At 72.8% G+C, this 47,915-nt stretch carries 39 protein-coding genes and 1 pseudogene (1 of these 40 only partly in view); 5 read left to right on the top strand and 35 right to left on the bottom strand.

Annotated features, from left to right (window positions below; genetic code table 11):
- Positions 1-330: 330 nt before the first annotated feature.
- Both fbp and HZB25_01575 read right to left on the bottom strand, forming a co-directional pair.
- Positions 331-1,359: a class 1 fructose-bisphosphatase gene (gene fbp / locus HZB25_01580; GenBank protein MBI5835911.1), complete on the bottom strand. Its 1,029-nt coding sequence runs from the start codon at positions 1,357-1,359 to the stop codon at positions 331-333.
- Entirely contained in the window at positions 1,356-2,780 is a 1,425-nt protein-coding gene (locus HZB25_01575) for a class II fructose-bisphosphate aldolase (protein ID MBI5835910.1), read from the bottom strand. The genes fbp and HZB25_01575 overlap by 4 nt, the downstream gene beginning before the upstream one ends.
- 180 nt (positions 2,781-2,960) lie before the next feature.
- Between HZB25_01575 and lysA the strand changes: the two genes are divergently transcribed.
- Both lysA and HZB25_01565 read left to right on the top strand, forming a co-directional pair.
- Entirely contained in the window at positions 2,961-4,238 is a 1,278-nt protein-coding gene (gene lysA, locus HZB25_01570; GenBank protein ID MBI5835909.1) for a diaminopimelate decarboxylase, read from the top strand.
- Positions 4,235-5,155 carry a hypothetical protein gene (locus tag HZB25_01565; protein ID MBI5835908.1) on the top strand — a complete coding sequence of 307 codons (921 nt, stop codon included), beginning with the start codon at positions 4,235-4,237 and terminating at the stop codon, positions 5,153-5,155. The genes lysA and HZB25_01565 overlap by 4 nt, the downstream gene beginning before the upstream one ends.
- A 3-nt stretch (positions 5,156-5,158) precedes the next feature.
- On the opposite strand, the gene HZB25_01560 is transcribed toward HZB25_01565, so the two are convergent.
- The 5 genes from HZB25_01560 to HZB25_01540 are packed head-to-tail and all read right to left on the bottom strand — an operon-like array spanning position 5,159 to position 9,675.
- A complete protein-coding gene (locus tag HZB25_01560; protein ID MBI5835907.1) occupies positions 5,159-6,301 on the bottom strand; it encodes an alkaline phosphatase family protein in 1,143 nt (380 codons plus the stop codon).
- A complete protein-coding gene (locus HZB25_01555; GenBank protein MBI5835906.1) occupies positions 6,298-7,383 on the bottom strand; it encodes a hypothetical protein in 1,086 nt (361 codons plus the stop codon). The genes HZB25_01560 and HZB25_01555 overlap by 4 nt, the downstream gene beginning before the upstream one ends.
- Complete coding sequence (locus tag HZB25_01550) at positions 7,380-8,234, bottom strand: glycosyltransferase (GenBank protein MBI5835905.1); 855 nt, start codon at positions 8,232-8,234, stop codon at positions 7,380-7,382. Before HZB25_01550 ends, HZB25_01555 begins: the two co-directional genes overlap by 4 nt.
- Complete coding sequence (locus HZB25_01545; protein MBI5835904.1) at positions 8,231-9,166, bottom strand: PD40 domain-containing protein; 936 nt, start codon at positions 9,164-9,166, stop codon at positions 8,231-8,233. The genes HZB25_01550 and HZB25_01545 overlap by 4 nt, the downstream gene beginning before the upstream one ends.
- Positions 9,163-9,675, bottom strand: coding sequence for a carboxymuconolactone decarboxylase family protein (locus tag HZB25_01540; GenBank protein ID MBI5835903.1), 513 nt, complete (start codon positions 9,673-9,675; stop codon positions 9,163-9,165). The genes HZB25_01545 and HZB25_01540 overlap by 4 nt, the downstream gene beginning before the upstream one ends.
- A 169-nt stretch (positions 9,676-9,844) precedes the next feature.
- Here HZB25_01540 and HZB25_01535 point away from each other — a divergent pair, with 169 nt between their 5' ends.
- Entirely contained in the window at positions 9,845-11,575 is a 1,731-nt protein-coding gene (locus HZB25_01535) for a glycosyltransferase family 39 protein (GenBank protein MBI5835902.1), read from the top strand.
- Here HZB25_01535 and HZB25_01530 read toward each other — a convergent pair.
- The 4 genes from HZB25_01530 to HZB25_01515 form a co-directional block, all read right to left on the bottom strand.
- Complete coding sequence (locus tag HZB25_01530) at positions 11,560-13,731, bottom strand: hypothetical protein (protein ID MBI5835901.1); 2,172 nt, start codon at positions 13,729-13,731, stop codon at positions 11,560-11,562. The two genes, HZB25_01535 and HZB25_01530, sit on opposite strands and share 16 nt — an antisense overlap.
- A 122-nt stretch (positions 13,732-13,853) precedes the next feature.
- Positions 13,854-14,471, bottom strand: coding sequence for a phosphatase PAP2 family protein (locus HZB25_01525; protein MBI5835900.1), 618 nt, complete (start codon positions 14,469-14,471; stop codon positions 13,854-13,856).
- A complete protein-coding gene (locus HZB25_01520; GenBank protein ID MBI5835899.1) occupies positions 14,461-14,883 on the bottom strand; it encodes a HEPN domain-containing protein in 423 nt (140 codons plus the stop codon). Before HZB25_01520 ends, HZB25_01525 begins: the two co-directional genes overlap by 11 nt.
- A 24-nt stretch (positions 14,884-14,907) precedes the next feature.
- Positions 14,908-17,778, bottom strand: coding sequence for a M1 family metallopeptidase (locus HZB25_01515; protein MBI5835898.1), 2,871 nt, complete (start codon positions 17,776-17,778; stop codon positions 14,908-14,910).
- A 219-nt stretch (positions 17,779-17,997) separates the two neighbouring features.
- Here HZB25_01515 and HZB25_01510 point away from each other — a divergent pair, with 219 nt between their 5' ends.
- Both HZB25_01510 and arsS read left to right on the top strand, forming a co-directional pair.
- Positions 17,998-18,330 carry a carboxymuconolactone decarboxylase family protein gene (locus HZB25_01510; GenBank protein MBI5835897.1) on the top strand — a complete coding sequence of 111 codons (333 nt, stop codon included), beginning with the start codon at positions 17,998-18,000 and terminating at the stop codon, positions 18,328-18,330.
- Entirely contained in the window at positions 18,327-19,451 is a 1,125-nt protein-coding gene (arsS, locus tag HZB25_01505; GenBank protein MBI5835896.1) for an arsenosugar biosynthesis radical SAM protein ArsS, read from the top strand. Before HZB25_01510 ends, arsS begins: the two co-directional genes overlap by 4 nt.
- A gap of 77 nt (positions 19,452-19,528) precedes the next feature.
- Here the strand turns inward: arsS and HZB25_01500 are convergent, their stop codons facing one another.
- The 24 genes and pseudogenes from HZB25_01500 to HZB25_01385 form a co-directional block, all read right to left on the bottom strand.
- Positions 19,529-20,353 (bottom strand): SH3 domain-containing protein, encoded by an 825-nt coding sequence (locus tag HZB25_01500; protein ID MBI5835895.1) that lies wholly within the window; start codon positions 20,351-20,353, stop codon positions 19,529-19,531.
- Positions 20,350-22,227: a protein BatD gene (locus HZB25_01495; GenBank protein ID MBI5835894.1), complete on the bottom strand. Its 1,878-nt coding sequence runs from the start codon at positions 22,225-22,227 to the stop codon at positions 20,350-20,352. Before HZB25_01495 ends, HZB25_01500 begins: the two co-directional genes overlap by 4 nt.
- A complete protein-coding gene (locus tag HZB25_01490; GenBank protein ID MBI5835893.1) occupies positions 22,224-23,000 on the bottom strand; it encodes a hypothetical protein in 777 nt (258 codons plus the stop codon). Before HZB25_01490 ends, HZB25_01495 begins: the two co-directional genes overlap by 4 nt.
- A complete protein-coding gene (locus tag HZB25_01485; protein MBI5835892.1) occupies positions 22,997-24,019 on the bottom strand; it encodes a VWA domain-containing protein in 1,023 nt (340 codons plus the stop codon). Before HZB25_01485 ends, HZB25_01490 begins: the two co-directional genes overlap by 4 nt.
- A gap of 121 nt (positions 24,020-24,140) precedes the next feature.
- On the bottom strand, positions 24,141-25,124 hold the full coding sequence (locus tag HZB25_01480) for a VWA domain-containing protein (GenBank protein MBI5835891.1): 984 nt from the start codon (positions 25,122-25,124) through the stop codon (positions 24,141-24,143).
- Entirely contained in the window at positions 25,121-25,999 is an 879-nt protein-coding gene (locus HZB25_01475; protein MBI5835890.1) for a hypothetical protein, read from the bottom strand. The genes HZB25_01480 and HZB25_01475 overlap by 4 nt, the downstream gene beginning before the upstream one ends.
- A gap of 96 nt (positions 26,000-26,095) precedes the next feature.
- The gene (locus HZB25_01470; protein MBI5835889.1) at positions 26,096-26,968 is read right to left on the bottom strand and encodes a DUF58 domain-containing protein; all 873 of its coding nucleotides are present in this window, start codon (positions 26,966-26,968) and stop codon (positions 26,096-26,098) included.
- 47 nt (positions 26,969-27,015) lie between these two features.
- Positions 27,016-27,894 (bottom strand): MoxR family ATPase, encoded by an 879-nt coding sequence (locus tag HZB25_01465; protein ID MBI5835888.1) that lies wholly within the window; start codon positions 27,892-27,894, stop codon positions 27,016-27,018.
- A gap of 109 nt (positions 27,895-28,003) precedes the next feature.
- Positions 28,004-29,035, bottom strand: coding sequence for a hypothetical protein (locus tag HZB25_01460; protein ID MBI5835887.1), 1,032 nt, complete (start codon positions 29,033-29,035; stop codon positions 28,004-28,006).
- 157 nt (positions 29,036-29,192) lie between these two features.
- On the bottom strand, positions 29,193-29,633 hold the full coding sequence (locus HZB25_01455) for a hypothetical protein (protein ID MBI5835886.1): 441 nt from the start codon (positions 29,631-29,633) through the stop codon (positions 29,193-29,195).
- 291 nt (positions 29,634-29,924) lie between these two features.
- A complete protein-coding gene (locus tag HZB25_01450; GenBank protein ID MBI5835885.1) occupies positions 29,925-31,178 on the bottom strand; it encodes a serine hydroxymethyltransferase in 1,254 nt (417 codons plus the stop codon).
- Positions 31,175-31,645 (bottom strand): ribose 5-phosphate isomerase B, encoded by a 471-nt coding sequence (gene rpiB / locus HZB25_01445; protein MBI5835884.1) that lies wholly within the window; start codon positions 31,643-31,645, stop codon positions 31,175-31,177. Before rpiB ends, HZB25_01450 begins: the two co-directional genes overlap by 4 nt.
- On the bottom strand, positions 31,623-32,579 hold the full coding sequence (locus tag HZB25_01440; protein MBI5835883.1) for a branched-chain amino acid transaminase: 957 nt from the start codon (positions 32,577-32,579) through the stop codon (positions 31,623-31,625). Before HZB25_01440 ends, rpiB begins: the two co-directional genes overlap by 23 nt.
- Before the next feature lie 67 nt (positions 32,580-32,646).
- Positions 32,647-33,141 carry a low molecular weight protein arginine phosphatase gene (locus HZB25_01435; protein MBI5835882.1) on the bottom strand — a complete coding sequence of 165 codons (495 nt, stop codon included), beginning with the start codon at positions 33,139-33,141 and terminating at the stop codon, positions 32,647-32,649.
- Positions 33,142-33,204: 63 nt separating this feature from the next.
- Positions 33,205-33,819 carry an L-threonylcarbamoyladenylate synthase gene (locus HZB25_01430; GenBank protein MBI5835881.1) on the bottom strand — a complete coding sequence of 205 codons (615 nt, stop codon included), beginning with the start codon at positions 33,817-33,819 and terminating at the stop codon, positions 33,205-33,207.
- Between the two features lie 1,068 nt (positions 33,820-34,887).
- Positions 34,888-36,144, bottom strand: a pseudogene (gene purD, locus HZB25_01425) (phosphoribosylamine--glycine ligase).
- Between the two features lie 93 nt (positions 36,145-36,237).
- Positions 36,238-36,702, bottom strand: coding sequence for a peroxiredoxin (locus HZB25_01420; protein ID MBI5835880.1), 465 nt, complete (start codon positions 36,700-36,702; stop codon positions 36,238-36,240).
- Between the two features lie 96 nt (positions 36,703-36,798).
- Positions 36,799-38,103, bottom strand: a complete 1,305-nt coding sequence (locus HZB25_01415) for a DUF2088 domain-containing protein (protein MBI5835879.1) — start codon at positions 38,101-38,103, stop codon at positions 36,799-36,801.
- An 11-nt stretch (positions 38,104-38,114) separates the two neighbouring features.
- Positions 38,115-39,635, bottom strand: coding sequence for an Asp-tRNA(Asn)/Glu-tRNA(Gln) amidotransferase subunit GatB (gatB, locus tag HZB25_01410; protein MBI5835878.1), 1,521 nt, complete (start codon positions 39,633-39,635; stop codon positions 38,115-38,117).
- Complete coding sequence (gatA, locus tag HZB25_01405) at positions 39,632-41,083, bottom strand: Asp-tRNA(Asn)/Glu-tRNA(Gln) amidotransferase subunit GatA (GenBank protein MBI5835877.1); 1,452 nt, start codon at positions 41,081-41,083, stop codon at positions 39,632-39,634. The genes gatB and gatA overlap by 4 nt, the downstream gene beginning before the upstream one ends.
- Positions 41,080-41,370 carry an Asp-tRNA(Asn)/Glu-tRNA(Gln) amidotransferase subunit GatC gene (gene gatC / locus HZB25_01400; GenBank protein ID MBI5835876.1) on the bottom strand — a complete coding sequence of 97 codons (291 nt, stop codon included), beginning with the start codon at positions 41,368-41,370 and terminating at the stop codon, positions 41,080-41,082. Before gatC ends, gatA begins: the two co-directional genes overlap by 4 nt.
- A complete protein-coding gene (locus HZB25_01395; GenBank protein ID MBI5835875.1) occupies positions 41,370-43,634 on the bottom strand; it encodes a UvrD-helicase domain-containing protein in 2,265 nt (754 codons plus the stop codon). Before HZB25_01395 ends, gatC begins: the two co-directional genes overlap by 1 nt.
- On the bottom strand, positions 43,618-46,899 hold the full coding sequence (locus HZB25_01390) for a PD40 domain-containing protein (protein MBI5835874.1): 3,282 nt from the start codon (positions 46,897-46,899) through the stop codon (positions 43,618-43,620). The genes HZB25_01395 and HZB25_01390 overlap by 17 nt, the downstream gene beginning before the upstream one ends.
- A 59-nt stretch (positions 46,900-46,958) precedes the next feature.
- A protein-coding gene (locus tag HZB25_01385; GenBank protein MBI5835873.1) for a translocation/assembly module TamB domain-containing protein crosses the window boundary here: on the bottom strand, positions 46,959-47,915 show its 3' portion. 2,982 nt of this gene lie beyond the right edge of the window; the window shows 957 of its 3,939 coding nt (coding positions 2,983-3,939); its start codon lies off the right edge, out of view — the gene reads right to left on this strand; its stop codon occupies positions 46,959-46,961.

The raw sequence follows: 47,915 nt of genomic DNA, 5'->3' as shown, positions 1-47,915 counted from the left end.
TCATCGCCCGCGCGCTCACGCGCGAGGTGAACCAGCTCAGGCACCTGCTGAAGATGCTGCCCAAGGAAACTCAGAAGGGCGTGAACGACGGCACGCCGGAGGCGGTCGGCGCCGGCAAGTAGGCCGCGCGCCGGCGGCCAGCAGCACCCGCCGCTGGCAACCGCTCACGATCCGAAGCGCGAAGGGGCGACACCGCGAGGTGCCGCCCCTTCTGTCATGTGCCGCCATGCGGCCGCTGCCCCGGGGGTGCCGCCGCAGCCCGGCCTCGGAGCCGGTGCTGCCCGGGGCTGCCGGCCGCGACTCCGCCCCGCGGCCGCCCCACCCCCGGCTTTACCGCCGTCCCTCCAGGAACGCCATCACTTCCTCCACGTCCAGCCGGCTGCCCAGGATCAGCGGGGTGCGCTGGTGCAGCTGGGTGGGCTGAATGTCGAGGATGCGGATCCTCCCGTCGGTGGCGGCGCCGCCGGCCTCCTCCACCACCCACGCCAGCGGGCTCGCCTCGTAGAGCAGCCGCAGCTTGCCCTCGGGATTCTTCCGGTCGCCCGGGTACAGGTAGATCCCGCCATACAGAAGGTTGCGGTGAAAGTCGGCCACCAGGGAGCCCACGTAACGCGCGCTGTAGGGCCGGCCGGTGGCGGCGTCCTCGCACTTCACGTGGTCCACGTAGCGCCGCAGGTTGTCGTCCCAGCGGTTGTAGTTGCCTTCATTGCAGCTGTAGATGGCGCCGCGCTCGGGAATCCGGATGTTCTCGTGCGAGAGCAGGAACTCCCCCACGCTGGGGTCATAGGTGAAGCCGTGGACGCCGTGGCCGTCGGTGTACACCAGCATCACGCTGGCGCCCCACAGCACGTAGCCCGCGGCCACCTGGCGCGAGCCGGGCTGAAGGACGTCTTCCAGGGTGCCGTGCCCGCGGCGGGTGACGCGCCGGTGGACGGAGAATATCGACCCGATCGCCCCGTTGGCGTCGATGTTCGAGGAGCCATCCAGCGGGTCGTAGTTCAGCACGTACTTCCCGCGCGGGTACTTGGAGGGGATCTGGAGGATCCCCTCCTCCTCCTCGCTGGTCATGGCGCACAGCTGGCCCGTGTGGTCCAGCGTCCTGTAGATGGTGTCGTGCGCGAACACGTCCAGCTTGCGGACCTGCTCGCCGTGCACGTTTTCGCTGCCGGTGAAGCCGAGGATATTCACCAGCCCGGCCTTGGTCACCTCGCGGGTGATGATCTTGGCCGCCAGCGTGAAGTCCAGCAGCAGGGACGAGAACTCGCCCGTGGCGCCGGGGTGCCGGCGCTCCTGCTCCATGATGAATCGCCCCAGCGTAAAGCTGTGGGGAGGAGGCGCGTCACCGCCCGTATGGCTCATTCACCCTCCAGGTCGTCCTCCGCGCGCCCGGCCTTGCCGGCCAGGGCCGCCGCCTTCGACTCCGCCTTCGGGGGTTTCACGTGCTTCGCCACCATGGGGGCGGTCCCATTCAGCGCCAGCTTGCCGAACAGGTACTCGAACTTCTGCTGCAGCGCGTCGGCGATGGGGCCCAGCGAGCCGGCGGGGAGGTCCCACAGCTTCGCCTTGAACGGTCCGAGAGCTTTCTTGCGCGTCTTGTAGAAGAACTGCTCGTCGGTGTCCGCGGGCTTGCGCTCGTCGGCGGCGTTGGCGCGCAGCCACTCGTACATCTCCGCCTTGAGCGCCTTCGGGAAGGCCGGGTTGTCGTAGACCATGTTCTGGAACTCGGTGGCCAGGTGGATCTCCACCGTCTCCAGTTCCGGGAAGCGGTTGAACACCTCGGAGGGCAGCGTGCTGGCGCCATGCTGCACCGCACCGCCCAGCCCGTACTCCTCGCGGGCCAGTCTCGAGAGCTTGCCCAGGGTGTCGAAGTCCAGCTTCACGTCGGCCACCGAGCCGTCCGGCAGCGGCACGCCACCGTGCGAAGTGCCGGTCTGGATCGAGATCTTGCTGATGCCACGCTTCACGCCGCGCCTGCCCAGCGCGGCCAGGTACTCGTCCATGAACGCCCGCAGCTCGTGCTCGTCGCTGTTCTTGGAGCCCACCTCGCCGATCTCCCCGCCCACCGAGATGGTGGTGCCTTCGGGCTCCAGGGAACGGATGTGGGCGGTGATCTCGGCGCAACGCTCGCCGTTCACCCGCTGCTGGTCGCGCACCGTGGGCAGAGCCAGGTCCACCAGGGTGGAAGTGTCCACGTCGATGTTGTAGAAACCGGCGGCGATGGCCTCGACGCACAGCTTCTTCACCTCGTCGATCTCGCCCTGCGGGTTGGCGGCGTACTTCTTCGCGTTGGCCTGGAAATGGTCGCCCTGGATGAACACGGCGCCCTTCCAGCCCTCCTTCATGGCCGCGCACAGGATGCTGGCGGTGTACTCGGCGGGCCGCTGGAACGTGTAGGCCATCTCGGAGCGGGCGATCTCGAAGAGGAAGGCGCCGGCGTCGAGCTTGCGGGCCGCGCGAAAGGTGGCCGAAGCGGTGGCGAAGGTGAGGGTGCGCACGTTGATGGCCGGCGCGGTGAAGGGGCGAACCTCCCCCTTGCCGCGGGCCGCGTACAGGTCCTGGATGCTGGCCGGGTAGACGCCGATCGCGGCCGCGGCCTTGCGGGCCAGGGCGCGCGCGTGGTCCCGGGTGGCCTCGTCGGCCGACAGCGCGCCGGCGCGGGCCAGCAGCTCGGCGCCGCGGGAGCGCAGGGCGCCCTCGTCCAGGACGCGCACCTTGCCGCCCTGTACCTCGAGGATGCCCTGCAGCTGGCTCTCCAGCTCCTGTATGGACTTCGCTTCCATGGGAACCTCCGGAAAAGGGACGGGCGGCGTCTGCCGGGCGCGGGAAACCAACGTCCCGGGGCCGGCGCGGTGCCGCAGGCTCGCAAACGGGACGATTTTAGCAGAGCCCGGAAGGGGCGACAACGCAGCCCCGACACCCAACCCTTGCCCCGACCACCCTTTGCCCTTAACGTCCCGGCCATGCCCAGCACCTTTCCGACGAACGAGCCCTTCGCCCTGCGCCACGGGCGCATGTGCGCCGAAGCCATCCCGCTGGCATCGCTGCACCGGGCCGTGGGGCCCTGCTACGTCTACAGTCGTGCCGCGGTGGAGCGGCGCACGCGCGCGGTGCTCGACGCGTTCGGCCCCCGCGCGCACCTGGTGGCCTACGCCGTGAAGGCCAACACCAACCCCGGGGTGCTGCGCTGCCTGCGCGCGCTGGGGCTGGGCGCCGAGGCCGTCTCCGAGGCCGAGCTGGACTTCGCGCGGCGCGCGGGATTCCCGGGCTCCGCCACCGTGTTCAACGGCAACGGCAAGCGCGAGCGCGACCTCCGGGCGGCACTGGCGCATGGCGCGGCCTACATCAACGTGGACGGCTCCTGGGAGCTGCCGCGGCTGCAGCGAGCCGCGCACGAGGCCGGGCGGACGCTGGATCTGCTGCTGCGGGTGAACCCCGCGCTGGATCCGGACACTCACCCGCACATCGCCACCGGCCTGGCCACCTCCAAGTTCGGTATGGACTTCGGCGAGGCCGAAATGGTGGCGCGACGCGCCTCCGACTTCCCCGCGCTGCGCATGGCCGGGCTGCACGTGCACTTAGGCTCCCAGATCCGCGACGCGGGCCCGCTGCACGAGGGCTTCGCCCGGGTGCGCGACCTGGGCCTGGCCCTCGAGGGCCCCGGATTCCGGCTCGAGGTGCTGAACCTGGGCGGCGGCTTCGGAGTGGACTACGCCGGCACCGGGCGGGACCTGGACCTGTCGGCGCTGGCGCGCGGCCTGGACGACCCCGGCTTCTGGGGCGGCCGCCGGCTCATTCTCGAGCCGGGGCGCTACCTGGTGGCAGACGCCGGCGTGCTGGTGGGCTCGGTGCTGGGAGTGAAGCTCTCGCACGGGCGCCGCTTCGTGATCGTGGACCTGGGTATGAACGACCTGCTCCGCCCGGCCCTCTACGACGCCTTCCACGAGGTGGTGCCGGTGGCACCGCGCGAGGGCGAGACGGTGCTGGCGGATGTCGTGGGGCCCATCTGCGAGAGCGGCGACTTCCTGGCCCGCGATCGCGAGCTTCCGCCGTTGCTGGCCGGGGACCTGGTGGCGGTGCGGCACGTCGGCGCGTACGGGTACAGCATGGCGTCGAATTACAACGGCCGGTTGCGGCTGCCCGAGGTGTGGGTGGACGGCGACCGCGCGTGGCTGACGCGGCGCGGGGAGACACTCGAGGACCTCGCGCGGCTCGAAACCCGCGACGAGATCCCGCTGTGAGCGGCTTCTTCGAGCCGGCCGCGTTCGAGCGCTGGAAGGGGGACCGGATGTCCGGCGCCTCCGCGCTCACGCGCGAGGCCGCCGTGCTCCTCGCCGGGGCCCTCGGCCGACGGGGCGCGGCCGCGCTCCCGGAGCTGCCGGCGGCCCTGCGCGCGATGGCCACGGCCCACCCGGCCTTCGGTTCCCTGTGGCGACTGGCGGACCGCGTGGCGCGCGTGCACGCGAAGGCGATCCAGGAGGCCGCCGGCGCGGACGAGACCCTGGAACGGGCGACGGAATCCACGCGCGCATTCGCTGCCGACCTGTCGAAGGCGGAGGCCGCCCTGGCGCTGCGGGCGGTGGAGCTGGTCTCCCCGGGCGGGCTGATCGCGGTCTACAGCCGCAGCGGCGCCGTGGAGGCGACGCTGCTCGAGGCGCGCCGCCAGGGCCTGCGTTTTCGCGTCCTGCTCTCCGAGGCCCGCCCCGGGCTCGAGGGCCTGGCGATGGCCCGCGCCCTGGGCGCCTCGGGAGTGGAGTGCGTGCTCACCGCGGACGCCATGCTGCCCATGCTGCTCGGTCGCGCCGCGGTGCTGCTGCTGGGCGCCGACGCCATCACCCCGCGCGGCCTGGTCCACAAGGCCGGGACCTACCCGCTGCTCCTCGCCGCCCGCGAACTGAACGTTCCGGCCCACGTACTGGCGGTGCGCGCCAAGTTCCTCTCCCCCGCGCCGGGCACGCTGGACCTGCCGCTGCACCCCACAGAGGCGCTCCTGCCCGGCGGCACGCCGGGAGTGGAGGCGATCAACGCGCCATTCGAGGAAAGCCCGTTCGCGCTGTTGCGCGGGGTGATGACCGAGAGCGGCTATCTCGGGGTCACCGAGGCTCCCCAGGCGGCGCAGATGGCGCCGCTGCACGCGAGCCTGCGCGGGCAGGCTTGATGCCTACGCGGTCAGCAGGCGGTACAGGTCGCGGATGTGCAGCACGTCCTCCGGGAGAGGCCGGGCCGTGAGCAGCGCCCCGGCGGAATCGGCGTCGGCAGGATGGAAGCCGTGCATGGCGGCGGGCGCGCCGGTACCCATGTAGCTGGGAGCGATGAGTCGTCCCGGGTGCATCAGGAACACCAGGTCGCCGTAACGCCGGTCCGGGAAGGCCAGCCCGCAGCGGCGCATCTCATCCGCCTCCACCGGGGCCCCGTAGTCCAGTCCGCGGAGCAACGACTTGATGGGTCCTTCGGCCGCCGGCCGCTCGAACCAGAACCGCGCCATGGTGGAATCGTAGAAAGCCAGGTAGTCCCGCCCCTCGCGCAGGCCCAGCGCGGCCACCGCCGCCATCAGGTCGTGGCAGGACCGGGTGTCGGTCATGCCGTGGTCGGAGAACACGTACAGCTCCGGGTCACGGATGTCCGCGCCCCGGATTGCGCGCAGCAGCCCCGCGGTGCGGTCCTCGTAGCGGCGCACCCGCGCGCCCACCTCGGGGTCGTGCGTGCCCAGGCGATGCATCAGCGCGTCCAGCTCGGTGGCGTAGATGAAGAACGTCCGCACCGACGAGTCGGCGGCCGCGGCGATTGCCCGCTCGAACTTGTCCGCGTCGGGGCCCTCCCAGCCGGAACAGAAGTAACTGCGCCCCTGCTCCCGCCAGCGGTCGAACACCCCGCCCTCCGGGGCCAGCCCGCCCGGAGACCACAGGTCGTGCCGCTCGGTGTAGTCCAGCCGGCCCAGCAGCCACAGCGGGACGTCGTAGATCTGGAAGTAGCCGGTGATGTGCTCGCGCCGTCGCGTGGCCTCCCGGATCAGCCGGCGCACGCGGTAGCGGTGCTGCCACGAGCGCGGCAACAGCCGGAGTGCCGCGGTCCACGCGAAGGGGGAGCGTCCCAGCGCGCGCGGAAACAGCGCCCAGTGGCCGTGTTCCTGCGGCATGCGGCCCGAGAGGATCGTGGGGATGGCCCCGGAGCTGTACCCCAGCACCGTCTCGAGCGGGCGCCGGTGCGGCGCCAGCGTCTCGAAGGCGTGGAAGCGGCGCACCACCTCCCAGCCCATCGCGTCCACCAGCAGGAAGACCTGGCGCCCCTCCACTGCCATGGTCACTTGCCCTCCATCCAGACCGCGCTGAGCGTGGCTGCGGCCGCGTCCCACGCCGATCCCGGGCGCACCCGATCCGGCCACATCGCGGCCAGCGGCGCGGCGGACCAGTCTCCCGGGCGGCACAGCCCGGCCACCAGGTGCGGAAGCGAGGCATCGAGCCGCGCCGCCGTCTCCAGCCCGCGGGGCGATCCACCGCCGAGTGCCCGCCGGAGCCTGCGTCGCCACGTGCCCTGCCGTGCCACGAACCCGGCATAGCCGGCGGCGTCCGTGCCCGCCAGCGCCAGCGGGCCGTGCTCCAGCCAGCGGCCGGCAGCCTCACGGGCCTCGGCCGCAAAGTCCCGCGACTCCTCCGCCCAGTCCTCCGTGGGGCGCAGCTTGTGTTCCACCGCCTCGGCGTGCGCCTTCCGCACCGCCCCGGGCGCCTGCAGCGATGTCAGCGCCGCCGGACGCTCCGCGTACTTGAGGGGCAGAGTGCCGGCCGCCAGCAGGCGCGCGTCCCCCAGCGCCAGGTCCGACTTGAGCCGCGCGTTGAGCCGGAAGCTCGCGGAGCAGCGCGGGAGGTGCGCCGGCGGCGCGGAATCCGCGTCGCAGGAAAGCGCCGAGATCAGCAGCCCGAAGCCGCGATTGGCCAGCAACCGGTGCGCCTCCGACACGCGCACGGCCGCATCCAGCGCACGCGGCAGCCGCTCCACTTCCCCCGGCCCGCCCCACGCCACGCGGTGGCCGTTGCGGATCTCCTGGTGCACCAGCGTGCGCGGGGATCGCCGCCAGTCGGCGGCAGAGGCCCAGGCGAGGTCCACCGAGTCCAGCCCCCAGTCCGCCGCCCAGCGAAGCGCGCAATCGTGGGTGTCCGGCGGGGACGCGGAGTCGGTGCGGCGCAGCAGGATGAAGTCCACGTCGTTCCACGGACGGTAGCCGCCCCTGCGGGTGCGCAGCAGGCTGCCCTCCCCGCGCCCGAAGCCGCCGATCACCAGCACTCCCTCGAGGTGCCGGCCCCAGGCCTTCACGATGGCCGCCACCAGCCCGTCGAGCATCTGGCCCGCGGCGCTTTCGGCGGCCGGGTCGTCCCATGCGGTCCAGCTCACGCCGCGCCCGCCCGGGGGGCCGATCCGGGCCCCGCGGCCGCGCCCTCGGCCAGCGCGCGGTACATCTCGAGGTGATAGCGCAGTGCCGGACCCAGCTCCGCGAAGCGCCCGGCGCGCAGCACCGCCCACAGGTCGCCGGGAAGGCCGCGGAGCCAGGCCTGCTCGGGCAGCCCGCCGCCCAGCACCGGCAATCCCAGGCGCGCGAGCGCGCGCCCCTCTTCGCGGTAGCGCGCGCGCAGCGCCCCGGCGTCGTAGCCGTGCGCGTGGATCACCACGGCCTCGGGCACGTACACCACGCGCAGACCCCGGGCGAGCGCCCAGCGGCCCCACTCGAGGTCCTCCGCCAGCGGCAGGGATTCGTCGAAGGGATGCTCCCGCCACAGGCTGCGGCGGAGCGCGGAGGAGGCGTTGGACAGGATGGTGGGGGAAGGTCCCCGGTCGGGATAGGCGCGCCGCAGGTCGCGGGCCTCCAGTACCGACGCCACCGGGCCGGGAGCCTGACGCGCGAACGTGGCGGCCACCTCGGGCGAGTCCAGCGGGGCCAGGAGCGTGCGCAGCCATGCGTCGTCCGCGGGCACGGCGTCGTCGGAAAGGAACACCAGGATCTCGGAGGCGGCGGCGCGGGCCGCCGCGTTCGAGCTGCGCGCGTGGCTGAAGGGGCCCTCGAAGCGCACCACGCGCACCGGCCCGCCGGCCAGCGGCTCGCTCGCGCCTGGCGCCGGGCCGGTGTCCAGGATCACCGCCTCGAAATCCACGCCGCGCTGCGCCCGGACCGCCGCCACCGTGCGACGGAGCTGTTCTCCCCCGTCGCGGGTTCGGATCAGGACCGAGGCGCGCGGCGGGCCGCTCACGGCGCGCCCGCCTCCCCGGGGGGCCACGGCGCGATCCAGATGTCCACGCCACCCGTTTCGTCCTTGGAGCAGAACGCCAGCCATTTTCCGTCCGGGGAGAAGGCCGGGTAGTACGAGCTGGGCAGGTCCATCTCGATTCGGTGGCCCTTCAGCGCGGACTCCAGCGGGGCCACCCACAGGTGGTAGATGCCCTTCTCGTCGGCCGCGGCCCACAGCAGGTGGCTCCGGTCGGGCGTGAACACCGGGCACATCTCGAATCCCGGCATCTGGCTCCACGGCTGCGGCCGTCCGCCGGTGACCGGCAACCGGTAGATGTCGAAGTTCACCCGGCTCATGGCGCTGGAGAAGAACACCTCGGACTCGTCCGGGCTCAGCACGGGGTGGTAGATCACCTCCCGCGAGCGGAACAGGCAGGTCTCCGCGCCGGTGGCGATGTCGCGCACGTAGATGCCCTGGAGCGTGTCCCGCTCGGAGACATAGAGGATCCGACGCCCGTCCTTGAACCACTTGGGGAACAGGTTCACGTGGCGCGGGTCGGTGACCGCCCAGGCGCTGTCCGCGTCCATGCGCTTCTGCCAGATGTTGTTCTGGCCCTGCTGGATGCTCATGTAGAGCACGCTCCGGCCGTCGGGGCTCACGGCGGGCCAGGAGTCGTCCCATATGCCGTAGGTGAACTGCGCGGCGGTGTCGGTGTCGGCCGACGTGATCCACAGGCAGTTCCGTCGCACCTGCGCCTCCCGTCCGCTGGAGAACAACACCTGCCGGCCGTCGGCGGTCCAGGCCGGAAACCCGTTGAACCCGGTGTGGAACGTGAGCGGGCGCGGCTTGAGCGCCGCATCTGCCGGCGGGACGAGGCCGGCGCACGGCAGCGCGCACAGCAGTGCAACCAGGAGTGGGGCGGCGTGCCGCGCCGCGGTGCGTGTGGTGGTCATCCCGTTCCTCCATCGCGGTCCAGCCTGCGGGCATCCCGCAGCACACCGCGGGCCCTCGAGCGCTGGCCGCGCGTGAGCCGCGGCCCCAGCCGGGCGAGCAGTTCGTCCAGTTCCTCGCATTCGATTCCCATCCGGAGACTGCCCCGCGCATGGGCCAGGAGCTGGCGCGGCCGGTCTGAGCCCAGCAACGCCCCCACGGTCACCACCTCCCGGGCCGCCGGGGGCAACCCTGGCCGGGACAACACACGCCCGTAACCTACTTCTGTCATAAGGGCATCCAGCTCCGGGCTCAGCCTGCGCATGAAGTTCCGGAGCCCCGCGTACGTGGGTCCGTAGATACGCGCGCACAACTTTCCCCCCGCCCGCTTCCAGCTCGTCCGGGTGCCGCCGCTGGGCCGGCCCGGCCCCGGCGGGGAACCCTGGGGGCCGGACTGCCGCCACACGCGAAACGCCTCGATGGCGGTCGGGTAGCCCGAGAAGAGCACCAGCTGCAGCAGGGTTTCCTCCACCGCGCGCGCTCCGCACGCCGCTTCCGCACTGCGCAGCAACCCCGGGAGCGCCCGCCAGCGCCCCTGCGCGCCCGCGCAGGCCAACTCCGCCAGCAGGGCGCGGGCCGCCCTTGCCTGGGCGTCCCCCAGGTGATACCTTTCGCGCCCACCCTGGACACGATGGGAAGCCGTGCGTCCTCTAGCTCTCGTGGTGTTTCTCACCGGCACTCTTCTGCTGCTCCTTCACCTCGGCCGCGCGGACATCCGCGGCGGCGAGGAGGGCCGGCACGCGGTCATGGCGCGCAACGCCGCGCGCCACGCATCTCAATTGCTCAATCCCTCGCCCGAACCGGCGGGCGCTCCGGGGCGCACCCCGTTCCTGTACCCCGCAGTGGCCGCGGCCTTTCTCCGGCTGCCCGGCCCCGCGGAAGGCGCCCTGAGGCTGCCCTCGTCGCTCGCCGTGCTGGCCGCCGCCGCGGCGCTGGGACTGCTGGCGGCCCGGGGCGCGCCGCTGGCCGGGGTGACCGCCATGGGGCTCTTCCTGCTGAGCCCGCTGGCGCTCATCGCCGGGCGCCTCGCCACCCCCGACGCCGCAGCCACCCTGTTCGCCGTGCTGGGCTTCGCTTCCTCGGTCACCGCGGCCCGCAGCGGCAACCGGCCGGGGCTCGCGCTCTCGGGGGTGCTGCTGGGCCTGTCATTCCTGTGCCGCCCGTGGGTGTGCCTGCCGGCGGTGGCCGGTTCGCTGGTGGCCCCGGCCGCCGCGCCGCACGGCCGGCACGATCGGCCCGAGCGCCGGCTGCTCACGCTCGCGGCCGCCTTCGCGCTCACCGCCGGCTCCCATTGGATCCTGGTCTCGCTGTTCTCGCCGCTCACCTGGAACCACTGGGTGGATGCGCTCACCGCGCCGCTGATCACCCGTCCCGTCGGGGCCAGCTGGCCGAACGACGCCCACCTGGAACTGTGGGCCACCCTCGCCCCCGCCCTGCCCCTGATCGCCCTGGGCCTGCTGGCGCACCTGCGCGATCCGTTCGAGCCGCTGCACCTGGCCACGATGGCGTGGGCGGCGGCCTCGCTGGTGGCGCGGCCCGTCCCCATGGACGGCCCCGGTGCCCTGATGTTCCTCCCGGCCTGGTGCCTGGTGGGCGCGGCCGGCGCGGTGGAGCTGAGCCGGTGGGCCACCGTGGAGCAGTGGCGCTATCCGTGGTCGGCGCGCATCGGCATTGCCGCGCTGGTGGCCGCGGCCGGCGCGGCATTCATCCCGGTGTTCGCCCCCGCGCTGCGCCCCCTCGGCGGACCGCTCGCGGTGGGCCTCGATCTCGCCGGCTGGGCGGCGCTCCTGTGGCTGATCGCGGGCCGGTACGCCACGCAGCCCCTGAAGCTGGCCGCCGCCGCCACGGGGCTCCTGACCGTGCTCGGGGCGCAGGCAATCGTGACCCTGCCCCTGCTGCACCGGGCCGAGTCCCGTTCCGCCTATCGCGAGGCCGGCGCACTGCTGGCGACCACCGTCCAGGGGGCGGCCCTCGACGCGGTGGCATTCGTGGCGCCCGACCCGGAAGCGCTGGCCTTCTACGTCTACCGCCGCGGGGTCTCGTGGGCTCCGGGGGGCCGCATCATGGATCCCGGCGCCTTCCTGGACCTGGCGGACGGCCGGCACGCCCGCGCCTACGTGGTGCCCGCCGGCCCGGCCCCGGCGCGCGAGGGCGCGGAGCCTCCGAGTGGCATGATCGAGTGGCTGGCCACGAACAAGGCCGAGCGCACCGCGGAGCTCGGGGGGCTGCTCGGCTCACCGCCGCCCTGCCGCGTCTTCGTGAACGGCGCCCCCAACGTGCCGCCGATGGGTCCGGCCCGCCCTCCCGGTGTGCCCGAGCGCAAGGCCATCATCCATCCCGAGCCGCAGCCCAGGCGCTACCGGCGCCTCTGAGACTTTCCGGGGCCGGGGCGCCTGCTGTCGGGCGTGCGGGGATTCGCCGCCCGGGCCCCGGCCTGCGCGAGGAACTCCGCGAGCGTGCGGTGGCCGGGACCCGGACGCCACGTGATGGCTCCGCCGCCGGCCGTCGCCGGGAACGCCGCGTAGGTGGAATCCGGCGCGAGCGTCCCACCGCCTCCGGTCACCCTGGCCCCCGGCGGCGCGAACACTCGCACGCGGGCGGGCCCTGCCGCCCCGGCCTCCAGCCTCCAGGTCCAGCCCGCGGCCCTCGCACGGTAGTTCGCCTGCACCGTCACCCGGTCACCGCTCACGAGAAGTGGGCCCACCACCAGCGATTCGCCCGGCGCGACCGCGGGCAGGCCCCTGCCGAGCGCCAGGTCCCCTTCCACGTCGGAAACCACCCGGTCCAGCAACTCGCGGGCGGCGCGCGAGCCCTCGACGGCTTCCGGCGGGATCACCAGGTCGAAGTCCCGGCGCCGGATGTTGAACGTCGCGGGGAGGCCCCCCTGCACCGTGGAGTGGGCCACCACCGACAGCAGTCCCCGCGCGCCGGCTTCGGAATCGTCCGGCAGCGCCGCCACCCGATCCAGGGAACGGCCGACGAAGGCGGAGTCCCCCACGCACGCCATTCCCTCGCTCAGGCGCCAGCCGCGCTCGCGCGTCAGCACGCCCAGCTTTCCGGTGGGCATGCCGCCGGAGAGGCCGAGCCAGCCCAGGGCGGGCTCCCCGCGGGCGAGCGCGGAATCGGGCAGGGCCTGGAGCCGCTCCTCCAGCCGCGCGCGCGCGACGCGGGACTGCTCCAGCCGGCGCGCGGCTTCGCCCGCCCGGCCGGCACAGGCCAGCCAGCCAGCGTAACGGTTCAGCGCCCACGCGGACGTGGCCAGCTCGAGCAGGTCGGCGCCCCGGGGCGCGCCGGGAGAGCACCACGCCGCCAGGCTGTCCGCGCTGCGGGCCAGGGCGGCAGCGAGACTGTCCCCGGGGGGCAGGCACGCCGGTGAGGCCGCCGGCGAAGCGTGGCCGCCCGACTGCGCGGACGGCGGGTCCAGGGCCAGTTCCGATTCGATCCCCAGCAACCCCGCGGTGGCGGCCCGGCCGTCGCGCGTGGAGAGCAGCACGTCCCCCTCGCGGTGCATCGCCCGGAGCCCGTCCATGCCGAGGCGGGTCCAGTGGCCCATTCCCAGGCGCTGCCACAGCCTCAGCACCCGCACCATGTCCAGCGGCTCGGGCGCGGGGCGCCGGTTCTTGTTGGAGAGAATCGTGGGCAGCCCCAGGTCGGCCCGCACCTGGAGCAGGCCCAGGGCGAGGTTGCCGCGAACGAACTCGTCCAGCTTGCGCTCCCCCAGGTGCATCGCGGGCAGGCCCCGAAGCCAATCATCCCAGGTGGCGTCGAAGCGGGCGCGCAGGGTATCCGAGGACATGGAGTTCAGCAGCCCGGCGTAGGAGTCCGGAGCGGGCTCGGCGGGGTAATAGAACGTCAGCGTGGTGTCGCGGCCCGGCGCGATCGGCAGCTCGTAGCGGGCGAGCAACACCGGGCTGGTGGGCGTGGTCTCACTGGCCACCGCGCCGAACATGCCGCCGTAACTCCGGCCAGGATACGCATAGCGCGCCGAGGAGCCCCGCGGATACACACCCATCACCTGCATCTCGCGGATGATGGCGTTGCGGCGGAATTCGTAGTGCCAGCCGAACGAGAAGTGATAGCCCACCAGGCACCAGCGTCCCGGGGAGTCCGGCGCGCGCATGCCGGCCCAGAAATGCGCCTGCCGCTCCTCGAAGCCCAGGTTGGCGATACGCACGCGCACCACGTCCACCTGCGGCGGACACGCCCCACCCAGGGCCAGCGGGGCCGAGAAGTACTGGAACTCGTAGCGGAAGCCGTCGCGCTCCAGGCGGCCGTGAAGCAGCGGGCGCCCGTCGGGCGCGCAGGAGATGGCCACGCCGTCCACGGGGGCCATCTCGACCCCGGTGTAGTAGGTGAATTCCGCGTAGCCGTTGTTGAGATAGCCCTCGGCCGTGACCTGCGAGGCCGTGGGCCGGCCCGGCAGCCCCACCTGGTAGACGGGCCGGGTGAAATAGTCCGCCGGCCGCGCGGGCGGCGCGAAACCGGAGTGGAGTGCCAGGAATGCGAGGAATGCCAGGGAGGTCCGCACGGGGCAATTATAAGGCAGGGCAGCACATGGGACAAGGCGGACCGAGCCCGGGCCGGGCGCGGACGGACCCCGGGCGGGACCCGGACGGGGCCCGCCCGTCCCTGCCCGCGCAGATTCGCGGATCAGCTCCCATCGAGGCCCAGTCGGTGCGATTCCCACACCGCCAGACGCCCCGCCCCGTAGCCCAGGGCCGCCCCCGCCAGCACGTCCGTGGGCCAGTGCCGGCCCAGGTACACGCGCGAGATCCCCACCAGCGCGGCCGCCGCGTAAGCCCACGGGGCGACCTTCGGGTGGCGCTCGGCGATCACCGTGGCGAATGCGAAGCTCACCGCCGCGTGGCCGGACGGAAAGGAGGAACCGATCCGCGCCGATGGGCCGTCGGGCCGCTCGCGGTAGACCAGCAGTTTGAGCCCCAGCGCCATCGCCCCGGCCTGCATGGTGGCCGCTCCCGCGACCCGGCCGGTGACCGCGAGGCTGTCGTGGCCGAGGAGCGCCAGCGCCCCGCACCCGGCCAGCACCACCGCCCCGTTGCCCAGCTGCGTGGCGCCGGACATGAAGTCGTGGACCGTGGGATCGTAGAGCGTCTCGTGGAAGAACTTCCGGCCTTCGCGGTCGAAGGAGTTCTCGGCGCGGGCGGGCGCGGGCGCAGCCAGCGCCAGCAGCAGCCACAGGAACGGGAACATCGCCCCGGGCTGCACGCGGGATCGCGCGGGGAGACCGGCCCGGCGCTCACATGGCATCCAGGATCTCCTTGACCGTGGTCCGCACCCGCTCGGCGGTATCCAGGGCCGAGCGGGAGTCGTAGTCGTCGTACAGGCGCTCGGCGCGGGCTTGGCCGACGCCGGACTCGAAGCCCGCCTCGCGCTCTTCCCAGGCCACCCGAGCCACGTGGATGAGCGCGTCCAGCTTCGCCCTGGCGGAGGGGGAAAAGCGGTCGCGGTGCTCGTCGAGCTGCGGGCCGACGTCCACCCACGTGGGGGGATCCACCCCCACCGCGGCGAGGGCCGCCTTCAGCGCCGCCTCGATGGCGTCGTAGCCCGCGCGGGCCGCCAGCCCGTGCCGCCCGGCGGCCGCGTGCGCCTCGCCGTGCTCCAGTTCGCCGACCAGCCCGGCCAGCCTCCGGCGCGCCCGGTTCAGGGCATCCGATGACATGAACCGCCGTCTCCCTTCACGCTCCTAGAACAGGCTGCCCAGGCTCAGCAGCCAGCGGGCGCGCACCGCGCCCTCGCCCCCCGCGGGCCGGCTCAACCAGACCGGGAAATCCAGGCGCACCGTAAGATCCCATGGCAGCCCGCGCCCCACCAGCGAGAATCCGGCGTCGGCGTACGTGGCGCCCGCACCGTCCACGCCACTCACCCCACCGAGCCGCGCGGCGTCGGCGAACACCAGCGCCACCACCTGCGGCCGCCGCGGCTCGTCGAGCCCGGACCAGATCATGGACTCCGGGCCGAACCAGGCGCGGGCCAGCGGCGCCTCCAGGTTGGCGGCCGCGAAGCGGCGTGACACGACGTCGCGGTCGAAATAGCCGCGCACCCCGGCGCCCCCGGCCACCACCACGTGCCCGCCGGTGTCGAACACGCCGCGCGAGCGTGCCAGCGCGTGGTCGAATTCCTCGTGCGGGCCGGCACCGGCGAGGCGGAAGAGCTCCTGGGGAGCGGCGATTGGACGGGGGCCGGGGTCCGTGGGAAGAACGGCGCGGACCTCCAGCGTGGGCAGCGTGCCCGCGGCCAGCCGCACCCGGGCCCGGTCCGCGCCCCCGCGTCTTGCATGCAGGCGCAGGGCGCCGGAGAAGCGCACGAAGCGATCGCCGCCGGTCCGGTCGATTGATGACGGCATACTGCCCCGCGCCTGGAATTCCGGTCGCACTGCCAGGGAGCGGAACATCCAATCGCCGGCCGCGGAAACGTCCCACGTGGTCTGCCCCCAGCTCACGGAGTCCCCGTTGGGGGATCCCTCCCGGTGGCGCAGGTACTCGGGGTGGAACAGCAGCCAGCGCTCGATCCCCGCGCGCACCGCGTAGCGCGGCGTGCGCGCCGGGTCCGGCTGCAGCCACAGCGTCACGCCCCCGCGGGAGCGCGAGCGGCCCTCGCCCCGGGCCGCGTCCAGCGCCAGCTCGCCCCGCAGCGTCCGCCCCGCGAAGCGGAAGGCGGCGGAGCCGTCCAGCCACGGCCGAAGAGCGCCCTCGAGAGAGCGAGTGGGCAGCGCGCCCCCGACGCCGAGGGTCCAGCCCCCGTCCGGAGGCTCCAGTCTCAATCGTAGCCCCGCGCCGGCGCCGTCCAGCCGGTTGTAGGTCAACATGGGCCGCCACCACAGGGTGGCGCGGTCCACGCGGCGCGCCTGCAGCCTCGCGACCCCGTTGGCGAACTGCAGCGCCACGCCCCCGCGCCATTCCTCCGCCGGCGGGTGCGCCCGCGCCACGCCCCCGAGCCAGAAGCCGAAGAAGCTGTCCAGGGGCTCGCCGGTCGAGCTCTCCATCGCGGAAAGGAAGTCGGCGGTGGTGGGGTGTCCAAAGCTCCACCGCGAGGCGTAGTCGCGCAGCGCCTGTTCCATGTGCTGCGGCCCGAGGCGCCGCTCGAGCGCGTCCAGCATCAGCGCACCACGGGTGTAGACGGCGCGGATGTAGGCGGTCTGGGTGGCGAAGGAGTCGGCCGGGAGGCCCATCGGCTCGCCTCCCCCGCGGCGTTCCCAGTCGAGGAGCGCCCGCCAGTGCTCGCTGCGCTGGTCGTCGGGGGTGACCAGCAGCCGCGCCAGGGCGCCGCCCGGGGCGCGCAGGTTGTGCGTCCCGCCGTAGCGGCGTTCCACCGACTTGAGCGCCAGCCAGGTGGCCGGTCCCTCGTCCAGGAAGGCCTCGCGCGCCTCGTCGTTGGCCACGGTGCCGTAGAACCACTGGTGCGCCACTTCATGCGCGAGGACCTCCTGGAAACGGCGCGAGCGCGTGTCGGCGTAGTGCGCCCGCGAGATCCACACCAGTGCGGGCTTCTCGATGCTGGCGGAGAGGGCCCGGGTGCCGACCAGGTCCAGGTGATCGTGCGGGTAGGGGCCCAGGCGGGCAGCCAGATCCGCGAGCACTTCCGCCGCCCACCCGGGGGCGCCGGCCCACGTCCCGGCGTCCCCCGGCGGGCACACCGCGGAAACGGTCACCCCGTCCCGGCGCAGGGCGCGCCATGTGAAGCTCTCCATCGCCGCGAACGCGAAGTCGTGCACCCGCTCGGCGCCCAGGCGCCAGGTGACCAGCGCGTTGCGGTCCGATTCCGGCGGCCCCGGGCGTTCCCACACGAGCACCTCCCGCTCCCCCAGCCCCCGCAGGCGCAGCCGCACCTCCGAAGGAAGCACCTCGTCCGGGTTGAGCAGGCTGCCGGTGGCCACCACCAGGTAGCTCGCCGGGAGCGTGAGCGCCACCTCGTAGCTCCCGAAGTCGGCGAAGAACTCCCCGCGCCCGGCGTACGGGTCCGCGTGCCAGGCGCCGCGGGACGGGTCACCGGGGACCGGCGCGTACACCGCCACCTTCGGGAACCACTCGCCGGCGAAGAACTCGCGGCCGCGAAAACCGTCGTGCACGTTGATCCCGGGGAAGCGGTCCACGAAGGACAGCACCGCGCGCACGGAATCACCGGGCGCGAGCGGCCCGGGCAGCTCCAGCACGCCGAGGCTGGGATCGGGACCCGGGACGAAAGGGCGGGGCTGCCCATCCACGCGGGCCGACTCCACCTCGCACTCGCCCCAGCGCGATGGCTCCAGGTCCGCCACGTCCCAGCGGTCCCCCCGGCGATGGGCCCGGTCCAGCTCGGTGCCGGGGCGCACGGCGCGGTGGTAGAGGTGGAAGGTCAGCGCGCGCAGGGTGTCGGGCGAACGGTTGAGATAGGTGAGCGTCTCGCGGCCGGAGATCACGCGGGCGTCGGGATCGAGCTCCACCTCGAGGCGATAGTCCGCGGACTGCTGCCAGCGCGGCGGTTCCGGCGCCGCCGCGGCCGGAGGAGCCCAGGCCGCGGCGCACCCGGCCAGCGCGAACCACGCGGCGCGATGCCGGAATCCAACGAGTGTCGTCACGGGTCCCGATGGTAGGCGAGCCCGGTGGCCATGCCAACGAGGGATTGACCCCGGCGTCACCGGGTGTCACCTTCCCCGTGTCCGGCAGGGCGTTTCCGCACGCCGCGGCCCCGGCCCGGTCCCCGAGACCTTTGGGACCGCCCCACCCGCCCGGACGGGCCGCCGGATTCTCCGCCGCACGTCCCTTCATACCGGGAACCCATGAGCCGGGAGGCGTCGTTGCAGACCTATTACGATCCCGCCGACCTCGCGAAGTTCGGCGACATCGCCGAAGGCGGCAGGGACCTGGCCGCGAAGTTCTTCGCCTACTACGGCGCCGCGCTCTCCTCCGGCGCGCTGTCCGCCCGCGAGAAGGCCCTCATCGGGCTGGCCGTGGCGCACACCGTGCAGTGCCCCTACTGCATCGACGCCTTCACCTCCAAGTGCCAGGAGGAGGGCGCCGACCTGGAACAGATGACCGAGGCCGTGCACGTGGTGTGCGCGGTGCGCGGCGGCGCCTCGCTGGTGCACGGCGTGCAGATGCTCGAGCACGCCCGCAAGGCGGGCATGTGAGCGGCTCCCCGCGCGCCACCGAATCCCTGCGCTCCCGACACTCCCCCCTGGCGGAGCCGGCCGCCCAGCTCGCCCTGGTGCGGTCGCTGCGCCTGTCCCCGCATGAGAGCGGCGGGCAGGAGGGCTTCGCCGCGCGCCTGGCGGCGGCGGGCTGGCCCGCCCTGCAGCCCGGGGGCATCGAGGTGTTCCAGATCAACCTCGGCAAGCTCTGCAACATGACCTGCCGCCACTGCCACGTGGACGCCGGCCCCGATCGCGTGGAGGAGAACATGGACCGCGCCACGGCCGAGGCGTGCCTGGCGGCCCTGGACCGGACCTCCGCGCACACGGTGGACCTGACCGGCGGTGCGCCCGAGCTGAACCCCAGCTTCCGGTTCCTGGTGGACGAGTGCGTGGCGCGAGGCAGGCACGTCATGGACCGCTGCAACCTGACCGTGCTGCTGCTGCCGAAGTTCCGGGACCTGCCGACGTGGCTCGCGGAGCGCGGGGTGGAGGTGGTGTGCTCGCTGCCGCACTGCCGGCGGCGCAACACCGACGCCCAGCGCGGCGACGGCACGTTCGAACGGTCCGTCGAGGCCATGCGCCGCCTGAACGCCGCCGGCTACGGCGCGGGCGACCCGAAGCGCCGGCTCACGGTGATGGTCAATCCCACCGGCGCATTCCTCGCCGGCGACCAGGCGGCCATGGAGAGGGAGTGGAAGGAGACCCTGCAACGCGAGCAGGAGGTGCGCTTCGACCGGCTGATCACGCTCAACAACATGCCGATCTCGCGCTTCCTGGAATGGCTCGTGGACACCGGGAACCTGGGGACCTACATGGAGCGGCTGACTTCGGCATTCAACCCCGCGACCATCCCCGGCCTGATGTGCCGCAACACGCTGTCCATCTCCTGGGACGGGCGCATCTTCGACTGCGACTTCAACCAGATGCTGGACATGGAGGCGCGCCTGCCGGGCGGGGGCACGATGACGGTGCAGGAGTTCGACCCGGACAGGCTGGCGAAGCGGATCGTGGCCACGGACAGCCACTGCTTCGGGTGCACCGCGGGGGCGGGATCTTCGTGCGGGGGGGCCACCGCGCCGCCGGGCCCGGGCGGCAACGGTGACGGCGGGAGCCGGTAGGCGGGAGCCCGCGGGCAGGAGCCCGCAGACGGGAGCCCGCGAGCGGGCGCGGCGCCCGCCGGCCTCGCTGCTGCCGGCTAGATGACCTCCAGCGAGCCGGCCTGCACCCAGCCGGCCAGGTCCGCGGAGAGCTCGATCTCGCGCCACGGCCCGGCGGCGCGGCCCACGCGCACCACGGTGCCCTCGTGGAGCGTGAAGGGCGCGGGGAAATCGGTGCCCGGACCGCTGCGCACCGCCACCTCCTGGCCCAGCAGCACCGCGCGCACGTCCGAGCGGTCGCGCATCCCGAGCGCGACCCCGCCCGCCTGCAGCGCCAGGCCCGCCCCCAGCAACACCCCGGCCCAGCGCAGGGCCGTGCCGCGCCCTCCGGCAAGGCGAAGCGCCCCCAGCCCCGCGGCGCCCGCGAGCAGGGCCCAGCCGATCCAGAACAGTGTGGATGCCGACACCCGGCGGACCACCTCGAGGGCGAACTTCGCCAGCTTGGAAGTCTCCTCGGGCGGGCGCGCGTCGCGGGTCAGGCTGCGCGCGTAGCGCAGGCTGGCCTGCACGTCGGGCTCGTCCAGGCCCATGCGCCGCGCGCGCTCGTAGCCGGCGATGGACCGGCCCAGCTGCCCGCTCTTGAGCAGCGCGTTGGCCCGGTTGTACTCCAACTGCGGCGCGGAGAGGCCGGTGCCCCGGGCGCGATCGTACAGGCGAACCGCGTCCTGGAAGCGCCCGGCCCGGTAGGCCGCATTGCCTTCCTGGTAGGTCCGCTCGGCCTGCGCGGGGACGGCGGCAACTTCCCCCGCACGGCCTGCCGCAGCGGTAATGACCTGCGCCAGCGCAAGGGAAATCGCGAGCCGGCCCGTGATCCGGCCCACGAACCTGCGCGCAGGGCGGCCCACGCTCCTCTCCCGCCTCATCGCCGGCCTCCCTTCCTCCGCGCCGAATCCACCGCGCGCGCCAGCGCTTCCGCGCCGGCGGCCAGTTCGGCCCGCGCGGCGTCCGTCAGCGCCCCGGGTGCGTAGCGGAAACGGTCCTGGCGCTCCAGTTCGGCATGGATCACCGCCACGTCCTCCGCGGCTGTCCTGCGCGCGGCCAGGGCGGCGTCCAGCCCGTCGCGGGTGAACCCCGCGGGCAGGGCCAGGGACTCCGTCAGCACCTCGGCGACGGTCCGCTGCAATTCAGCCAGCAGCGGCGCGGCATCGGTGCCGGGCGGGGCCGAGCCCAGTCGCCGGGCGGCCGCGCGAAGCCTGCCGCCGCCGCGCGCGGGGGCGCCGCGACGCGCGCGCTCCCGGAGGTTCATCAACAGCGCGGCCGCCAGCCAGCCCGCCAGCGGCAGCGCCTCCAGCGCCCACGTGGACGGCCGCGACAGGAAGTCGGTCCGCGGAGCGCGCCACGCTCCCGGCTCCGTGCGGATGAAGCGCACGTCGCCCGCGGCGCGGGGCGGGCCGCCCGCGGCCACCGCGGAACCCGCCTCGCCCGCGCGCACCCGCAGCGGGATGGGCGCGGTGCGCACGGTGCGGTACTCGCGCAGATCGGGGTCGAAGTACACCAGCGAGAGCGGCGGCAGGGTGTACTCCCCGACCACCTCGGGCAACAGCATGGTCTGCACCGTCTTCTCCCCGCGCACCTGCGACTCGGTCTTGGACATGCTGATGTTGCTCGAGCCGGCATAGGTCTTGAAGTTGTTCAGCGGGGGTAGCTGCGGGTCGGGCACGGTCTTCACGTTTCCCTGCCCGCGCACGCGCACGGTGAGCGTCACCGGCTCGTTCTGGCGCGCTTCCTGCCGGTCCACCGACGCCTCCAGCGAGTAACGGCCCACCGCCCCGCGGAACTCGGGCGGGGACTTCGGAGGCACGAGGGCGTCAATCTCCAGCGGATCGGTGGTGAGCGACGCCTCGCGCACGCGCCCGCGCATCTGGAACAGGCTGAAGGGGTCGTCCGGGTCCGGCCGGCCGGACTCCTCCACCTGGCAACGCAGCCGGGCGCGGCCGATCACGTGGCGCCCCGGCGTGGTGGGAAACAGCGCCATGCGCAGCTCGGTGACGTAGTACTGGCGCCCGTTGACCACCTCGTAGTAATTGCGCTGCGGCGGCAGGTCCTCGGACCAGAATCCGGTGACCGGCGGCCCCGAGTACTCCGGGGTGCGGGTGAGACGCCCGGATCCGTTGTAGAACTTGAATGTCCATGTGACCTGCTGGTTCACGTACGCCCGCGCGCGGTCCACCGAGGCGCGCACGAACATGTCGTCGCCGCGGGCCACGCGCCGGCCCCCGGGGCCGGCCGGGGGCTGGACCGGCGCGCCGCGGCCGGCCGGGCCCTGCGGCGGCGCGTTGGTCACCGGAGGGGAGCTGCGCACTTCGAGCTCGATGGAGTTGGAGCGGACCACCTTGCCGCCGATCTCCACCTCGGCGGGCCCCAGGGTGAACTTCCCGGGCCCCTTGGGCATCAGCACGTAGGCGAAGGTGGCGGCCGCCGAGAATTTGCCGTTCACGATGGAGATGTTGCGCGAGGTGCCGGCGGCGTACACCACGAACCCGGGCATCGGCGGCAGCTTGGGGCTGCCGTCCCCACCCTGGAGGGTGAGCGTGTAGGTGATCTGCTCGCCCACGCCGGCCACATTGCGGTCCACCGCGGCCTGCAGGCGCGGCTCCTCCGCGCGCGCCGCCGGGGCGGCAATCGCCAGGCACAGCCACGCCAGGAGCGCGGCGGCCAGGGCCGCGGGACGCACACGCGGGCCTCCGGGGAGGCTCACGAGCCCTCCCCCCGGAAGGCGCTCGGTGAAGATGCTCACCAGTCCTTCTCCAGGCGCCGCTCGGTGACGCGCGCCTTCATCCGTTCGTTCTGCAGCCGCTGCTCGTCGGTGGCCAGCGCTTTCAGGATCTGCTCCGCCTGCTCCTTGTTGAGCTGCTGGGGGTCCTTCGCGGATTGGCTCTGCTTCTGGCCCGAGGGCCCGTTGCCCTCGCTGGGCTTGGGACGCTCACCGCCCTTGTCAGGTTGTTTCTTCTGCTGCTTGTCCCCTCCACCTCCGCCGGGGTTCTGCTGTTGCTGGCTGGCCTGCTCCAGCCGGGCCTTCACCAGCTCGTAGTTGAACTTGGCGTCGGCGTCCTCGGGGTTCTGCCGCAGCGAGGACCGGAAGCTCTCCAGCGACTGCGGCAGCTGGTTCGAGCGGACCATGGCGTCCCCGTGATTGAAGTGTCCCGCGGCGCGCAGGCCGGGCGTGCCGCCCCGCGAGGCTTCCTCGTACTCCCGGGCGGCCTCGGCGTAGCGTTTGAGCCGGTAGAGGGCGTTGCCCGCGCCCTGGTGCAGTTCGGCCACGCCGGGGTGGCGCAGGAGCCCTTCCCGGTACGCCGCCAGCGCCGCCTCGAACTTCTGCTGCTCGAACATGCGGTTGCCGGCGTCCAGCGCGTCGCGCGGCGATTCCGCAAACGCGGCACCCGCGGCCAGCGCCACGGCGGCCACGCAGGCCGCCGACAGCGCGGCGCGGAGGAGCCGGCGCCCCGGAGGGCGGATGTGTGCGCGCCCGCCGGGGCGCAGGAAACCGGCGGTCCCGGGCCGCCCGCTCATCGCCGTCCTCCCGGCCGCCGCTTCCAGCGCCGCTCGCCGATCCACCATTCCGCCAGCAACAGCGCGAAGCCGGCGCCGGCGAACCATTGGAACCGGTCCTCGAACTGCGTCACCACTCCCGACTGCACTTCCTTCTTCTCCTGGCCCTCGATGGCTGCGGCCACCTGCTCCAGCTCGAGGTTCCCGGGGTTGGCGCGGAAGTACGCGCCGCCGGTGTCCCGGGCCAGCCGGCGCAGCGGTTCCTCCTCGAGCCGGGTCATGACCACCCGTCCCTGCGAGTCCCGCTTGAACCCGGTGGTGCGCCCCTGCGAGTCCAGCAGCGGGATGGGCACGCCCGTGGGGTTGCCGATGCCCACGGCGTAGATCTTCACCCCGTTGCGCCGCGCGGTCTCCACCGCCGCGTCGAGGTCCCCCTCGTGGTCCTCGCCGTCGGTGAGCAGCAGCAGCGCCTTGTACTTGGTCTCCTTCTGGACGAAGCCGCGCACCGAAACGCGCACCGCCTCGGCCAGCGCGGTGCCCGGTTCTGGCACCGTCTCCGGCGAAACCGCGTTCAGGAGCAGCGCCACCGCGTTGTAGTCGAGGGTGAGCGGGCACACGGTCACCGCCCGCCCCGCGAACGCCACCAGCCCCACGCGGTCCCCGCGCAGCCGGCTCATCAGCTCCACCAGGGCGCGCCTGGCCGAGGCCAGCCGGTCGGGCCGGTAGTCCTGCGCGCGCATGCTGGTCGAGGCGTCCAGGGCCACCACCAGGTCAATGCCTCGCTGCTTCACGTTGCGCAGCCGCGTGCCGAACTGCGGCCGGGCAGCGGCCAGGGCCAGGCAGGCCAGCGCGGCGAGCAGCAGCGCCGCACCCCACGCGCGCCGCGCGCCGGACACCTCGCGCGAGAGCCTCGCAGCCAGGGCCGGGTCCGCCAGCGCGCGCAACCGGCCACGCCGCCGGGCCGCCGCCCACAGCAGCAGCAGCGCGAGCGCCGGCACGCCCCACAGCGCCTGGAGCCAGGCGGGGTCGGCGAAGCGCATCAGCAGCCCTCCCCGGGCGGAGGAACCGGCGCCCCGGAGGGCAGCGGACGCACGGGACCGGCATTCCGGTCTGCGGGGGCGCCGGGCGTGCGCGGACGACGCAGGGACTCCGCCGCGCGGCTCACGGGATCTTCACCCACGCGCCCTGGCGCAGCAGTTGCTCGGCCCCCAGCAATGCCAGGGCCAGCCCGCACAACACGCTGCCGAGGTCGTTGTATTCCATGGTCACCCGCTCGTCGATGCGGCTCTTCTCCAGCCGGTTGATCTCGTCGTAGATGGCGGTCAGCGCCTTGCCGCTGGTGGCGCGGTAGTAGCGGCCCCCGGTGATTGCGGCGATCCTGCGCAGCGAGACATCGTCGACGTCGGACTCGATGCGCTCGTAGCGGCGCCCGAACACCGGGTCGTCCACCGGGTACAGCGCCATACCCTCCACTCCCACGCCCACGGTGTACACCTTCACCCCGTAGGTCTCGGCCACCCGAGCCGCCGTGAGCGGGTCGATGGAGCCCATGTTGTTGCGCCCGTCGGTGAGCAGCACCACCACCTTGCTCTTGGCGGGTGAAAGCCGCAGGCGGTTCACCGCGCTGGCCAGCGCCACGCCGATGGCGGTGCCGTCCTCCACCATGCCGAAGCTCACCTGGTCGATGAGCCGCAGCAGCACTCCGTGGTCCAGCGTGAGCGGACACTGGGTGAAGGCCTGCGAGGCGAACACCACCAGCCCGGTGCGGTCGTAGGGCCGCGCCTCCACGAAGTGCCGCGCCACCGTGCGCGCCGCCACCAGCCGGTTGCCGGGCTGGATGTCCTCGGCCTGCATGCTGGTGGAGGTGTCCAGCGCCAGCATCACGTCCACGCCCTCGGTGGATACGGTGATCTCACGGTGGCCGCTCTGCGGGCGGGCCAGGGCCACGACCAGCGCCACCAGCGCCAGCACGCGCAGCGCGCCCAGGAGCCAGAACCGCGCCCCGCGGTGCGCTCCGTGAAAGAGCCCCAGCGAGGACACCACCGCGCCGGCACGCCCGCCCAGGCTGCCCCGCGCTGCCAGCCACAGCGCCAGCGCCACGGGGACCAGCAGCAGGAACATGCGCGGCTCGGCGAAGCGGATCACGCGGCGTCCTCCTGCGGTTCGCGCGGCCGGGTCCGCTCCACCACCTGGACCGCGCTCTCCAGCACCTCTTCGGACACCCCCGGAGCCGGCGTGACCCGGGCGAACTTCACCAGGTCGGAGGTCTCGAACACCCGCCCCAGCAATTCACACTCCGCGGGCAGCGCTTCCCGGAGGCGCTCCAGCACCTCCCCGGTGGTCATGTCCAGCGCGACGAACCCGCAGCGCTCCCCAAGATAGCGCCGCAGCACCGACGTGAGACGCACGTGGTATTCCTTGTACCTGCGCTGCGCCAGCAGATCCGAGCCGCGCAGCGCCTCGAGATCGCGCAGCGCCCGCACGTGCGCGGGCAGGCGCCTCTCCGCCTCGCGGCGGCGGCGCGCCAGCCACACCACCAGCCACACCGCCAGCGCCAGCAGCGCCAGCGCCCCTGCGGCGATGGCCGCCGGGCGCACCCACGCCGGCAGCGGGCGGCGCCAGGTCACGGGAGCCTTGATGTCACGGATGTCCCGGCCCTTGTCCCGGGGTCCCAGCACCGACTGCACCAGCACCCCGGCGGGCGGCAGCTGCAGGGCCGTGGTGTCGCGGCCGGACACGCGAACCACCGGCCCGGGCAGCGTCAGGGCCCCGAGATCGAAGGCGGCGAACGTGGCCACCAGGGTCTCGCGCGTCCGCCCGGTTTTGAGTCTCTCCCGGGCCACCGCGCCCACGGAGCGGAGCTCGAACCCGCCCCAGGAGGAGTCGGGCCGCGGCCACTCCACGCGGGCGCCCTCGGCCACCTCCACCGACATCTTCACCTTCACCAGCGAACCCACGGTGAACCGGCCCGTCTCCACCTGCATCTGCCCGATGGGGGGCGGATCGGCCGGGCTTCGCATCCGCGCACACCAGGGCCGCCGCCAGGGCGCCGGCGCCGGCCCACCGGGCCCACGGGATCCGTTCCGCAGCCCCGCGGCCGCGCACCACCCTGCCGCTCACCGCGCGCGCCGCTCGAAGAAGGCCATGAGCGGCTCCACGAACGACTGTCCGGTGGTCAGCGTCACGGTCTCCACGCCCGCGCGGGCCAGGGCGGCCCGGCCGGTCTCCAGCCGCTTCACCTGGTCGGCGTGAAACTGCCGCCGCACGCGCGCGCCGGAGGTGTTCACCAGCCCGCGCGCGCCGGTCTCGGCATCCACCAGCTCCACCAGCCCCTCCGCGGGGAACTCCAGCTCGGCCGGGTCCTGGATGCGCAGGGCGATCATGTCGTGGCGGCGGTTGAGCAGCGCCAGCTCCTTGACCGGCAGCCCGCCCAGGAAGTCCGAGACCAGGAACACCACCGCCCGGCGCTTCACCACCCGCCGCAGCTGCTCCAGCGGGCCCTCCATGCGCGTGGGCCGCCCGGTGGCGCGCGCGCCCTGGATCTCGCGGATGATGCGCAGCGCGTGCGCGCGCCCCTTGCGCGGCCGGAGGAACTGCTCCACCCGGTCGCTGAACAGCATCAGCCCCAGCTTGTCGTGATTCTGCAGCGCCGAGAGGGCCAGCACCGCGCAGATGCGGGTGGCCAGCTCCGCCTTGGTGGACTCGCGCGTGCCGAAGCCCAGGGAGCCCGAGACGTCCACCACGAACACCACCGTGAGCTCGCGCTCCTCCTGGTACTGCTTCACGAAGGGCCTGCCGGAGCGCGCGGTCACGTTCCAGTCGATGCTGCGCACGTCGTCGCCCGGCTGGTACTCGCGCACCTCCGCGAACTCGATGCCCCGCCCGCGGAACACGCTGTGGTACTCGCCCGAGAACACCTCGTTCACCAGCTTGCGGGTGCGGATCTCCAGCCGGCGCACGCGCCGGAAGTTCTCCAGCGCCTCGCCCAGCGGCTCGGGCTCGGGATCGCCCAGGAAGAGTCTCTTGAGCCTGCGGATCACGGCACCTCGACCTGGTTCAGGACGCGCTGCGCCACCTCGTCGGAGGTGATTTCCTCCGCCTCCGCCTCGTACGTGACGAGGATGCGGTGCCGCATCACGTCCAGCGCGATGGCCTTGACGTCCTCGGGGGTGACATAGCCGCGTCCCTTGAGGAACGCGTGGGCGCGGGAGGCCTGCGCCAGGCACAGCGTGGCGCGCGGCGAGGCGCCGTAGGCGATCAGGCCGCGCAGCCGGAGACCGAAGCTCTCCGGGTCGCGGGTGGCCATCACCAGGCGCACGATGTACTCCTTGATCTTCTCGTCCATGTACAGCGACTGGACCACGCCGCGCGCGCGCAGGATGTCGGCGATGCCCACCACCGGCTGCACCGCTGGAGGATTGGAGGCCATCCGGTCCAGGATCTGGTGCTCCTCCTCGCGCGTCGGGTAGCCCACCTTGAGCTTGAGCATGAACCGGTCCACCTGGGCCTCGGGCAGCGGGTAGGTGCCCTCCTGCTCGATGGGGTTCTGCGTGGCCAGCACCAGGAACGGCTCGGGCAGCGGGAAGGTCTCGTCGCCCAGGGTGACCTGGCGCTCCTGCATCGCCTCCAGCAGCGCGCTCTGCACCTTGGCGGGCGCGCGGTTGATCTCGTCGGCCAGCACGAAGTTCGCGAACACCGGGCCCTTCTTGGCGGCGAAGCTGCCCTCGCGCGGGTTGTAGATGAGCGTGCCGGTGAGGTCGGCGGGGAGCAGGTCGGGCGTGAACTGGATGCGCTTGAAGCTGGCCTGCACCGCACCCGCGAGGGTGCGCACCGCGAGCGTCTTGGCCAGCCCCGGCACGCCCTCGAGCAGCAGGTGGCCGTCGGCCAGCAGGCCGATGAGGAGCCGGTCCACCATGTAGCGCTGGCCCACGATCACGTGCCCGATCTCTTCCGTGAGCCGCCTCGCGAACTCGCTCTCCGCCCGCACCCGCTCGTTGAGTTCCGTCACCGATCCTTGCACCGCTTCAGCTCCTTCCCGCGGAGGCCAGCGCCTCCTCGACGCGCCAGAGGCGCTCGGTCTGTTCGATCCAGTGCTGCCACGACGCCGGGTCCGGCTCCCCCGGCTCGTAGCAGCGCACTTCCAGCGTCGCCGCCAGCGCGCCCACCCGGTCGCGCACCATCTCGGGCGCGGTGCAGGCGGCCGCCCACGCGCGGAACGCCTCGTCCCCCGAGCCGCTCCAGTGGCCGCCGTGGCGGCGCACGGCCTCCGATTTCAGGAACGTCACCAGTTCCGCGAGCGCCCTGCGGTCCGGGCTGCGCGCGGCCAGATCCTTCAGGCGGGCTGCCGCCCGTTCGTCCGGCGTGGGCCCCGGGCCCGTCCGCTCCGTCGGCCGCCGACGCTGGCGTCCGGCGACGGTGAGCCCGGCGGCCAGGGCGCAGGCCCCGGCGAGGAAGGCCAGCAGGTTCCAGGCGTGGGGCTTCAGTGTCAGGGGAGGCAGCACCTCCATCGCGGTGGGTGGCAGGGCCACCACGCGGCGGGCCGGGCCGCGGGCCAGCACCGCGGTCAGGGAATCCAGGGGGACCACCCCCTCCTTCGTGGCCACCAGCCTGTAGATCAGCTTCGCGTGCATGGCGTAGCCGCCGCCCGGCTGGTCCCGGGTGCTGCGCACCTGGTAGCCGGTCTCGCGCAGCTCGTAACCCGGCCTCGGCCTCCATAGCGGCAGGGCCACCTCGTCCCCCGTGGGGCTGCCCCATACGAGATGGATGTGCAGCTCGAACGGTTGCCCGCGGTGGGCGACTTGCGGGTCGCTGTGCAGGCTGGTCTCCCACAGGCGGATGTCCAGGCTCTCGGCGGGCGCGGCGGCCGGGGGCGTCCGCGGGACAGGCCCGTCCCCCGGCGCGGGCGTCGTGACGACTCCCCGGGCCGACGCGGAAAGTCCGGGGACCGCCGGCGAGGCCGCGAACGCCGCTCCCGAATGGAGCACGACGAGCCCGGCCAGCACGGCGAGGCCGATGCGGAGGGACGATTTGTGGGCAGTGAGAGGATGGCGGGTCATCGAAGGGCAGTATAGCCGCGCGGCCCGCCCGCGTGGAAGGGGCCGTCCCGGGACCGGATCGGGGCCGTCCCGGCCCCCCGAAATGCGCGGGCCGGCCCGGGGGATCCCGGTCCGGCCCCGCCGCCCGCGGCCCGCCGCGAGGCGGGTCCGGGAGCGATCAACCCAGTCGCTCTTCCATCTCGTCGGCGATCTCGATATCCCCCACCCCGGGCACCAGGAAGTCCTCGCGCTCCAGGTCCTTCCACAGGCTCTCGGCCAGCCGCGGACCGGATTCCAGGTGGAAGGGCGGCCGGTAGCTCTCGACCAGTTTCACCTGGGAGAGACGCATCATCACCCGGCCGGCGCGCTGGCGGCGGCGCTCCAGATCGTGATCGCAGCGGCACTCGAGGATCTGGCGGTGGACGTTGACCCGCGTGAGCATCTCCTCCGGGCCGCGGATGCGGAACTTCTCCGCCGCGGCCTGGAACTGCACGTGCGCCTGCATCCACTCGCCGTTCCACGCCAGGGCGAGGGCTTTGCCGTACTGCCACTCCCCGCTCTTGACGCTTTCCCACATCGACGTCGAGGGATGACGCCGCGGGTCCGGACGTCGGGACATGGCTACCTCCTCGGTTGCTTGGGCAAGTTGGGGTTCCGCCGGAGTGTTTGCAGCAACCGTACCAACGGAGATGAAGTCGGCCGGGGCAGGCACCATCGCCTCCGACATCGGGTTAGCCCGCGCATCGCATGTCCCGCTCGAACGCGGCGAAGGGGCCGGCCGGGGCATCAATGCGCTTTGCCCTGCAAGGTGTTGCGCGGGGTGTCTGGAGGCAGACTTCGGCCCCCCGGGCGATCCGCCCGGGGGGCCGTACGGTCGAATTGCCGGGGTCTCCACCCGGGAGCCGCCGGCTCACGCCACCGGCGCGCGCACCCCGTAGATCGGGAACGCCGTCGCCAGCTCGCGCATCTCCGCCGCCAGCGAGGCGCACACCGCGGCATCGCCGCGGGAGTCCACCGCCTTCGCGATGGCGTCGCCGATGCGGTCCATGTGCTCCTGCTGGAGGCCCCGGGTGGTGACGGCCGGGGTGCCGATCCGCACGCCGCTGGTGATGTAGGGCGGCTGCGGGTCGTTGGGGATGGTGCTGCGGCTCACGGTGACGCCCGCCGCGTCCAGGAAGCGCTCGGTCTCGCGCCCGGTCACGCCCTTGTTGCGGAGGTCGAGGATCATCATGTGATTGTCGGTGCCGCCGCTCAGCAGAGTGAAGCCGTGGCCTTTCAGCCGCGCGGCCAGGCGCTGCGCGTTGTCCAGGCACTGCTGCTGGTAGATCTTGAACGCCGGCTGCGCGGCCTCGTGAAAGCACACCGCCTTGGCCGCGATCACGTGCATCAGCGGACCGCCCTGCATGCCCGGAAACACCGTCTTGTCCATCGCGGTGGCCAGCTCGGCGGTGCTGAGGATCATCCCGCCACGCGGGCCGCGCAGCGTCTTGTGCGTGGTGCTGGTCACCAGGTGCGCGTGCGGCACCGGGCTGGGGTGCAGGCCCACCGCCACCAGGCCGGCGATGTGGGCCATGTCCACCATCAGCTTCGCCCCCACCGAGTCGGCGATCTGGCGGAAGCGCGCGAAGTCGATGAGTCGCGGGTAGGCGCTGGCGCCGGCGATGATCACCGCCGGCCGCACCCGCTCGGCCTGCTGTGCCAGGGCCTCGTAGTCGATGAGCCCGGTGTCGGGGCTCACGCCGTAGGCCTCGATCCTGAAGAACCGGCCCGAGAAATTCACCGGGGAGCCGTGCGTGAGATGTCCGCCGTGCGAGAGGTTCATTCCCAGCACGGTGGCGCCGTGGTCGGTGAGCGTGAAGTAGGCCGCCAGGTTGGCCGAGGCGCCCGAGTGCGGCTGCACGTTGGCATGGTCGGCGCCGAACAGCGCCTTCGCCCGCGACACGGCCAGCGCCTCCGCGACATCCACCTCGTGACAGCCGCCGTAATAGCGCTTCCTGGGGTAGCCCTCGGCGTACTTGTTGGTCAGCACCGAGCCCACCGCCTCGAGCACGGCCTCGCTGGTGAAGTTCTCGGAGGCGATCAGTTCCAGGCCCGAGTCCTGACGCAGCGCCTCGCGGCGGATGGCCTCGAAGATCTCGGGGTCGGTCTTCTGCAACGCGGTCATGGGGAAGACTCCGTTCCCGGGTCGTGGTGGCGGGTTTCGTAGTGGCGGATGCGGTCCAGGCGCCGCTGGTGGCGGCCGCCATCGAAGGCGGTCCCTACGAACGCGGCCACGATCTCTCCCACGGCCGCGGCCGGGGTGCGGTCCCCGGAGAGGACCAGCACGTTGGCGTCGTTGTGCGCCCGGGTCATGCGCGCGGTGTCGGCGTCGGCCACCAGCGCGGCCCGCACTCCGTCCACCTTGTTGGCGGCGATGCTCATGCCGATGCCGCTGGCGCACACCAGCACGCCGCGGTCGAAGCTGCCCCGGGCCACTCCTTCCGCGACCGGGAAGGCGTAGTCGGGGTAGTCGCACGAACCGCCGTCGTGGGTGCCGAGGTCGGTGACCTGGTGCCCGTGGGCCTTGAGCCAGGCCACCGCGGCGTCCTTCACCGCCAGGCCGCGGTGGTCACTGCCCAGAGCGACTTTCAACCGGCACTCCCTCGTAGACCGGCGTGAGCCAGCGGTAGGCGTCGGGGCGGCGGGCCTCGATGACGTCGAAGAACGCCTCCTGCAACTGCCGGGTCACCGGGCCCCGCGTGCCGGCGCCCACGGTGACGCGGTCCACCGAGGTGATCGGCGTGACCTCGGCGGCGCTGCCGGTCATGAACACCTCGTCGGCGATGTAGAGCATCTCGCGCGGGATGGACTGCTCGTTGACCTTGAAGCCCAGGTCGCGGGCCAGGGTGATGATGGTGTCGCGGGTGATGCCCATGAGCACCGAGTCGGCCATGGGCGGGGTGAAGATCTCGCCGCCGCGCACCACGAACAGGTTCTCGCCGCTGCCCTCGCTGACCAGGCCGCGCGCGTCCAGGGCGATGCCCTCGTCGTAGCCGTCGGCGATGGCCTCCATCTTGATCAGCTGCGAGTTCATGTAGTTCGCCGAGGACTTGGCCATGGCCGGGAAGGTGTTCGGCGCCATGCGCGTCCAGGAGGACACCCGCACCTTGGCGCCCTTCTCCAGCGCCTCGGGGCCCAGGTACTTGCCCCACGGGAAGGCGGCGATCACCACGTCGATGGCGCAGCCCGCCGGGTTCACCCCGATGGAGCCGTAGCCGCGAAACACGATCGGGCGCATATAGCACGCCTTGAGCTTGTTGACGCGGACCGTCTCGAGGATGGCGTTCGAGACCTCCTCCATGCTGAAAGGGATCTCCATGCGGTAGACCTTGGCGGAATCGAAGAGCCGCTTCACGTGCTCCGGGTGGCGGAAAGCCATGGTGCCCTTGGGCGTGTCGTAGGCGCGCATGCCCTCGAACACGCCGGACCCGTAGTGGATCACATGCGACATGACGTGGATCTTGGCGTCCTCCCACCGCACCAGCTTCCCGTTCATCCAGATCTTCTCGACCTTGTCGATCGCCATGGAGGTCTCTCCGCGAGTCGGGTGTGTTCCCATCCCGGGGCGGGTCCCGCGCCCGGGTGCATCAAGGTCAGCCGGCGCCCACGCGCCCCAGGATCTCGGGCAGGGCCCGCTCCAGGTGCAAGCGGATGCGCCGGAATGTCTCCTCGTAGATCTCGAGCGAGCCGCCCACGGGATCGTGGACCACCAGCTCGTCCTCGCGGCCGGGGGGAGCCGCGAAATCGCTGAGCACGTACGTCTTTTCCGCGGCCGAAGGCAGGATCCCCAGGATGGCGCGCCGGTGCTCCGCGGTGAGCGCGAGCACCAGGTCCGTCGCCTCGAGCATCGCGGCGGCGAGCGGGCGCGAGCGGTGCTCGCCGGGGGTAATCCCGGCGCGCTCGAGCACCTTCACGGTGTTCGCCGAGGCCGGCATTCCGGGCGCGGCCGCGACCCCCGCGGACGCCACGCGAATCCGTCCCCGCGCCTCCGGCGGCAGCTTGGCCCGAAGCATCGCCTCGGCCATCGGGCTGCGGCACGTGTTGCCCGTGCACACGAACAGGATCGAGTAGGTGGAAGTGTCGGACATTCGGTTGAAGTCTAGCGGCGTCAACGGGTTGGGTCAAGGGAGCTGAGACGCAGCCGGAACCGGTCAGCGCAGCATCGCGGCCAGCTCCGGTCCTCCGCCGCGCAGCAGCCTCGGGGGCCATGCGCGGGCATCCACCAGTGCGGAGGCGGGCGTTTCCGCGGGCACCCCCCCGCCGTCTACCGCCAGGTCCAGGTCATCCCCCAGATCGGCAGCCAGATCTGTCGCGGCCCGGACCGGCGGCCGGCCGGGCAGGTTCGCGCTGGTCGAGGGCAGGGGTGCACCCAGCCGACTCACGAGGCACCGGCACCAAGGCTGGTCGGGCACGCGCACCGCCCACGAACCGTCCGGGGAGCGCAGCCCGGGAGCGAGGCTCTCCCCGGCGGCGAGCACCAGCGTCACGGGGCCCGGCCAGCACTGCGTCACCAGACGGGTGACCCGCGGGTCGATGCCCGAGGATGCGGCCAGTGCCATGGCCACATCCGACGCCAGGCTCACGAATCCGCCGGTCGCACGCGACTTCAGCGCGCGCAGACGGGCCATCGCACCCGCGTGGGCGGGATCGGCGGAGATTCCATACAGGGTGTCGGTGCGGAAGGCCACCAAGCCACCGGCGCGCAGCGTGGCGACGGCCTCCTGCACCGACGCTTCGGCAGGCTCAACCGGGATCACGCGCAACATGCAAGTCCCCGTTCGCTGGCGCTCTCAACGCCCCGATCCGCGGGGCGGGCCCTTGCGCGGACCGCGGGGCGGACCGGTGCGAGGACTGCGCGGAGGACCGGCACCCGGACCACGGGGCGGACCGGTACGAGGACCGCGAGGCGGACCGGAGCCCGGACCACGCGGCGGACCGGTCCGCGGACCGCGAGGCGGACCGGAGCCCGGACCACGCGGCGGACCGGTACGCGGACCGCGAGGAGGACCGGCACCCGGACCACGGGGCGGACCGGTACGAGGACCGCGGAACCCGCCCCCGCCGGTGCCGCGGCCGGCTCCGCCACCCGGACCGCGCGGCGCACCGCCGCCGGGACCGCGGAAACCGGCGCCCCCGGGACGGCGCGAAGCTCCGCCGCCGCGTGAAGGAGGCCCGGCGCCTTCCGGCCGCCGGAAGGAGCCCGGCTCGCGGGGCGGGCGGTCCTGCCCTTCGCGGCGCGGCGGACGATCTATGAATTCCCTGCGCGGGGCGCGCCCCTCCGGTCGCGGCCCCCGGCCTTCGCCCGGGCCCGACGGGCGGAACGGCCGCGCTCCGCCAGAGCGCGGAGCGAATCCCGGACGCGAACCGGCGCCCGGCCGCGGGGCGCGAGCGCGCGGCGGATGTTCGCCCTGATCGCGGCGCGGCGGGCGCTCCGAGAAGTCCCGGCGCGGCGGGCGATCGCCCTGGTCGCGGCGCGGCGGGCGCTCCGAGAAGTCCCGGCGTGGCGGGCGATCGCCCTGATCCCGGCGCGGCGGCCTATCGGCGAATGTGGGGCGCGGACGCCCCACGGGCCCCCGCTGCGGCCCGCGCTCTGCATCTTCGCGGCGCCCTTCGACGGGCCGGCGTGATCCCACGGACCCGCGCGGGGCGGTGCGCGGCGGACGCGCGCGCCCCGGGCCGCCGAACCGGCGGCCACCCGGCCGTGCCCCCTCACCCGTGCGGCGGTATGCGGGCCGCGCGCCCGACGCCGGCTTGTGGAAGCGGGAGGGATCGTGCGCGGCCTCGTCCGAGCGGATCACCCGCGTCTCGACGCGTTCGGTGCGCGGCACGTCCAGCGCCCGCTCCACCAGGTCCGTGCGCCACTGAGCGCCGTCAATGCTCAGGCACGCGGTGGCCTCGTCGGCGCGGCGGCCGGCCTCCTCCAGGGTGTCCCCCACGGCGCACACCGTGAGCATCCTGCCGGGGCCGCCCCAGACTTCCTCCCCCGACTCGCGGGTACCCGCGTGGAACACGCGCGCGCCTTCCACGCGCGCGGCGGCGTCCAGGCCGCGCAACATCACCTGGGGGCCGCCGCCGGTGGGATATGCCGCGCCCGCGATGACCCGGCCGAGGGCGAAACCATGGCGCTGCAGGGGCGCCTTCATCCCGCCCCCGGTGGCGGCGGCGTGCAGCGCCGGCAGCCACGGGTCGTCCAGCAGCAGCGTGAGCGGCTGGGTCTCGGGGTCCCCGAAGCGGCAGTTGAATTCCAGCACGTTGGGGCCCTGCTCGGTGAGCATCAGTCCCACGTAGAGCAGCCCGCGGTACTCGATTTCCTCTTCCGCCAGGCCTTCCACGATGGGCTCGATCACCTGGTTCTGGATGCGGCGCCACACCGCCGGCGTGGACATGGGGTGCGGGGCCACCGCGCCCATGCCGCCGGTGTTGGGGCCGTTGTCTCCGTCCAGGAGGCGCTTGAAGTCGCGCGCCAGCGGCAGCGCCACGGCCTCGCGGCCGTTCATCAGCAGGAACAGCGAGGCCTCCGCGCCTTCCAGGCGCTCCTCCACCACCACGGTGGCCCCGGCATCGCCCAACGTGCGCTCCACCATCAGGCGGTGGAGCGCCTTCTCGGCCTCCCGCCCGGTATTGGACACGAACACGCCCTTGCCGGCCGCCAGGCCATCTGCCTTAACCACGCAACCACCGCGCGCCTGCGTCACGTAGCTGCGGGCGTGCGGGTAACTTTCGAACACCCTGAAGTCGGCGGTGGGAACATGGTGGCGTCGAAGGAACTCCTTGGCGCGCGCCTTGCTGCCCTCCAGCTGCGCGCCGGCCAGGCCCGGGCCAAACGTGGGGATGCCCGCCGCGCGCAGCGCATCGGCGGCACCCAGGACCAGCGGGCCCTCGGGGCCGATGACCACCAGGTCCACGGCGTGCTCCAGTGCGAGGCGCACCAGCGCCTCCGGGGAGTCGTCGGGAAGGGCCACGCAGCGGGCCACGCGCGCGATGCCCGCGTTGCCCGGGGCGGCGATCAGGTCCACGGGCTCCGGCCCCCGCAGGATGGCCTCGGCCAGCGCGTGCTCGCGCGCCCCACCACCCACCAGCAGAACCCTCATCCTGGACACATTCACTCCCCGTGGAAAAACGTGAGCCGGAGACCCTGCCGCGCGGGCGCGGGCCTCCGGCCGAAATGGGGCGCGGCCTCCGGGCTACGCCAGCGACTGGAGGACCCGGAGCGCCTCGTCGTGCGAAGGGACCTTCCCGATCTCGAAGATGTGCCGGTAGCGGACGACGCCCTTCTTGTCCACGATCAGCAGCGCGCGCTCGGAGATATTGTCCTTCTCGCGGAGCATGCCGTACTGGCGCAGCACCGAGCGGTGGATGTCGGCCAGCAGCGGGAAGCCCAGCCCCAGGCTGCGGGAGAAGGCGTCGTGCGACCAGCGGCTGTCCACCGAGATGCCCAGCACCTGGGTGTCCAGCCCGTCGAACCTGCCCTTGTCACCCTGCAGCGCGGGCAGCTGGTTGCTGCACACGGGCGACCAGTCCAGCGGGTAGAACACCAGCAGGACGTTCTTCTTGCCCCTGTAGTCCGAGAGGCGGAAGGTCTCCCCGCCGGTTCCCGGCAATTCGAAGTCCGGCGCCGGGCTGCCGACTTCGACGGTCAAGGTCTCCATCTCTTCCTCCAGGCGGCCTCCTGCGAATTGGAGGTGCGGCGTCGCCAGCCTATGGGCGTCCGTCGCGAAGTGTCAAGGCGCGCGGAGCGCGCCGCCCTAGCCTGCCACCGCCTCGCGCGCGGAGGCGGACACCGAGCCCAGCAGCGTGCGGGCGGGCGCCGGCACCACGAAGCCCTGCGAGCCCTCGGGAGCCGCGGCGCGCGCGGCCTCCACGGCCTCCTCCAGCGTGGCGTGCGGGATCAGGCCCAGCTTCTTCACCGTGTCGGACGGCAGCGAGCTCACCAGGTGCACCTGGATGCGTTCCAGCTCGCGGCGCACCAGCATGGCCAGGTGCCCGTCGGCGTCGTACTCCCCGCGCAGCGCGCCCGAGATCGCGGCGGCCGAGCCCAGGGTGAGCCACTTCTCCAGCGAGGCCGAGCCCAGGCCGCCGCCGCATCGGGCCAGGTACACCAGGCTGCCCCCGTCGCGCACGCAGGCGCTGGCCGAGACCAGCGGGGCGAGCGAGAGGAGGAAGTCCCGGTCGCGGCCCCCGGCGGAGGCCACCGCCCACGGGCGCGGCTCGGCGAAGGGCGTGCGCAGGCGCGGGCGCAGCCAGTTGCAGCCGGCCTCGTAGGCCTTGCGCCACTCGCCGGCCACCACCTTCAGCATCCGGCCGTCCTCGTCCACGGCGGTGTGGACCAGGAAGTCGGGATCCACCTTCTCGGTGGCTTCCACGGAGTCCTCGTAGAGCGGGTTGCCTTCCAGCTCGCCGGGCCGGCAGTCGGGGGCCGGCTCGCTTCCGGACGGGTCGCCCAGGGCCAGCCGGCGGCTGGCCAGCGCGGTGGCGCGACCGGAGAGTCCCGGAAGCATCAGCCCGGGACCGCCGCTGAATCCGGCCAGAGGGTCCAGGCCCAGCGTGCCCACCAGCACCAGCAGCTGGCCCGCCTCCATGGTACGGCGGTTGAGGTGCAGCGGCGTGCCGCGCTCGGTGTCCCCCAGCTCGTCGAGCCCTTCGGCGTCGTCGGCGTCGTGCTGGTCCACCACCACCCGGTTCCAGACTTCGGAGCCGATCACGGCTTCCACCTGGTCGGCCTCGAGGCGCGGCTGCAACCCGCGGGCCACCAGGATCTCGACCTGGCGCAGGCCCACGCCGGAGTCCTGGAGCACATCCAGCACCTGGCTCAGGACCACCGGAAGCCCGCACGGGCGCGACAGGGCCGGAACCACCAGCAGCACCTTCCGCGCGCCGGCCGCCAGGTCGCGAAGCCGCGGCGAGCCGGTGGGAGCGTCCAGGGCATCCCGGACCGCCTGGGTGGGGTCCAGCAGCGGCGTGATCGGCGCCGGCGCGAGGAGGGAGACCGTCACCCCCTCCGGCGCGGCGAACGTCACCCCGGTGTCTCCGTACTTCAGCTTCCAGGCCATGCCTCGCTCCTTCAGGTTTGGGACTTCAGGGCCTCGAGGGCCCGCTTCAAAGCTGCGTTGACCAGGGCGGGATTGGCCCGGCCCCGGGTTTCCTTCATCACCATGCCCACCAGGAAGGTGAAGGACTTCTCCGTCCCTTGCAGGTAGGATGCCACGGCGTCGGCGTTCTGCGCCAGAGCCTGCCGCACCGCCGTGTCCAAGGCGCCCGCGTCGGTGACCTGCTGCAGGCCCTGCTCGGACACCACCGAGCCGGCGGTCCTGCCCGTGGACACCATCTCCGCGAACACGTCCTTGGCCATCTTGCCCGAAAGCGTGCCGTCCTTGACCAGCCCCAGCAGCTCCGCCAGCCCCGCGGCGGGCACCCGGAAGTCCGCGAACTCCTTCTTCTCGCGGGCCAGCGCCCCCAGCACCTCGGTCTGGATCCAGTTGGACGCCGCCCGGCCCTCAGCCCCGCCGGCCACCACCGCCTCGAAGTAATCGGCCAGCGCCCGGGTGGCGGTCAGCACCTGCGCGTCGTAGGGGCGCAGGTCGAACGCGGAGGCGAAGCGCTCCCGGCGGGCCCAGGGCAGCTCCGGCAGCTCCGCCCGCGCCCGGTCCAGGTCGGCCGCGGTCACCACCAGCGGCGGCAGGTCGGGCTCGGGGAAGTAGCGGTAGTCGTGCGCCTCCTCCTTGCTGCGCATCACCGTCAGGCGATCCTCCGCGGGGTCGTAGGCCAGCGTGTGCGAGCCGCGGTCCAGGTGCCGCGACAGGTCGCTGGCGCCGCCGGTGTCGGCCCCGTCGCCGGTGGCCAGGCGCACGTAGCAGTCGATGGACTTCTGGACGTTGCGGAAGGAGTTCAGGTTCTTGATCTCGAACTTCGCACCCAGCTCCGTGGCGCCCGCCGGTCGCACCGAGACGTTCACGTCGCAGCGCAGGCTCCCCTCCTCCATGTTGCAGTCGCAGACCTCCAGGTACTCGAGCAGCTGCTTGAGCTGCGCCAGGTAGGCGTAGGCCTCCTCGCCGGAGCGCATCTCGGGCTCGCTCACGATCTCGATCAGCGGCACCCCCGCGCGGTTGAAGTCCACCCACGAGGCGCGCGGGTCGGTCCCACCCTCCGGGTGGATCAGCTTGCCGGCGTCCTCCTCGAGATGGATGCGCGTGAGGCCGATGTCGAGCCGCGCCCCGTCCGCCTCGATGGGCACCCCGCCCCCTTCGCAGAAGGGCAGGTCGTACTGCGAGATCTGGTAGTTCTTCGGATTGTCCGGGTAGAAGTAATTCTTGCGCGCGAACACGCTGCGCTCCCGCACCCGGGCCCCCACCGCCAGCGCCACGCGGGACGCCAGCTCCACGGCGGCGCGATTCAGGACCGGCAGCACCCCGGGCTGGCCGCTGCACACCGGGCACACCAACGTGTTGGGCGGCGCGCCGTACAGGTTGCGGCACCCGCAGAAGGCCTTGGTGCGGGTGAGCAGCTGCGCGTGGACCTCCAGGCCCACCACGGTCTCCCAGGTGCGGCCGTCGGCGCCGCGGACATGGCCGCGCGGGCCGCTCATGACGCGCTCCCCGCGGGCTCGCGCAGGTGGAAATCGGTGGCCGCCTGGAACGCGTGCGCGATGCGCAGCAGGCGCGCGTCCTCCCCGAAGCGCCCGATCAGCTGCAGCCCCACCGGCAGGCCCGCCGCGGTGAATCCGCACGGCACCGAGATTCCCGGCAGCCCGGCCAGGTTCACCGAAAGCGTGAACACGTCCGCCAGGTACATGGACAGCGGGTCGGACACCTTCTCGCCGATGCGGAACGCCGGCGTGGGCGAGGTGGGCACCGCCACCACGTCCGCCTTGCCGAAGGCGCGCTCGAAGTCGCGCCGGATGAGGGTCCGCGCCTTGAGGGCCTTGAGATAGTAGGCGTCGTAGTAGCCCGCGCTGAGCGCGTAGGTGCCGATCATGATGCGCCGGCGCACCTCGGCGCCGAACCCGGCGCGGCGGGTGGCGAGGTACATGCCCTTGAGGTCGTCCGAGGGCAGGCGCAGCCCGTAGCGCACGGCGTCGTACCGCGCCAGGTTGGAGGACGCCTCCGCGGGCGCCACGATGTAGTAGGCCGAGACCGCGTAGGCCGGGTCCATGAGCTCCAGGGACGCGCGCGCAGCACCCAGCCCGCCCAGCGTGTCCACCGCTGCGTGGAAGGCGGCCGCCACCTCGGGATCCAGCCCCTCGCGCAGCAGGTTGTCGGGCACGCCCACGCGCAGCCCCTTCACACCGGCGGCCAGCTCCGCGGCGTCCACGCGGAAGGGCTCCGCCATGCACGTGGCGTCGCGCGCGTCCGGGCCGGCGATCACGCCCAGCAGCAGCGCGGCGTCCTCCACGGTGCGCGCGAAGGGGCCGATCTGGTCCAGCGAGGAGGCGAAGGCCACCAGGCCATAGCGCGAGACGCGGCCGTAGGTGGGCTTGTATCCCACCACCCCGCTCAGCGCCGCCGGCTGGCGCACGCTGCCGCCGGTGTCCGAGCCCAGCGCCAGCGGCACCATGCCCGAGGCCACGGCGGCGGCGGAACCGCCGCTCGATCCCCCGGGCACCCGCTCCGGGTCCCACGGGTTGCGCGTGGGGCCGTAGGCCGAGTTCTCGGTGGACGAACCCATGGCGAATTCGTCCAGGTTGGTCTTGCCCACGATCAGGGCATCCGCGGCGCGCAGCCGCTCCACCACGGTGGCGTCGTAGGGCGGCCGGTATCCCTCCAGGATCTTCGAACCGCAGGTGCACGGCTGGCCCACCGCGCACATGTTGTCCTTGAGGGCCACGGGCACCCCGGCCAGCGGGCCCCACGTGTCACGGGGGCGCTTCTCCAGCGCGGCCGCCTCCGCCATCAAATCGTCGGCGCCCCGCACGTGAAGAAACGCATGCAGCTTCGGGTCGGACGCGGCGATGCGCGCGAGGGCGGCCTCCGCCACCTCGGTGGGGCGGAGCCTGCCCGCGCGCAGGTCGTGCGCCAGCGCGGCGGCGGTGATCATCCTTCCACCACCCGCGGCACGCGGAAGTGGCCCTCGCAGACTTCGGGCGCGTTCTCGAGCACCTGGCCGGGAGCGAAGCCGGCGCGCTCCTCGTCGGGGCGCAGCGGCAGCGCGTCCACGCCCACCGACGCGGTGGGCGGCACGTCGGCGGTGGGCAGCTCGGCCAGCTTCTCCATGTATCCCAGGATCCGGCCCAGCTCGGAGATGTAGGTCTCCACGTCGGCGTCGCTCACTTCCATGCGCGCCAGCTCGGCCACGTGCCGTATGTCCTTCGAGGTCAGTTTCATCAGAAATTCTCTTCCGCGTACCGTGCGAGAATCTTGCGGCGGACGCCGCCGGAAAACTCCACCGTCAGCTTCGCCTGGCTGCCCCTGCCTTCCTGTTCCACCACGCGGCCCGGCCCGAACCGCGAGTGCAGCAGCTGCCGCCCCACCCACGAGCCGCTCTCTGGCTCGGCCGTCGCGCGCGGGACGCCGCCGCCATGGCTCCCGGCGCCACCCGTGCGGGCCGGCCCGGCGCCGCCCGCCGATCCCCCCGCCCCCGGGACGGGCGCGTCGCGCTGGTCGAAGTCATCGAAGTCCCGGTCGCGCCAGGATCGCCCCGCAGCGCGCTGCGCCCCCGGGGTCTGCCCACCCTCCAGCAGCTCCCGCGGCAGCTCGGCCAGGAAACGCGACGGCTGCGTCGGACCGGCCAGGTCGAAACGCCGGCGATAGCGCGCCCCGGTGAGCAGCACCTGCTGCTGCGCTCGCGTGAGCGCCACGTAGAACAGGCGGCGCTCCTCCTCGAGCCTCGCCGGGTCCAGCGCCGAGTTGGCGTGCGGGAAGAGGCCTTCCTCCATTCCCACCACGCACACCACCGGGAATTCCAGACCCTTGGCCGCGTGCGCCGTCATGAGCGTGACCCGCTCGGCGTCGTCGGCCATGCGGTCAATGTCCGCGAGCAGGGCCGCCTCGGCCAGGAACGCCTCCAGCGTGGGCTCCTCGGCCCGCAGCGCGAACGCAGTGGCGCCCGCGATCAGCTCCGCGACGTTCTCCAGCCGCTCGTCGGCGGTGTCCGGGTCGGACTTCTCGAGGAAGGACCGGAAGCCCGTCCGCTCCACCAGCCCGGCCACCAGCACGTCCACGCTCTCCTCGCGCAGCCCCGCGAGCGCGTCCAGCAGTCCCAGGAGCTCGCGCGCGCCGGCGTGCCGCGTGGCGAGGTCCCCCCGCCCCGAACGGCGCCGCAGCGCCTCCAGCAGCGGGATCAGGCCCTCGCGGGCCTCCGCATCCAGGGTCTCGAAGAACACGTCTCCGAGGCCCCGCGGCGGCACGTTGGCGATGCGTCGAAAGGCGAGGTCGTCCTCGGGGTGCAGCAGGAGCCTGAGGTAGGCCAGGAGATCCTTGATCTCCCTGCGCTGGTAGAAGGCCACGCCGCCCACCAGCTGGTAGGGCAGCCCGGCGCGCCGGAGTGAGGTCTCCAGGGCCCGCGACTGGGCGTTGGTACGATATAATACGGCAAAGTCGCCCGCGGTCAACCCGGCCCCCATCGCCTGCGCCACCCTCTGGCGCACCAGCTCGGCCTCCTCCTCCTCGTCCCGCGCCAGCAGCCACTCCAGCTTTTCGCCGCGCGGGTTCTCGGTCCACAGCTCCTTGCCCCGCCGGGAGCGGTTGTTGCGGATCACGGCGTTCGCGGCGTCGAGGATGGTCCCGGTGGAGCGATAGTTCTGCTCCAGGCGGATCACCGTGGCGCCCGGGTGCGCGGCGTCGAAGTTCAGGATGTGCGTGGGGTCCGCCCCGCGCCAGCCGTAGATGGCCTGGTCGTCGTCACCCACCACGCACAGGTTGCCGTGGCGCGACGCCAGGCGGTTCACCAGCTCCGCCTGGGCGGCGTTGGTGTCCTGGTACTCGTCCACCAGCACGTGCTCGAAGCGGCCCGCCAGGGCCGCCTCCACCGCCGGCCGCTCCCGCAGCAACCGGAGCGTGCACACGATCAGGTCGTCGAAGTCCAGCGCCGAGGCGCGCTCCAGCTCCTCCTGGTAGCGGGCGTACAGCCGGGCCACGCGGCGGTCCAGCGGGCTGCGCGCATGGCGCGCCAGCTCCTCCGGGCCCACGCCGGCCTCCTTGGCGTCGGAGATGCGCGAGAGCACCTGCCGCGGGGTGACCTCCTTGCCCCCGGTCCCGCCCTCCTCGCGCAGGAGTGCCCGCACCACGCTCAGCTGGTCGTCGTCGTCATAGATGGAGAAGTCGCGTCGGATGCCGATCTCCGGGCCCCAGCGGCGCAGGATGCGCACGCCCGTGGAGTGGAACGTGCCCACCCACAGCCCCTTCGGCTCCCCCACCGCCGCCGCGATGCGCTCGCGCAGCTCGCGCGCGGCCTTGTTGGTGAAGGTGAACGCGAGCACCGCCTCGGGCCGCACTCCGCGCTCCCGCAGCAGCCACGCCACCCGCCGGGTGAGCACGCGCGTCTTGCCGCTCCCGGCGCCGGCCAGCACGAGCAGCGGTCCGCCGGGGTGGCGGACCGCCTGTCGCTGCGGCTCGTTGAGGTCGCTCAGGAGATCAGAACTCGGGGCCAATGGAGAAGTGCCACCTGGGCTTCTTGTCCGGGTTGGTCAGTGTGGCCTGCGTCGGCCACGCCACGTCGAGGTGCATCAGGAAGTACGCGACCGCCGCGCGCACCCCCACGCCGTAGCTGGCGCGCGGGTCCACGAAGTGCAGCCCGTCCTCGTTGCTCAGGATGCGCAGCCCGTCGTTCCACGCCGCGCCGGCGTCGGCGAACAGCACCCCCTCGATGTTGAAGAACGAGATGGGCAGCGGCGCGCTGAAGCCCAGGTGCCGGATGAACGGGAAGCGGAACTCGAGGCTGGTCAGCACCGCCTTTCGTCCGGACATCACCGAGACGCGCTGGTCGGTGTTGTTGGAGATGTTGTCGTAGCCGCGCAGCGTGGTGGCCCCGCCCAGGAACGAGGGCTGCGGGTTGGAGCCGTAGCTGCCGATTCCCAGCGCCCGGAATGCCAGGCTGTAGCCGCTGCCCAGGTGGAAGTAGCGGCGGTAGTCCACCGACAGCGTGGTGAACGAGAGGCTGCGGCTGCCGATGGGGAACGCCCGCGTGGCCGAGGCCATCCACCGGCTCCCGTCGATGGGCCCGAACCAGCCGTCCAGCGTATTGTCCCACACCAGCGACACCGACGGGGCGGCCAGCACGTTGGTGGTGTCCGAGACCTGGACCAGGTAGTAGCCGGAGCTGTCGGTGACCAGGTTGTCCCGCTTCATCACCTGCACGGAGAGGTCGAAGTCCACGCGCCGGAACTTGCTGAATGGGTAGCTGACCTGTCCCAGCACGCCGTAGCTGCGCTCCGAGAAGTAGCGCGGGTCCGAGGTCTGCTCGCCCAGGCTGTTCACCCGCGAGAAGTAGTAGTTCTTGAAGTGGAACAGCCCCACCGCCAGGTCGGCGCGGCGCGGCAGGTAGTTGTACAGGGCGAGGAAGTTGGTCTCGTCCAGCGACGAGGTGAACAGGTCGGTGGCCAGGAAGAAGCGGTCGTTGCCCAGGAAGTCGCTCACCGCCACCTGCGCCCCGCCGCCGAAACCCACCAGCGAGTTGTACGCGAAACCGCCGCTGAGGAAGTCCGCGGAGAAGCGGGTGCGATACGGCTGGGCCACCAGGCGGGAGGCCGAGTCGGCGGCCGCCTCGGCGGCCAGGCTGTCCTCGCGCGTCACACGCACCCGCGGAAAGCCCAAGGTGTCGCCGGCCGCGAGGTTGCCAGGCGGGCCCGGGGGCGGCCCGGAAACGGCCACCGCGCCCGGGGCCACGGCGGCGAGCCGCCGCGCCTCGCTGTCGGCCGGGGCCGCCGCCACCGGGGTTGCGGGACTGCCGGAGGCCGCGGCGGCCGGCGCGGACGAATCCGCCACCCCCGGGGACCACCCGGCCGTGTCGGGCGCGGCCGGGACCGGGGAGCCGCCCGCGAGCGCCGGCATCGGAGCGGTTACCGCGGCCACGGTGCCCGCCGCGGGGGAGCCCGGCAGGCCCGCCGCGGGCGCCTCTTCGCGCCGCGCGAACTCGGCAAAGGTGAAGCCCTGCCCCGGGCCGGAGGCGCGCGTGTGCGCCAGCACGCTGTCGGCGTCGAGCGGCTCGCGCGAGCAGAACACGTCCCAGCCGCCCTTGTTGAGCGCCGAGAACACCAGCCGGTCGCCGGTGCGGGACCACGAGAGGTTGTAGATGCCGCCGATCAGCCGCGTGACGCGCGTCACCGTGGAGTCGGAGCCGCGGAACACGTACAGGTCCTGGCCGTGGTCGCGCTGGGTCACGAACGCCAGCGCGCGGCCGTCCGGCGACCACGCCGGCTGGGCGTCGTCGTGGCCGGTGAACAGCACCTCGCGGACCCGCCCGGAGGCCGGCTCCAAGCTGTAGATGCCGTACGTCCCCGCCCCACCCGCCGTGTGCGAGGCCGCCAGGTCCAGCGGACCGTGCCGGTCGGAGGAGAAGGTCAGGCTGCAGTCCGGCGCGTACACCAGGTCCTTCTCGTCGAAGTCGTCGTCGGTGACCCGTCGCAGGGCGCCGCCCTCGAGGTCCACGAAGTAGATGTCATTGCGGCCGTCCTTGAGGCCCTCGAAGGCCAGCGTGCGGCCGTCGGGCGAGAAGGCCGGGTAGCTCACGCCGTCCAGGTCGAGCCGGATCTCCCGGGCCACCTCGTCACGCTCCAGGTCGTAGAAGTAGATCACGTCCCGGCCGGACGACTTGGCCACGAATGCCAGCCGCGAATTGTCCGGCGACCACGCCAGCGAGCTTCGGAAGCTGGGGATGTTCTCGAACTGGCGGCTCTGCGAGGCGCGCACCAGCCGCTTGAGCACCTTCCCGTCCAGGGCCGACATCACGTACAGGTCGGTGTACACCCGCCGGTCCGACAGGTAGGCGATCTTCGAGCCGTCCGGCGAGATGGCCGGCGAGGTGTTGAGGTTGCTGCCGTCCTTCGCGTGGTCGGTGAGGCGCCGGGCGAACTTCTCCGGGTCGTCGAGCACCGCCACCTGCGGCCAGTACTGCTTCTTGAGGTCCTTGATCCAGTCCTCGCTGAGCTTCTTCACGCTCACGCCCAGCGTGCGCTCCACGGCCCGGTCCGCCCCGCGGAAGGTGCGCAGCCTCCGCACCAGCTCGGCGAACTTCTCGCGGCCGTAGCGCCGGTGGATGAACTGCATCACCGACTGGCCCTGCTTGTACACCAGGTATCCGCCCGGTTCGTAGGGCAGCGGCACGATGTAGTCGTGGATGATGCCGTCGCGCAGGAACTGTTCCGCTCCCGGCTCCATGCCCAGCGACTCCCACTCCGCCAGCCCCTCGGCCAGCCACAGCGGCACGTTGAAGAAGTTGCTGCTTCCAAAGAACGAGGTCAGCGAGCCGCCGTAGAGGATGTCGAACATGTAGGCGTGGGTGAGCTCGTGCACCACCACGTGGCGCAGCTCCTCGTAGGAGCCGCTGAAGGGGATCACCACGCGGTTCTTCAGGGCCTCGGTGAACCCGCCCACGGACTCGTCCATGATCTCGTCGGTGAGGTTGGTCTGGGAGAAGTCGTTGTGGGAGTTGTAGACCAGGATGGGCACGCGCTTGCTCAGGCGGTGATCGAGGTCGCGCGAGAGCTTCACGCTGGCGCGCTCCGCGATCGCCACCACGTCCTCGGCCAGGCGGCGGCCGCCCTCGTAGTAGTACACCTCGAAGTGCGGGGACTGCAGCACCTGCCAGTGGAACGTGCGGTACTGGATCTTGTTCTTGCCGAAGGTCTGGGCGCCGGCCGTGCCCGGGAGGAGGAACAGGCAGAGGGCCAGCAGCAACCCGGCGCGTCGCAGGGTCATGGGTATCGTCGCCTCCAGCGGCCGGTGGCGGCCGCCCGCCCGGGTCGGGGACGGCTGGCCTAGTAGTCGAACTTCACCTTGAGGTCGAGGTTGTAGCTGGTCTGGAGTGCGTCGGCCTCCGCCGCACCCAGGGCCCGCCGCACCGTCTGCCCCTTCAGGAACAGGTACTTGTTCAGGCGCCACTCCAGCGACAGGTCGCGCTCCGCGTTGGACGAGAGCGTCTGCCCGTAGCGCACGAACAGGTCGCGCGTCACGTACTTGCCCAGCCCCACGCGCGACACCTCGAAGCGCCCGGCGGTGGGGTCGGTTCCCAGCTCGAACACGTCCAGGAAGCGGCTGAACCCGATCCCCAGCTCACGCTGCACCCGCCGCAGCAGCAGGTTGCCCAGGGGCGCGCTGAGCGGGGTCGCACCCGGCGCCGTCCCGGTGACCGTGGGGCCAGTCCCCGGGATGGAGGGGGTCTCCACGCGGGTGAACTTGCCGACCGTGAGCATGGTGATGATCTCGGCCTCGCTCAGGCCGCCCGAGCTCAGCCGGAGCTTCCCCGGCTGGTTCAATTCGAACACCCGGGTGCCCGGCACGGTCAGCGTGATGGTCATGTTGGACGCCTGCGCCGTGGCCCGGAGGTTCAGCGCCGGGTTCTCGATCGGCCCGCTGAACACCACCGTGCCGGCCGGGCTCTCCTCGATCCGGAACGAGGTGTCGTAGACGTCGAATGTCCCGCGCTGGATCTCGAAGGAGCCGTAGCCCTCGTTGAACCCGCCGAGGTTGCGCGCCCGGATGTCCCCGGCCACCTCGATGTCCGACTGGCTGTTCTTCCACCAGAGATTCCCCGGGACCGAGACCTCGAGGTCATAGTACCACCGCAGCACCGGCTTCTCACGGGTTTCCTCGAGAGTGGGCGGGATCCTGCCGAATTCCATGAGCATCAGCCCCTCGGCCACCACCAGCCGCCCGTGGACCAGCGGGTTGCGGTTGCCCGGGGCCAGGGGATCCACCTGCAGCGCCCCACGCAC

The sequence above is a fragment of the Candidatus Eisenbacteria bacterium genome, from assembly GCA_016235265.1.
Taxonomy (GTDB): Bacteria; Eisenbacteria; RBG-16-71-46; order RBG-16-71-46; family JACRLI01; genus JACRLI01.
This window is presented reverse-complemented; position numbering and strand designations above follow the sequence as displayed.

Coding starts and splice junctions, on each gene's coding strand:
- HZB25_01490 (MBI5835893.1), bottom strand. CDS start 23,000: ATGAGCGGGCGGCCCGGGACCGCCGGTTTCCTGCGCCCCGGCGGGCGC.
- HZB25_01545 (MBI5835904.1), bottom strand. CDS start 9,166: ATGACCACCACACGCACCGCGGCGCGGCACGCCGCCCCACTCCTGGTT.
- HZB25_01465 (MBI5835888.1), bottom strand. CDS start 27,894: ATGGTGGACCGGCTCCTCATCGGCCTGCTGGCCGACGGCCACCTGCTG.
- HZB25_01440 (MBI5835883.1), bottom strand. CDS start 32,579: ATGGCGATCGACAAGGTCGAGAAGATCTGGATGAACGGGAAGCTGGTG.
- gatA (MBI5835877.1), bottom strand. CDS start 41,083: ATGATCACCGCCGCCGCGCTGGCGCACGACCTGCGCGCGGGCAGGCTC.
- HZB25_01485 (MBI5835892.1), bottom strand. CDS start 24,019: ATGCGCTTCGCCGACCCCGCCTGGCTCCAGGCGCTGTGGGGCGTGCCG.
- HZB25_01415 (MBI5835879.1), bottom strand. CDS start 38,103: ATGGCCTGGAAGCTGAAGTACGGAGACACCGGGGTGACGTTCGCCGCG.
- HZB25_01575 (MBI5835910.1), bottom strand. CDS start 2,780: ATGGAAGCGAAGTCCATACAGGAGCTGGAGAGCCAGCTGCAGGGCATC.
- fbp (MBI5835911.1), bottom strand. CDS start 1,359: ATGAGCCATACGGGCGGTGACGCGCCTCCTCCCCACAGCTTTACGCTG.
- HZB25_01520 (MBI5835899.1), bottom strand. CDS start 14,883: ATGTCATCGGATGCCCTGAACCGGGCGCGCCGGAGGCTGGCCGGGCTG.
- HZB25_01430 (MBI5835881.1), bottom strand. CDS start 33,819: ATGTTGCGCGTGATCCCGGTTGAGCCTGCCGAAGCGTCGGTGCAGGAG.
- gatC (MBI5835876.1), bottom strand. CDS start 41,370: ATGAAACTGACCTCGAAGGACATACGGCACGTGGCCGAGCTGGCGCGC.
- HZB25_01420 (MBI5835880.1), bottom strand. CDS start 36,702: ATGGAGACCTTGACCGTCGAAGTCGGCAGCCCGGCGCCGGACTTCGAA.
- HZB25_01500 (MBI5835895.1), bottom strand. CDS start 20,353: ATGAGGCGGGAGAGGAGCGTGGGCCGCCCTGCGCGCAGGTTCGTGGGC.
- HZB25_01435 (MBI5835882.1), bottom strand. CDS start 33,141: ATGTCCGACACTTCCACCTACTCGATCCTGTTCGTGTGCACGGGCAAC.
- HZB25_01455 (MBI5835886.1), bottom strand. CDS start 29,633: ATGTCCCGACGTCCGGACCCGCGGCGTCATCCCTCGACGTCGATGTGG.
- HZB25_01475 (MBI5835890.1), bottom strand. CDS start 25,999: ATGCGAAGCCCGGCCGATCCGCCCCCCATCGGGCAGATGCAGGTGGAG.
- HZB25_01450 (MBI5835885.1), bottom strand. CDS start 31,178: ATGACCGCGTTGCAGAAGACCGACCCCGAGATCTTCGAGGCCATCCGC.
- lysA (MBI5835909.1), top strand. CDS start 2,961: ATGCCCAGCACCTTTCCGACGAACGAGCCCTTCGCCCTGCGCCACGGG.
- HZB25_01460 (MBI5835887.1), bottom strand. CDS start 29,035: ATGACCCGCCATCCTCTCACTGCCCACAAATCGTCCCTCCGCATCGGC.
- gatB (MBI5835878.1), bottom strand. CDS start 39,635: ATGAGCGGCCCGCGCGGCCATGTCCGCGGCGCCGACGGCCGCACCTGG.
- HZB25_01390 (MBI5835874.1), bottom strand. CDS start 46,899: ATGACCCTGCGACGCGCCGGGTTGCTGCTGGCCCTCTGCCTGTTCCTC.
- HZB25_01525 (MBI5835900.1), bottom strand. CDS start 14,471: ATGCCATGTGAGCGCCGGGCCGGTCTCCCCGCGCGATCCCGCGTGCAG.